The 57671-nt window shown below is 62.9% G+C and carries 43 protein-coding genes, 1 tRNA gene and 1 pseudogene (1 of these 45 running past the window's edge); 22 read left to right on the top strand and 23 right to left on the bottom strand.

The annotated features are described in order from the left end of the window. Positions 1-1093, top strand: the 3' end of a protein-coding gene (locus tag V5B59_RS25310) for a DUF1998 domain-containing protein (RefSeq protein ID WP_169071676.1). The gene continues 1112 nt to the left of window position 1, outside the view; 1093 of the gene's 2205 nt are visible here — the last part of the coding sequence; the start codon falls outside the window, past its left edge; it ends in the stop codon at positions 1091-1093. Positions 1094-1216: 123 nt separating this feature from the next. Here V5B59_RS25310 and V5B59_RS25305 read toward each other — a convergent pair. Continuing rightward, positions 1217-1293: transfer RNA gene (locus V5B59_RS25305), tRNA-Asp, on the bottom strand. Positions 1294-1879: 586 nt separating this feature from the next. Between V5B59_RS25305 and V5B59_RS25300 the strand changes: the two genes are divergently transcribed. Both V5B59_RS25300 and gpmI read left to right on the top strand, forming a co-directional pair. Then, complete coding sequence (locus V5B59_RS25300; protein ID WP_034908869.1) at positions 1880-2803, top strand: hypothetical protein; 924 nt, start codon at positions 1880-1882, stop codon at positions 2801-2803. A gap of 184 nt (positions 2804-2987) precedes the next feature. Next, positions 2988-4628, top strand: a complete 1641-nt coding sequence (gene gpmI / locus V5B59_RS25295) for a 2,3-bisphosphoglycerate-independent phosphoglycerate mutase (protein ID WP_169071675.1) — start codon at positions 2988-2990, stop codon at positions 4626-4628. 187 nt (positions 4629-4815) lie between these two features. Here the strand turns inward: gpmI and V5B59_RS25290 are convergent, their stop codons facing one another. The 6 genes from V5B59_RS25290 to V5B59_RS25265 all read right to left on the bottom strand — a co-directional run bounded on the left by V5B59_RS25290 (position 4816) and on the right by V5B59_RS25265 (position 11371). Next, positions 4816-5847, bottom strand: a complete 1032-nt coding sequence (locus V5B59_RS25290) for a DUF2955 domain-containing protein (protein ID WP_211203508.1) — start codon at positions 5845-5847, stop codon at positions 4816-4818. A gap of 7 nt (positions 5848-5854) precedes the next feature. After that, a complete protein-coding gene (locus V5B59_RS25285; RefSeq protein ID WP_169071674.1) occupies positions 5855-6988 on the bottom strand; it encodes an HlyD family secretion protein in 1134 nt (377 codons plus the stop codon). Beyond that, positions 6985-8550 (bottom strand): efflux transporter outer membrane subunit, encoded by a 1566-nt coding sequence (locus V5B59_RS25280; RefSeq protein WP_169071673.1) that lies wholly within the window; start codon positions 8548-8550, stop codon positions 6985-6987. The genes V5B59_RS25285 and V5B59_RS25280 overlap by 4 nt, the downstream gene beginning before the upstream one ends. 4 nt (positions 8551-8554) lie before the next feature. Further along, on the bottom strand, positions 8555-9688 hold the full coding sequence (locus tag V5B59_RS25275; protein ID WP_169071672.1) for an AI-2E family transporter: 1134 nt from the start codon (positions 9686-9688) through the stop codon (positions 8555-8557). Between the two features lie 250 nt (positions 9689-9938). Further along, a complete protein-coding gene (gene lysA, locus V5B59_RS25270) occupies positions 9939-11183 on the bottom strand; it encodes a diaminopimelate decarboxylase (RefSeq protein ID WP_034908306.1) in 1245 nt (414 codons plus the stop codon). After that, on the bottom strand, positions 11180-11371 hold the full coding sequence (locus V5B59_RS25265; protein ID WP_248595033.1) for a lipoprotein: 192 nt from the start codon (positions 11369-11371) through the stop codon (positions 11180-11182). Before V5B59_RS25265 ends, lysA begins: the two co-directional genes overlap by 4 nt. Positions 11372-11406: 35 nt before the next feature. On the opposite strand from V5B59_RS25265, the gene cyaY reads away from it, so the two are divergent. Beyond that, the gene (gene cyaY, locus V5B59_RS25260) at positions 11407-11724 is read left to right on the top strand and encodes an iron donor protein CyaY (protein ID WP_034908303.1); all 318 of its coding nucleotides are present in this window, start codon (positions 11407-11409) and stop codon (positions 11722-11724) included. 415 nt (positions 11725-12139) lie between these two features. Here the strand turns inward: cyaY and V5B59_RS25255 are convergent, their stop codons facing one another. Then, complete coding sequence (locus tag V5B59_RS25255) at positions 12140-13675, bottom strand: DUF6399 domain-containing protein (protein ID WP_332351228.1); 1536 nt, start codon at positions 13673-13675, stop codon at positions 12140-12142. 317 nt (positions 13676-13992) lie between these two features. Here V5B59_RS25255 and V5B59_RS25250 point away from each other — a divergent pair, with 317 nt between their 5' ends. The 3 genes from V5B59_RS25250 (at position 13993) to V5B59_RS25240 (ending at position 17973) form a co-directional block, all read left to right on the top strand. Beyond that, positions 13993-15060 carry a magnesium transporter MgtE N-terminal domain-containing protein gene (locus V5B59_RS25250; RefSeq protein WP_332352503.1) on the top strand — a complete coding sequence of 356 codons (1068 nt, stop codon included), beginning with the start codon at positions 13993-13995 and terminating at the stop codon, positions 15058-15060. Between the two features lie 127 nt (positions 15061-15187). Then, positions 15188-16498, top strand: a complete 1311-nt coding sequence (locus V5B59_RS25245; RefSeq protein WP_332352502.1) for an Nramp family divalent metal transporter — start codon at positions 15188-15190, stop codon at positions 16496-16498. A 125-nt stretch (positions 16499-16623) separates the two neighbouring features. Then, the gene (locus V5B59_RS25240) at positions 16624-17973 is read left to right on the top strand and encodes a carbohydrate porin (protein ID WP_332352501.1); all 1350 of its coding nucleotides are present in this window, start codon (positions 16624-16626) and stop codon (positions 17971-17973) included. Positions 17974-17998: 25 nt separating this feature from the next. On the opposite strand, the gene V5B59_RS25235 is transcribed toward V5B59_RS25240, so the two are convergent. The 4 genes and pseudogenes from V5B59_RS25235 to V5B59_RS25220 form a co-directional block, all read right to left on the bottom strand. Then, a complete protein-coding gene (locus V5B59_RS25235; RefSeq protein WP_332351692.1) occupies positions 17999-19615 on the bottom strand; it encodes an IS1634 family transposase in 1617 nt (538 codons plus the stop codon). A gap of 453 nt (positions 19616-20068) precedes the next feature. After that, a pseudogene (locus V5B59_RS25230) lies at positions 20069-20537 on the bottom strand (sodium:calcium antiporter); the annotation flags it as partial. 38 nt (positions 20538-20575) lie between these two features. Further along, the gene (locus tag V5B59_RS25225; protein ID WP_034908295.1) at positions 20576-21031 is read right to left on the bottom strand and encodes a ferritin-like domain-containing protein; all 456 of its coding nucleotides are present in this window, start codon (positions 21029-21031) and stop codon (positions 20576-20578) included. Between the two features lie 24 nt (positions 21032-21055). Continuing rightward, the gene (locus V5B59_RS25220) at positions 21056-21979 is read right to left on the bottom strand and encodes a carbohydrate porin (protein ID WP_332352538.1); all 924 of its coding nucleotides are present in this window, start codon (positions 21977-21979) and stop codon (positions 21056-21058) included. Between the two features lie 175 nt (positions 21980-22154). Here V5B59_RS25220 and V5B59_RS25215 point away from each other — a divergent pair, with 175 nt between their 5' ends. Next, entirely contained in the window at positions 22155-23690 is a 1536-nt protein-coding gene (locus V5B59_RS25215; RefSeq protein ID WP_332351228.1) for a DUF6399 domain-containing protein, read from the top strand. On the opposite strand, the gene V5B59_RS25210 is transcribed toward V5B59_RS25215, so the two are convergent. Genes V5B59_RS25210 through V5B59_RS25195 form a run of 4 tightly spaced genes read right to left on the bottom strand, consistent with a single transcriptional unit; the run spans position 23670 to position 26649 of the window. Beyond that, the gene (locus V5B59_RS25210; protein WP_332352500.1) at positions 23670-24224 is read right to left on the bottom strand and encodes a hypothetical protein; all 555 of its coding nucleotides are present in this window, start codon (positions 24222-24224) and stop codon (positions 23670-23672) included. The two genes, V5B59_RS25215 and V5B59_RS25210, sit on opposite strands and share 21 nt — an antisense overlap. Further along, complete coding sequence (locus V5B59_RS25205; protein WP_332352499.1) at positions 24214-24498, bottom strand: hypothetical protein; 285 nt, start codon at positions 24496-24498, stop codon at positions 24214-24216. The genes V5B59_RS25210 and V5B59_RS25205 overlap by 11 nt, the downstream gene beginning before the upstream one ends. Beyond that, a complete protein-coding gene (feoB, locus tag V5B59_RS25200) occupies positions 24491-26371 on the bottom strand; it encodes a ferrous iron transporter B (RefSeq protein ID WP_169071899.1) in 1881 nt (626 codons plus the stop codon). Before feoB ends, V5B59_RS25205 begins: the two co-directional genes overlap by 8 nt. Next, positions 26368-26649: a FeoA family protein gene (locus tag V5B59_RS25195; RefSeq protein WP_169071898.1), complete on the bottom strand. Its 282-nt coding sequence runs from the start codon at positions 26647-26649 to the stop codon at positions 26368-26370. The genes feoB and V5B59_RS25195 overlap by 4 nt, the downstream gene beginning before the upstream one ends. Positions 26650-26860: 211 nt before the next feature. Here V5B59_RS25195 and V5B59_RS25190 point away from each other — a divergent pair, with 211 nt between their 5' ends. Next, positions 26861-27223, top strand: a complete 363-nt coding sequence (locus tag V5B59_RS25190) for a DUF2784 domain-containing protein (protein ID WP_169071897.1) — start codon at positions 26861-26863, stop codon at positions 27221-27223. A gap of 13 nt (positions 27224-27236) precedes the next feature. Here V5B59_RS25190 and xerC read toward each other — a convergent pair whose 3' ends face one another. The 7 genes from xerC to paaK are packed head-to-tail and all read right to left on the bottom strand — an operon-like array spanning position 27237 to position 35076. Further along, positions 27237-28187, bottom strand: a complete 951-nt coding sequence (gene xerC / locus V5B59_RS25185; protein ID WP_169071901.1) for a tyrosine recombinase XerC — start codon at positions 28185-28187, stop codon at positions 27237-27239. A gap of 10 nt (positions 28188-28197) precedes the next feature. Then, the gene (locus V5B59_RS25180; protein WP_169071896.1) at positions 28198-28851 is read right to left on the bottom strand and encodes a DUF484 family protein; all 654 of its coding nucleotides are present in this window, start codon (positions 28849-28851) and stop codon (positions 28198-28200) included. Next, entirely contained in the window at positions 28848-29678 is an 831-nt protein-coding gene (gene dapF, locus V5B59_RS25175) for a diaminopimelate epimerase (RefSeq protein WP_169071895.1), read from the bottom strand. Before dapF ends, V5B59_RS25180 begins: the two co-directional genes overlap by 4 nt. Before the next feature lie 6 nt (positions 29679-29684). After that, a complete protein-coding gene (locus V5B59_RS25170; protein WP_169071894.1) occupies positions 29685-30206 on the bottom strand; it encodes a GNAT family N-acetyltransferase in 522 nt (173 codons plus the stop codon). 19 nt (positions 30207-30225) lie between these two features. Next, positions 30226-32856 carry a hybrid sensor histidine kinase/response regulator gene (locus V5B59_RS25165; RefSeq protein WP_169071893.1) on the bottom strand — a complete coding sequence of 877 codons (2631 nt, stop codon included), beginning with the start codon at positions 32854-32856 and terminating at the stop codon, positions 30226-30228. Between the two features lie 26 nt (positions 32857-32882). Further along, a complete protein-coding gene (locus V5B59_RS25160; protein ID WP_169071892.1) occupies positions 32883-33713 on the bottom strand; it encodes a substrate-binding domain-containing protein in 831 nt (276 codons plus the stop codon). Positions 33714-33753: 40 nt separating this feature from the next. Next, positions 33754-35076 carry a phenylacetate--CoA ligase PaaK gene (gene paaK, locus V5B59_RS25155; RefSeq protein WP_169071891.1) on the bottom strand — a complete coding sequence of 441 codons (1323 nt, stop codon included), beginning with the start codon at positions 35074-35076 and terminating at the stop codon, positions 33754-33756. Positions 35077-35333: 257 nt separating this feature from the next. Between paaK and V5B59_RS25150 the strand changes: the two genes are divergently transcribed. The 13 genes from V5B59_RS25150 to V5B59_RS25090 form a co-directional block, all read left to right on the top strand. Continuing rightward, positions 35334-37385 carry a TonB-dependent receptor plug domain-containing protein gene (locus V5B59_RS25150; protein WP_332352498.1) on the top strand — a complete coding sequence of 684 codons (2052 nt, stop codon included), beginning with the start codon at positions 35334-35336 and terminating at the stop codon, positions 37383-37385. 10 nt (positions 37386-37395) lie between these two features. Further along, positions 37396-37959 (top strand): YfiR family protein, encoded by a 564-nt coding sequence (locus V5B59_RS25145; protein WP_169071889.1) that lies wholly within the window; start codon positions 37396-37398, stop codon positions 37957-37959. 1 nt (position 37960) lies between these two features. Continuing rightward, the gene (locus tag V5B59_RS25140; protein ID WP_169071888.1) at positions 37961-40339 is read left to right on the top strand and encodes a response regulator; all 2379 of its coding nucleotides are present in this window, start codon (positions 37961-37963) and stop codon (positions 40337-40339) included. Next, positions 40336-42486, top strand: a complete 2151-nt coding sequence (locus V5B59_RS25135) for a putative bifunctional diguanylate cyclase/phosphodiesterase (protein WP_169071887.1) — start codon at positions 40336-40338, stop codon at positions 42484-42486. Before V5B59_RS25140 ends, V5B59_RS25135 begins: the two co-directional genes overlap by 4 nt. A gap of 191 nt (positions 42487-42677) precedes the next feature. Next, positions 42678-43658 (top strand): FecR family protein, encoded by a 981-nt coding sequence (locus V5B59_RS25130; protein ID WP_332352497.1) that lies wholly within the window; start codon positions 42678-42680, stop codon positions 43656-43658. A gap of 160 nt (positions 43659-43818) precedes the next feature. After that, the gene (locus V5B59_RS25125; protein WP_332351228.1) at positions 43819-45354 is read left to right on the top strand and encodes a DUF6399 domain-containing protein; all 1536 of its coding nucleotides are present in this window, start codon (positions 43819-43821) and stop codon (positions 45352-45354) included. Further along, positions 45327-47498 (top strand): EAL domain-containing protein, encoded by a 2172-nt coding sequence (locus V5B59_RS25120; RefSeq protein WP_332352537.1) that lies wholly within the window; start codon positions 45327-45329, stop codon positions 47496-47498. The genes V5B59_RS25125 and V5B59_RS25120 overlap by 28 nt, the downstream gene beginning before the upstream one ends. A 117-nt stretch (positions 47499-47615) precedes the next feature. After that, complete coding sequence (locus tag V5B59_RS25115; protein WP_169071652.1) at positions 47616-49631, top strand: methyl-accepting chemotaxis protein; 2016 nt, start codon at positions 47616-47618, stop codon at positions 49629-49631. Then, positions 49631-50491: a substrate-binding domain-containing protein gene (locus V5B59_RS25110; RefSeq protein WP_169071653.1), complete on the top strand. Its 861-nt coding sequence runs from the start codon at positions 49631-49633 to the stop codon at positions 50489-50491. Before V5B59_RS25115 ends, V5B59_RS25110 begins: the two co-directional genes overlap by 1 nt. A 20-nt stretch (positions 50492-50511) precedes the next feature. After that, complete coding sequence (locus V5B59_RS25105) at positions 50512-53043, top strand: response regulator (RefSeq protein ID WP_169071654.1); 2532 nt, start codon at positions 50512-50514, stop codon at positions 53041-53043. 8 nt (positions 53044-53051) lie between these two features. Further along, positions 53052-53942, top strand: coding sequence for a transporter substrate-binding domain-containing protein (locus tag V5B59_RS25100; RefSeq protein ID WP_169071655.1), 891 nt, complete (start codon positions 53052-53054; stop codon positions 53940-53942). A gap of 11 nt (positions 53943-53953) precedes the next feature. Beyond that, complete coding sequence (locus V5B59_RS25095; protein ID WP_332352496.1) at positions 53954-57106, top strand: hybrid sensor histidine kinase/response regulator; 3153 nt, start codon at positions 53954-53956, stop codon at positions 57104-57106. A gap of 111 nt (positions 57107-57217) precedes the next feature. Then, on the top strand, positions 57218-57671 hold a 454-nt coding region (locus V5B59_RS25090; protein WP_332352495.1), incomplete at its 3' end, for a response regulator.

Below are 57671 nucleotides of genomic sequence, written 5' to 3'. Positions count from 1 at the left end.
GGAAAGCAGCCATCCCGATGCGCTGCAAACACGCCTGTTCGCGGGCGGCTCGTCGGACAGCGTCGATCTTGCGGCTTCCTCGCTCAGGCTGGTCGCCTACCGCCTCGCGGCACTTGCCCGTCCGATCGAAATCGTGATCGAGAAGGCCTTGTTTGAGAGGCTTTCCGAAGCGAACCGGTTTGCTTTGTCGAGTCTGGCCGACCACCCCGGGATCAGCATTGGCTTGACGACCGCGCTACCGCGCGCTGCTGGCGCCTGCATCCTTGCCGAGGTCAGTCACGGGGCGTCTGGCGTGGCGTGGGCCAGTACGGACGGCGAGTCGATGGTACCGAATGAGGAATGGGGGGTTTCCAGGTCGCCATTGGTCATTGGCACGCTGGCGAGCGGAACCGACACCGTGAGCACAAGGGTTGAATCAGCCGAGATCAGGCCGCAGGTATTTGCAGCAGGCGACCGCGAGATCGTTCTGCATCATCAGGTAGATGGTCCGCTCCAGGGATTCGGGACGAGGCTGTGGCAGATCATCTCGGACGAACACCATGAGACGTTGCAGCAACTCCAGAACTCCAGCGCGGATGTGGTGGCGATCACCTACAGTGACCGCTACCTCTTTACTCCGTTGTCAATTGCGCTGCTGGTGGATCTGGTCAGCCGTCTCAAGGCGATCGTGGGACAGGCGCGATGGGACGACCCGGAGCTTACGATAACGACAACCGCCGTTCGCAGCGGTGGTGAGAGCCGCGTGTTCAACCGCGTCTTCGCAGATTGGCCTGACCTGAGTGTCCGCAACGCAGTGGCAAGAGGGGCGTTCGAGTACCTGGGGATGCGCACGACAGTCCTGGTGCCAAACAAGTTCTCGGTGCAGCATGGCCGCGTACTGGAAGCCAGGTTTTCTGATGGCAAGACGCTGACGGTTCGGCTGGACCAGGGAGTCAGCTACTGGCGTGTACCTGCCTTGTCAGGTGCAAGACAGCCTCCAGTGGCATTCGATTTCACCAAATCAGCAAACGCTCAAATCAGAGAGGTAGTGGAGATGCGCGTTGCCGTCGAAGGAGGTGCGTTGCCTACCGAATTGTTTGTGAAGCTTCGGTAGCTCCGCCGTGAACTGAGCTCCGGCCGGATTTCACGCCATGCCATGCAAGCGCATCCCATTTGATGGGATTCCCATTCGCATAAACCTGAAACCCTTGCTACGACTGGCTTTTCTGGCTATTTATGGCGGAGTGGACGGGACTCGAACCCGCGACCCCCGGCGTGACAGGCCGGTATTCTAACCAACTGAACTACCACTCCGTGCTGCTGAAAACATCCTGCGATGGTGCCGCGCTTCCCCTTTGGCTGGCGGAGGAAGCCCTCGCGCTGTGGAAGCTGCGCATTATAGCGAATTTCGGCGTGCGAGCAAGGGGGTGAGCGCATTTTTCCAGCGCGACGGCACTCTCGGCCTGCGCACCATCCGCCAGTGTAGATCTTGCGCACCGCCATCTGCTTCTCGGGCAGCGTGCCGGTCTTGTCCGAACGTAACTACTCAGGTACTGCATCTTGTTAAAAATCAACACGTTGCAAATATTGAAATAGCATAATGACGAATGGGACTGATTTAGAATCAAGTGGTTGCAAATTTATGCCATTGTTTTCATGTTTCTAACCAATTGTTTTTACATAACAATTTTACCTGAGTAGTTACGTCCGAACAAATAATGGAAATGCTGGTCGAGTGTCGGAAAATTTTACACTTGCCACCGGGCCGGCCATAATGTGTCCGACAGCCGATTGATTTAAGGCCTTCATTTAAGGTCTTCATCGAGGTCGGATCGATTCTTGCTTCTATTCCCGGATGGGCCAGATCTGTAGAATGATTTTGCGTCGGACAGGATACCGGGTGGTACTGGCGGTGATGACGGTCATCTGGCTTGCGACCAGCGCGCTGGCCTACCCCATTGGTGACGATGCTGGCAGCCTGTCGGCGGCAACCGGCAGCCGCCACCGGCATCCGCTGGACTCGGCAGCACTTGTGGGCGTGGATCATTCGCCGGAACATCTGCAAGCATCATTGCTGGCGACCGATCCACACTTCGTCTCACCCACCTGGTCCGCCAGCGGCATGGAGTCGCCAGATCTCCGGTTCGGACCGCTACAGCCCGCTGTGGATGGGAGTTCAGACCCGGCCGGCTTCGAGCAAGCGGATCCATGGTTCGCGGTACCGCCTGCCATGCTCGGAGGAAAACCCCGACAGCAGCCGGCAGCCGCGATACCGGGCCGGGCGCAGGCCGCCCATACCGCAGCCGCAGCACCCGCCGACGCAATCGCCACGGTGGTTAACGAGTTGCAGGAGTCGATGGCTGAAACGATCAGCACAGCATTCGATGCCAACAAGGATTCGCAAGGGCGGGTCACTTTCTCGCTGGCCGGCATCGAGGGGTTTCACTATTCCACCCAGGGTGGGGCGCTGACTTTGGGGCACGCTGACACCTCGCTGGCCATCGTCGAACGCGATGTCCGCCTGTCCGATCAGCAACAGCGCGCAGCCATTCGCAGTGCGCCCCCAGCGTCGCATGATCCTGAAACCATGCGCGAGTGGATCGAGTTCATCAAGGAAGTCCTTGGCTACCCCTTGTTCTGGGTAGTGATTTTTTTCCTGGTGATCGGCAAGATCGTACTGTATTTCGCCAGCCGCCGGCGCAGGAAGCAAAGGCACCGCATTCGCTCCGAAAGCAGCCAGCAGGCGAAAGTCCAGCGCATCCGCAAGCGCGTGCGCATCCGGATCAAGCGCTCGCCATCCAGGGTCGGCATCCAGGAATTCTAGCCACCCTTGCAACTCCAGCAAGCGCCCTTGGCGTCCCCTGGAAATATTTTGCAAGTACCCGTTTTCAAATGAGATTGTTTATCAAGCCAGGGAGCATGGCTTGCGGTATACTGGATCCGTTGCCGCTGATTTCCGATTCGTAGCGGCCTGTGCTCACACCTCTTTACTTCCCCAGGAATCCATCATGTTGCAGAAGTCCGCCTCTTTCCCTGGAATTCAGGGCCCGATCGTGACGATCGTCATGGACGGCTACGGCATCGCCAAATCCGATGTCGGCAGCGCCATTGCGGCTGCCAGAAAACCGACCCTCGATCGCCTTTTCGCCAACTACCCGAACATCACCTTGCGCGCCCATGGCGTCGCCGTCGGCATGCCTTCCGACGAAGACATGGGCAACTCCGAGGTCGGTCACAATGCCATCGGTGCCGGCCAGGTCTACAGCCAGGGCGCATCGCTGGTCGCCGACGCCATCGCTTCCGGCTCGATCTGGCAAGGCGCTGCCTGGCAGCAGATCGTCGCTGGCGCCCGGGCGGGCCGTGGCGTGATCCACTTCATCGGTCTGTTCTCCGATGGCAATGTGCACAGCCACATCGACCACTTGCGGGCAATGATCCTGCGCGCCAGGGAAGAAGGCGTGCCGGCCGTGCGGGTTCACATCCTGATCGATGGGCGTGACGTCCCCGAGACCAGTGCGCTCGAGTATGTGCTGCCTTTCGAGGCCTTCCTCGCCGAACTCTGCCGCGACGGTTTCGATGCCCGCATTGCCTCGGGCGGTGGCCGCATGAACATCACCATGGACCGCTATGAAGCGAACTGGAACATGGTCGAGAAAGGCTGGCACACGCATGTTCTCGGCGAAGGCGAGCAGTACGAGAGCGCGTCGGAAGCGGTCAAGGTGCTGCGCGTCAAGTTGCCGGGAACGATCGACCAGGATCTGCCGCCGTTCGTCATCGCCAGCGATGGCCGGCCCGTCGGCACCATCGAAGACGGCGATTCGGTAATTTTTTTCAACTTTCGCGGCGACCGCTCGATCGAGATCACGCGCGCTTTCGAAGAAAAAAGTTTCGACAAGTTCGATCGCATCCGCGTGCCCAGCGTGACCTATGCCGGGATGCTGCAGTACGACGGTGACCTCAAGCTTCCCAAGCGCTTCCTGGTCGATCCGCCGGCCATCCTCGACACCATGGGCGAATGGTTTGCCAAATCCGGCATTACCCAGTTTGCCTGTTCGGAAACACAGAAGTTCGGCCACGTGACCTATTTCTGGAATGGCAACCGCTCGAACAAGTTTGATGGCGAAACCTACCAGGAAGTGTTGAGTGACGTGGTGCCCTTCGAACAGCGGCCGTGGATGAAGGCCGCCGAGATCGCCGATGCGATGATCGAAGCCCTGAACAGCGGCCAGTACCGAACCTTGCGCTGCAATTTCGCGAATGGCGACATGGTCGGCCACACGGGCAGTTTCCGTGCCGCGACGATGGCCATCGAGGCGGTGGATCTGCAACTGGCGCGCATCCTGCCGGTGGTCCAGGCGCTCGGTGGCGTGGCGCTGATCACCGCCGACCACGGCAATGCCGACGAGATGTACGAAATCGACAAGAAAACCAAACAGCCGGCACAGAATCCGGACGGATCATTCAAGGCGAAGACCTCGCACACCCTCAATCCGGTGCCGTTCATCCTCTACGATGCGGTCACTGGCGGCAGGCTGGGTCTCAAGCAGTTGCCAAGCGCCGGTCTGTCGAACATCGCAGCGACGATCACCCATCTGCTTGGTTTCGAGAAGCATGCCAAGTGGGATGAGAGTTTGCTGGAGGTGAAATAGGGTTTTCTGCCGGAGCACTGCTTACGGCAGTTCCGTAAGCAGTGTTGCTGCGAAGCGGGCAAAGCTCGGCGAACGCCGCAAGCGTTTCAGGTCGGTTTCTGTGGCACAACACCTTGATGATCAGACAACCCCATCATGGTCAGCAAACCGATCGCCAGGTCGATCAGGATCATGCGGCTCTCCTTCTTCAGCCGTTATGGAAGAACAGGGCCTCGCGTCTTGAGGCGCGCCAGCGTTCGAGCAGCCAGACCGTCGCCCAGGCATAGAGCGCGACGCCGACGAACAGGCCGACACGGACCGCGGACGCCGCCAGTACCCCCGTGCCGCCAGCGCTGTCCTCGATCGCCGGACCGAGCAGGATCAGCATGGTCATCAGCGCATCGTTCCAGAACACGGGCGGGAAGCCCGTGCGCCTGACTCCGAAGAGTCGTGCGCCGGCCCAGAAGGCGGCCGCCATCATCCACAGCAGCAGCATCCACAGGTTGGGCCAGAGCGACAGGCCGCACCAGACGACCAGGGCCATCACCGCCCCCATCAGCGTCGACCCGACCAGTTCCTTGCCGGCCGAGCGGGTGTCGGTCGAACCCGCCTGCTGCCCGAGGGTGGCGGTCTTCATGATCGCCGCCAGATAGAACGAGGGGTCGGTCAGCGCCAGGATGAACACCGGCATCACCACCAACGTGCCGCGCAGCGCGATCCAGCTCGCCGTCTCGCGGCTGGGGGGCAGCGCCTTGGCGACCTTCGCTGCCGCACCGGGCGGGTCGGGAAAGAAGGCGTGCGACAGGCTGCCGACCAGGCCGCCAACGGCGATCCCGGCGGCGATCGTCACGCTGATGACCGTCACCAGTGCCTGCTCGGCAACACCGGCGACCGGGATCAGCGTGAAAACCACGACGAGGAGCATGGTCAGCGGGTTGCCGGTGCGGATGCCGAAGAAGAACAGCGCGTACAGGATCGCGCCGGTCAGCACGACCGCGGACAGCGCGTAGTTTTCCAGCAGGGGGACCATCAGCACCCCCATCACCAGCAGGCCGGCGAGCAGCAGGGCAAAGGCCGCCACCCTGAGCGGCGGAATCGGCGGGCCCGGCTTGCACAACACAATCATGGCCAAGAGGCAGACCACGTGCGGCATCTGCAGCGCGAACCCGTAGGCGACCAGCACGGCGAGGCCGAGGCCGACCGCCAGCCGCAGAACCGCCTTGTCCGCCGGAGCGATCATCGGTCGCTCAGTAGAGGTAGGAGAGCAGGCTCATCAGCCGGACGTAGGCCGCGCCGAGCAGGTTCATGACGACGTTGTCGCCGGTGAAGACCATCACCTCGGCCTGGCCACCGGGGCGGACCCTGCCCAGATGCTCCGCTTCCGCAGTGTCGAACTCGATCGCCACCGGGAAGCGCTGCGCCTGGCGCAGCCAGTCGCGGCTGTTCTGGATCGTCGGCAGCGTTCCCGGTGGCGCCTGCTGGCCGGAACTGACGCCGCCGCCGACACTGCGCACGCGGCCCTTGAGCACTTCGCCGGGCAGCACGTCGAGGACGATCGCCACCGCGTCGCCGGGATCGATATTGCCGAGGTTGTTCTCGGTCAGGTCGGCGTTGATCCACAGGTCGTGGATGGCGATCAGCGTCATCGCCGCCGCGCCCGCCTGGGCGAAATGGCCGACATCGGTGCGCAGGTCGGTGACGACGCCACGGCCGGGGGCGACCACCTGTGTGTGCGCCAGGTCCAACTCGGCCTTCTCGATCGCCGAGCGCGCGCTACGCAGTTGCGCGTTGTTGTCGCCGCTCTCGCCGGCGGCTTCCTGCGCCTTGCGCAGGTCGGCCTCGGCGGCCTTTTCCTGGCTGCGCGCCTGGATCCGGGTGGCCTGCGCGACCTCCAGCCGGCGCACCGAAATGGCGCCGGGATCCTCGGCGTAGAGCGTTTCCTGCCGCGTCGCATCCTTGTCGGCCTTGACGTGGTTGGCCTGCGCCGCCTGCAGCGAGGCGCGTGCCGCCTCGACGGTTGCCGCCGAGGCATTGACCGAGCGCTGCACCGACTCGTAGTCCGAGCGGCTGCGCTGCAGTGCGATCCGGTACTGGGTCGGATCGATGTCGAACAGCGGCTGCCCCGCCTGCACCTCGTCGTTGTTCCTGACGTGCACCGCCAGCACCTTGCCCGCCACTTCGGCCGCGACCGGCACGACGAAGGCCTGCACCCGCGCCTGCGTGGTGTGCGGCGTCAGCCGGTCGGCGGCGAAATACCAGAGCAGGCTGGCGGCGATCAGCGCCAGCACCACCGTTGCGCCGATCCGGGTCGCCTTGCCCGGCTGCGGTGCTTCGCCGCCGGTCGCGGTCGACGGGTTCTGGCTGGGCGATTCCTCGGTCATCGTTCTTCCCTCTCCGGTGTCATCTGGGACGGGGCGGCATCGGGCGACGGCAGCGGCACCGCCAGCAGGTCCCGCCAGTCGCTGCGCTCGGCCATCGTCTCGCGTGTCGCGTCGTCGACCAGCGGCCGGCCGCGCGCCTGCTGCCAGCCGCCGCCCATCGCCTTGTACAGCGTGATCAGGCTCTGCGCGACGTTGCCGAGGTTGTTTACCAGCCGTTCCTGCTGGTTGAACAGTGCCCGCTGCGAATCGAGCACGCGCTCGAAGCCGGCCATCCCTTCGCGGTACTGGATGGTGGCGATGTCGAGCGAGCGCTGCGCCGCCTTCACCGCTTCCTCGAGCAGCGGCACCTGTGCGCGGTTGGCGACGAAGCCGACGGCCGCGTCATCGACCTCGCGCGCCGCCTGCAGCACCGTTCCCTGGTACTGCTCGTAGAGCTGCTGGAAGCGGGCGTCCTGCACCAGCACCTCGTTGCTCAGGCGGCCGAAGTCGAAGACGTTCCACACCAGGCTGGGGCCGATCGCCCAGTCGAACTTCCTCGGTGCCCCGGACAGCGACGTCGACGAGACGCCGAGCGAGCCGAGCAGCGCAACCGATGGGTAGAGGTCGGCGACGCTGACCCCGATCAGCGCCGATTGCGCCGCCAGTTGCATCTCGGCGGCGCGCACGTCGGGGCGGCGGCGCAGCATCTCGGCCGGCATGTCGGCAACGATCGCCAGTTCGGTCCGCGGAATGCGCTCCTTGCCGGCCGCCATTTCAGGCAGCGGACCCGGCGGGCGGGCGAGCAGCACGGAGAGCGCGTTCTGCGTCTGGCGCAGGCTGCCCTCGATCTGCGGGATCGCGGCGAGGGTGCCGAGGTACTGCGACTTCGCCTGCTGCACGTCGAGTTCGGAGTCGTTGCCGTGCTTGAAGAGGCGTTCGGTGATCTCCAGGCTGCGCTTCTGCAGCGCGGCGTTTTGGTGCGCGATCGTCAGCCGCATTTCGAGGGTGCGGATCGACGCGTAGAGGGTCGCGACCTGCGCCGCGATCAGCACCTGCAGGTCGTCGTACTGCGCGATGGTGGCGAAGTAGCCGGCATCCGCGGCCTCGATGCTGCGCCGGAACTTGCCCCAGAAATCGATTTCCCAGCCGACGCCGAAGCCGATGTTGTACGCCGTCAGCGCGGTGTCCGGGCCGCTGCTCGCCTCGGTTCCCATGCGCACGAGCTTGCCGGTCACCTGCTGCTGCTGCGGGTAGAGCAGGCTGCCGGCGATCGCCAGTTGCGCGCGCGCCTCCATGATGCGCATGCCGGCCGTGCGCACGTTCGGGTTGACGCGCTGCGCCTCGGCGATCAGCGCGTCGAGTACGGAGTCGTCGAAATTGCGCCACCATTCCTCGGTCTGCGTCCGCGGCCTGCCGCGTTTTTCCTCGACCAGCGCCGTCAGCGAACCGCCCGACCAGTCGGCGAGCCAAGGCGTTTCGGGCCGCTTGAAATCCGGCCCGACGGCGGCGCAGCCGGCGAGCAGCAGCGCCGCGGCGAGGAAGGAAAGCGGACGGCCGGACGCCCCGGCAGGGCGTTTCCTCACCGGGTCAGAGTGTCATGGAACCCGGCCCGCCCGCGGCCGGTTGCCGCGCACGCTCCGGGTTGTCATCGACCCAGCGCATGAAGATCTGGTAGCCCAGCGCGAGTGCTGCGGCGCCGACGAACATGCCGAGGATGCCATCGGTCGCCATGCCGCCAAGCGCGCCGATCAGGATCACCGGCATCGGCGCATCGACGCCGCGGCCGAGCATCAACGGCTTCAGGACGTTGTCGACCGAGCCGGCGACCATGATCAACACGCTATAGACGATGGCCGGGGTCGTCGCGTAGTCGCCGCTCGTCCACATCCAGCCGATGACGGGCAGCGTCACGATGGCGGCAGGCACCTGCGCGACGCCGAGCAGGAGGACGACCAGCGCCAGCGCACCCGCGAACGGGACGTCCGCGATGATCAGCGAGATGCCGACCAACAGCGCCTGGATGCAGGCGATGCCGATGACCCCCGAGGCAACGGCGCGCACCGTCGAGGTCGCGAGCTGGGCAAACTCGGCGCCGCGGGCGACGCCGGCGAAGCGCTCGAAGATCGCCTGCATGGCGAGGCCTCCCGATTCACCGAAGGCCATCATGATGCCGGCGACGATGAACGAAAACATGAATTTGAGCAGGCCGCCGCCGAGGCTGGCAACGATGCCCAGCGCCTTGCCCGCCAATTCGCCGATCTTGGGTTGCATGTTCTTGACGAGTGTGGGCAGGTCGTTGTGAGCCTGCGACCAGGCGGCATGGGCCTTCTTGCCGATGATCGGCAGTTCCGCGACGCTTGCGGGCGGTGCGGGGAGACTGAGCGTGTTGTCCTTTACCCCGTTGATCAACTCATGCACCGAATCACCGAACGAACTGCCCAGGATCACGGTCGGCACGACGATCAGGCCGAGGCCGAGGACGACGATCAGCGTCGCCGCACGCCCCTGCCTGCCGCCGATCCAGTTCGCGAGTATCTGCTGCAGCGGATAGAGGGTGATCGCCAGGATCAGCGCCCACAGCATCATCGTCAGGAACGGCGAGAAGAAGTGGAAGCACAGCCACACGAGGGCAAAAACGAGGCCGACGCGGATGAAGACGTCGAGCAGGCGGCGCGCCACGCGGTCTTCCAGTTCGTGATCGGGTTCGCGGGGGGAATTCATCGGGCATCTCCTTCTGTTTGGGTAAGGCATCGGCAAGCATCTGCGCCGGCAGGGCTACCCACTTAAGCCGGGACAGATTCTAATTTCAATGGGTTACCACTCCGGACAACTCCGCAATCGGCGTCGACGGCCAGGTCTTTTCGAGAGTCGCGATCGGGATGAGTCTGGCCTCTTTGACGTGGGAGCAAACCAGATGCCTCAGGGGTATCAACGGTATGCTTTCTCCGAACGTGGTTCCCCGCCGCCCTGCTCACGGCAGCCGCTGTTCCAGCGCATACAGTTCCTCGACCGTTTCGCGGCGGCGGACGAGATGGGCAGCGGCGGCGTCGACCATCACTTCGGCCGCACGCGGTCGGGTGTTGTAATTCGAACTCATGACCATGCCGTAGGCGCCGGCCGACAGGATCGCCAGGAGATCACCGGCGGCGAGCGCCAGTTGGCGGCCGTGGCCGAGGAAATCGCCCGATTCGCAAACCGGGCCGACGATGTCCCACGACCTGGCGGTTTCGTTCCGAACGGCGACCGGAACAATGTCGTGCCAGGATCCGTACAGGGCCGGACGGGCGAGGTCGTTCATCGCCGCGTCGACGATCGCGAAATTCTTGATTTCGCCAGGTTTCAGATATTCCACACGGGTCAACAACAGACCCGCATTGCCGACCAGGCGGCGTCCGGGTTCGAGCAGAACCTGCAGCTGGCGCTCCTCGAGCTTCTCGAGCATCGGTTGCAGGTAGGCCTTGACGGTCGGCGCCTCTTCGTCACGATAGCGGATGCCGAGGCCGCCACCCAGATCGATGTGATGCAGCACGATGCCGTCCGCCGTGAGCTGATCGATCAACAGCAGCAGCTTGTCGAGCGCTTCCTCAAAGGGCGCTGCATGCAGCAACTGTGAACCGATATGGCAGTCGATACCGGTGATTTCGAGGTTCGCCAGGGTGGCGGCATGCCGGTACAACGCTCGCGCGTCGGCGCAAGCGACGCCGAACTTGTTTTCCTTGAGGCCGGTCGAGATATAGGGGTGAGTCTTTGCGTCGACGTCCGGATTGACGCGCAGGCTGATCGGTGCCTTCTTGCCGGCCCTTGCGGCGACCGCATCGAGGCGTTCGAGCTCGGCGGCGGATTCGACATTGAAGCAGAGGATGCCGGTGCCGAGCGCCAGTTCCATCTCGGCAGCCGTCTTGCCGACGCCCGAGAAGACGATTTTCCGGGGGTCGGCACCGGCAGTCAGCACCCGCTTGAGCTCACCGGCCGAAACGATGTCGAAGCCGGCACCACGGCGCGCAAAGACGTCCAGCACGGCGAGGTTGGAGTTGGCCTTGACGGCATAGCAGACCAGCGAATCGAGGCCGATCAGTTCCTGCTGGAACTCGTCGAAAGCCGTTTCGAGCGCGTGCCGCGAGTAGACCCAGCAGGGGGTGCCGAAGCGCTCGGCGATGTCGATCAGGGAGACGGATTCGGCGTGCAGTACGCCATCCTGACAGGTGAAGGCACTCATCGGGCTGGCTCCGCAGGCGTGTTAGAATCCTTTGCAGTCGTGGCGTCGCTTGCCGTGCTCGCTGCAGGTTTGGTAGTTGCCGCAGTAGTCGGCTTCGCCGGAAGCGGCGGGTAGGTCAGACTGCCCTTGGTGCCACAGGCGCCAAGCACGAGGGTTGCCAGCAAAGCCAGCGCAAGAGGTTGCCACATGGGTCGGTGTGAGAAATTGGGGATGGTAGCACAGGATGAATGACAAGGAATTCAACGCGCTCGCCGAGGCAACGTTCCAGCAGATCGAAGGCGCGCTGGAACGTAGCGGCGCCGATCTCGATTTTGCGATGGTCAGCGACAGCGTGCTCGAAATCGAGTGCTCCGACGGCAGCAAGATCATCGTCAATCGGCACGACGCTGCGCAGGAGATCTGGGTTGCCGCCAGAAGCGGCGGCTTCCATTACCACTGGGACGGCAGTCGCTGGCAAGACACGCGCCATGACGAGGAACTGATGGCGGCGCTGTCAAGGATCGTTTCGCAACAGACGGGGGAGATCGTTTCGCTGCTCTAGCCCCCCATGCTGCACTTGCGAAAGTAGCAGAACCAGCACGAAAAAAAACGAAAAAAATGTTGCAAAACAAAATACTTGTGCGAAAATGCGCGACTTCTTAAAAAAGAGACAACCAACGTGGGCAGTTTACCCAGATCAACCGACTCGACAACACGGCGTGGCTTGACCACGGCAGCGGTGTAACCAGCGATCACCCAGCGCGCAGCCCCGTAACGGGGAAACCGCGCCTCCAGCCTCCTGGCCTCCACACCTTTGCAGTGTTGGAGGTTTTTTTATGCCGCTCTGGCGGCGAGAGGAGGCAAACAATGCTGTATCTTGCATCATTCCTGGACCAACCGGTCCGCGGCAAGACCAACGAAATCATCGGCCGGCTCGAAGACCTGATCGTCCGGGTTGGGGAAGATCGGCTTCCCACTTAAGCCGGGACAATCTCTAACTTCAATGGGTTATGCACAACCCGGTGGCGGGACTTCCTCGGTAAGGGAAGTTCCCCCATCTGGTTGAGCAGCCAATCGAAAAGATCAGGGAAAGAGGTGCTAAACAGACGTTCGGCTGCGATAGTGCCGTCACTACGTCTCACCCCATAGTTGTGGATAACCGTTAGCGCAGCCAGGCGGCATTTCGTCAGACCTCGCCCGTTATGATACAACTGGGACAAGCGGCCATTGCGCCCTTCGACGGCGGAGGAGCTGCGATGGAACTGTCGCACCATCCATTCCCCCCATTCTAGCCAGCGCTGCAACTCACTCTCGGAGAATCCCGAATGGAACGGGTCTGCTTTCCAGGCCTCTAATGCTCGCTGCCAAGCCTCCTGATACCGTTTCCGGTGAACCCTGTTTTGCGTTTTCCGCATTTGGTAGTGCCAATAGAGTACGGGCAACAGCTTGCTCGTCAGCCATTGCCGAGTCGCTTCATCCAGAGACCAGCCCAGCAGGATTTCTTCTACCCAAAGCCACCAAAAGCTGACGTGACTCGATAAGGCGCCGATCTGGGCACGGAACTTCTTCAGGGCGGAACGGGTATCCTGGATCCCTTGTTGCGCCGCCAGAGTTTCCAGGGCCTGTGCTCGCGTTTCCAGTCCTGCCACTACGCTCTCCGCCGTCGTGCGAGTATTCTCCTCCAGGGAGAAGGGATGGATTTCCTCGGCGATTCCCAGCAACTGCTTCTGGTACTCTTGCTGCGCCTGTTCCACTTGCGCGCGGGCTTCCCAGGCACAGGCCTGTTGTGCCGCCAAAGCCGCCTTTTCCTCGGTACTGGCTCCGCGCGACGGCTGATCAAGGGCCTTCTGGGCCAGTTCGCAGCACTGATCCGCCTTGGCTTTTCGACGTCCCAAGGCCGGTGACAACCAGCGACTGAGGCCATATTGCTCGTGGAACGTATCCGCGCCCGAGGTACACTCAAAGCCTGTGACCGCTAATTTGATCAGGGCCTTCGCCCGGTCACTGATGGCGTGGTTGACTTCGATACCCAGTGCTTCCAGGCGCGGGGTCACCTGGGCAAACCAGGTATCGAAACCCCGGTCCTTCTGAATCGACTCCAGCAATAGGTAGCCCGAGGACAAATCCATCAGCACCAAGATCAGAATCTCCCCAAAGAACGTCTCATCCGCGGCCACCACCGCTTGGCGTGTCCGCGTCGGTACCGAGGCTTCACACTGTTGCTGAAACAGGGGCAACAGCGCTTCCATCCGGCTGAGTTGGGTCTGCAAGGCGCTGGGAGACACCCCCACATGGGTATGAAGGCGGATCAATTGGAAGAAATCCGACAAGGCACCCGCCCCCACATGATGTTGCAGCCCGAACGTGTACAGCACAGCAAATACCAGCAATCTCAGCCATGCCTCCCCCTCTTCGGTTTCCCAAAACCCCGATTCAGGATGTCGGTTCCTACGGGCTTGCGCTTGCAGGTGGCGATGAACACTGCTTTTCGGGCGATGAATTAATTCCCCCACTGCACGCAGGCTTCGTTTTCCCTGGTCTGTAAGTGCGGCAAAAATGACGCGGCTGGTTGTCCGTATGGCTTGAGTCGTAGAGTTTTTTTGTCATAAAACTGATGATACAGGAGATGCGGCAACCAGTTCCCATCTCCTCAGCTCCCTTCATCCTCAGACTCTATCGGTAGCATGACTGTCCCGCTTTAAGTGGGAAGCCGGAAGATCTGTACCCGCCGATTACCGGCCTGGTCATCCGCGATGGGCGCCGCAACTTCTTCGTTCCGGCAACGCAGCTCGAATCAATCAACGGCGTCACCCGACTCGTCTCGTCGACGGTGAACCTGCGGCCGTTCCTGCGCCGCGATGGCGAGATCCTGCTGCGCAAGGATGTCCTTGACCACCAGATCATCGACATCTCCGGCCGGCGCATCGTGCGGGTCAACGACGTTCAGGTCCTTCGCGTCGAGCGCACTTACCGGCTGGTCGGCGTCGATGTCAGCCCGCAGGCACTGCTGCGCCGGATGGGGCCGCGCACGCTGTCGCATCGCATCGTCGGGCGGCGCATCATCGATTGGCAAGAGGCGCAGTACCTGGCCAGCGAAGCCCCGGTTCGGCTGAAGGTCTCCTATGACCGGCTTTCCGAGCTCAACCCGGTCGACCTGGCGCGGATCGTCGATGCCCTCTCCTACCGCGAGAGCGCCGAGATCGTCGCCGCGCTCGACGACGAAACCGCCGCCGAGATGCTGGAAGAAGTCAGCGACGCGCGGCTGAGCGACCTGCTCGAAGGTATGGACGTGGAGCGCGCCGCCGACATCCTCGAGGAAATGTCTCCCGGCTCCGCCGCCGACGCGCTGGAGGACCTCGACCAGGACGTCGCCGAGGAGATCCTGGCCAACATGGAGCCCGAAGAGGCCGCCGATGTCCAGGAGTTGCTGGCCTATGAAGAAGGCAGCGCCGGCCGGATCATGCGTACCGACTTCGTGCGCGTGCGCGCGAGCGTAACGGTCAGTGACGTTCTGGCCTTGTTGCGGGCGCAACCGGACGTTCCCGATCCGCTGCTGGCAGTCTATGTCGTCGCCAAGGATGCCGCGCCAGTCGAACATCCAACAGGCCTGTCGGGTGACGACCGCGCCGTCGCGCTGCGCGGCATCGTGCGACTACGCAACCTGGTCATCGCCGACCCGACCACACCTCTGGCAGAGGTCATGGATCACGATACGCCGACAGTCCGTCCCGAGGACCGCGCCGAACAGGCTGCGCGGATCATGGCTGAATACAACTTGCTGGCTGTTCCGGTTCTCGACGATGCCGAGCGGCTGATCGGCATTGTAACGGTGGACGATGCCCTGGCCGAGTTGCTGCCGGAGATCTGGCACAACCGTGGCGCGCGCGCGTTTGCCTAGACTGACGGTGACGAAAGCACGGGCCATCGCCCGCATGGCAAAGGCGGGCTTGCTGGGGCAGCGCCCCGCATCCTCCCCCGATAAAAGATTGACTTGGCGCTCTTGCGCCTGGAAACCGAGATAAATCATGGTGAACCTGACAAGCGACACGCGCGAATCCGCAACCGTAACCGTGCCCGAGCACGGCCGCCGCAGGCTGCGGAAAATCTGGCCCTACCTCATGGCGATGGGCCCCGGCCTGATCGCCGCAAATGCCGGCAATGATGCTGGGGGCATCGCGACCTATGCCTCGGCCGGCGCAACCTACGGCTACGCGTTCCTCTGGGTGATGCTGGTGATCCTCTTCTGCCTGGGGACGGTACAGGAAATGTGCGCACGCCTCGGCGCGGTGACCGGCAAGGGCTTCTCGGACCTGGTGCGCGAGAACTTCTCACTGCGCATGACCGCGTTCATCCTCTTCGCGCTGCTGATCGCCAACTTTGGCGTCATCGTGACCGAGTTCGTCGGTATCGGCGCGGCGGCGGAAATGTTTGGCGTCAATCGCTACATCGCCGTGCCGGTCTCGGCCCTGCTGCTCTGGCTGCTGATCACGCGGGGCTCGTATGACCGGGTCGAGAAGATCTTCCTGGTCCTGACGCTCGTCTTCCTGAGCTACATCGGCGCCGCGTTCCTCGGCAAGCCGGATTGGCACGCGGTGCTCGACGGGATCATTGTGCCGACAATCAAGACCGATCCGGAGTACCTGACCATGCTGATCGCACTGATCGGCACGACGATCACGCCATACATGCAGCTTTACGTGACGTCTTCGGTGGCGGAGAGGGGCGTGAAGCCGGAGGACTATCGCTTCACGCGGGTCGATGTGTGGAGCGGCACGTTTTTTGCGGTGGCGATCTCTGGGTTCATCATCATCGCCACCGCAGCGACTCTGTTTCCGATCGGCAAGCAGGTCGAGACTGCTGCCGACGCCGCGCTGGCGCTGGCCCCGATTGCCGGACCATACGCCAGCTACCTGTTCGCCATCGGTTTGCTCGGTGCCTGCCTGCTGGCGGGCGGGGTACTGCCGCTGTCCACGACCTATGTGATGAGCGAGGCGCTCGGCTTCGAGCGCGGTGTCTCGCGCTCATGGAGCGAGGCGCCGGTGTTCATCGGCATGTTTACCGTGCTGCTGGTACTCGGCGCGGCGCTGGCACTGATCCCCAACCTGCCAGTAATTCCGGTACTGTTGGGCGTGCAGGTGATCAATGGCTTGCTGCTGCCGATCGAACTGTTCGCGATCCTGCAATTGATCAACAACCCCGAGCTGATGGGCAGCTACGTGAATGGCAAGGCCTATAATCTGCTGGCCTGGACGATCGCGATCGTCGTGAGTCTGCTGTCGCTGTCGCTGATCGTTCTCACCGTGCTTGACTGGTGTGGCGTGAAACTCGGCGGCTGATTCGCGAACGGGGTGTACCGGCACATCTCTACCCTATGCGGGAGCACCACGCAATGTGGCGATCACAAATAATACGAATACGAAGGGTAACTCACATGTTTATTCACGGAAACAGGCTGCAAACCTTGGCCACCGCACTGCTGCTCTCGTCTCTTCTTGTCCGCCCCTTGGCCACGCATGCGGCTGACGATTTGGCAGAGCCTAAAACCGTCGGCGAACGCGAAGAGACCTCCGAAGCCGTGGCCACCGCCGAAGCCAGCGCCAACGACGGCGCCCCCAACTGGGAGGAAAACACGCTGACGGGAAACTGGAACGGTGCGCGTCAGAAGATGTACGACTCGGGTGTGCAGGCCGACCTGCTGTACACGGCCAATTTTCTGCACAACTCCAGCGGCGGCCTGAAGACCGGGGGCGCCTACATGGGTCACATCGACCTGATCATGCAGTTCGATGGCCAGAAACTGCTCGGCTGGGAAGGCGGCTCGGCGTATCTGCAGTGGATCAGCAACAGCGGCGGGCGGTTCAATCGCAACTACGTCGGCAGTCTGATGGGCGTCGATAACTTCGAGGCGCCGGTGAACCGTAGCGGCGTCTTCAAGGCCTGGCTGCAACAATCGTTCCTCGACGACCAGGCGTCGCTACGGGTTGGCCTCTATCCGATCGATAGCGAGTTCTACGTCACCGATTCATCGGGTGTCTTCCTGCATCCCTCCTTCGGGATGGCTGCCGAAGCAGCCAGTTTCGGCAGCCTGGCCGGCCCCTCGATCTATGTCACGAGCTCGTATGGCGCGCGCTTGCGGATCGATCCCGATCCGGCCTGGTACGCCATGTTTGCCGTTACGCGTGGTGTACCGTCCGACCGGATCAATACTGCCGGGCCCAATGTCAGTTGGCAGAACAGCAGCGGCAGCATGCTGATCGGCGAGCTTGGCTTCAGTCCGGTCAAGGCCGGGCTGCTCCAGGATCGGCCGGCATCGGCCGACAACAAGAGCGACGACTTTGCGCCGATCAGCAAGGTCGCCCTGGGCCTCTGGCGTTTCACGCCGCAGTTCCAGCAACTCGTTGCCGTCGATACCGCCGGCGAGCCCCTGTCGGCGACGCACTGGGGTAGCTATCTGCTTGCCGAGCAGACGGTGTACCGTGTTCCGGACGCCAATCGGGATGTGGCGCTTTTCTGCCGCTACGGGTTTACGGACGGGACGACCAGCACCCTTGCCTATTCGGTCAGCGCCGGCCTCAGCTACCGCGGCCCGTTCGCCAGCCGCGAAAAAGACACCTTCGGTATCGCCGCGACGCGCGCACACGCCGACCCCCAAGGGCGGAGCCAGTTATCGAACGACGCGGGCACACCGCTGTCGTCGAGCAATGAAACCGTGCTGGAAATGACCTACCGGGCGCAAATCGCGTCGGGCGGATCTTCCCCCAGCCAGCAAGCGCAGTTATGCTGTAACTATCGGTTTTTGTTAAAAAAATAGCCGATGCCGCAAAAGCGGCGCCTGCCTACGCGGCGAGCTTGTCGGCTTTGGCCTTGAGCGGGAAGGACAGACCGATGGCGCTGAGGATTTTGGCCTGTTGATCGTCCGGGCGTGGCAGATGCGTGTGACGCTGACCGTTGCGGTCGGTGGTGTAGAGATAGGTCAATCGTCCGAGGGCCACCAGGGCGTCGTCCGGGGTGATGGCGGCGGGGTCGTCTTCGGTGCTGCCGAAGGTCTGCCGCAGAGCCGCTTCAAACCGCCGCGTGATTTTTAAGGCCAGCATCGCCACGAAGACATGCGCCTTGGTCCGCTCGGCCTTGCGCAGGAAGATCGGGCGAATTTCCAGAAAGGTGGTTTTCACGGTGCGGAAGTTGCGCTCGACTTTTTGCAGATCGCGATAACGCGCATCGACCGTCTTCGCGTCCATCAAGGTGAGCGGCACATTGGTTTCCAGCAGATAGCAGCCGTCGAGCAGAGCGTCTTGCTCTTTGGCCTCCTCGTCGATGGTACAGACAATGACGCGTTCTTTCAGCGTCAGGGTGACAAACGCGCTGAGCTTGTGGCTCTTGGTCCAGCGCTGCAAGGCGGCCAGGCCTGCTGCCGCGCTGGCGCGCTTGGAGTCCTTGACGAAGGCATTACGTTCGGCGACCTTCGCTTGCAACTGCGCCAGCTTGTCCTCCCGCCGACGCTCCTCGCGCACCCGCACAGTCTCGTTGCGGCGCACGATCAGGCGTTTATCGTTGTGCTCCACCTCGCACAGATGCGCATCGAAGAGATCCGTCTGCAGCACCCCCTCCTTGAGGAAGGTGCGTATCTGCGCGTCCGTCAACGCCGTGATATAACGGAAGCCCTGTACCGACAGCGCGGCTTTCCCCTTGGCCTTGATCATTCCCCGATCGCCGACCATCACCACCTCGGCAATGCCGAATTGTTCCTTCAGGATCGTGATCTGGCTGGCCACCGTCGTCGGGTCCGCGGTATTCCCTTCGAAGACCCGCACGGCCAGAGGCTCCCCGTCCTCCGCGGTCAACAAACCGATGACGATTTGCGGCTTGCCGCGCTTGCCGTCGCGGTTGTAACCATATTGCCCCAGCTCGTTGCATTCCCCTTCAAAGTAGCTCGAAGTGACGTCGTAAAGCACCAGCACGGGCGGTTGGCCCTGCGCCTTGACATAGGCCTGGTAAAGCTCCCGCTCGATGCGTTCCTGCTGGCTCGCCAGCCAGTCCAGCGCGGCATAGAGGTCGTCCTCATCGAACGCCTCCACCGCCAACACATCGGCCACCGTGTGCTGTTTCGCCCAGCGTACCGCCGACAACCGCGAGCCACCATGCGCGATACGCGCGAGAATCAGGAACAGGTTGAGCTTGCTTTCCGCAGCGCTGCCCAGCACCCGCGTGAGGCCCACCTGGTCGGCCAACTGCTTGAGGGCAAACAGCACCCCAAAAATCTCGCCGCTGGTCATCTCTCCCGACCAGTCGTCGAATTCGCCCTTCACCAGACGTTCCATGGCGACGATTCGTTCCGGTGCCCAGTTCGTCAGATTGGCGATGGTTCGTGTGCAGACTTTGCCTCCCTCGCGATAGGACTCGCGAAGCAGGATGGCCGGCCTGGACTTTCGGTTGGGGACGCGGGCGATGTACATGCCGACAATAATAGCCAATAGCACATTGTTTGTAAATAGCTATTATTATATTTACATGCCTACATTTTTGCCGATTTTCTGGTTTCTTGCCATGAATCAACGACTTACCTCAAGGGCTCCGGGAAGGTCCGTCGGGTCTTGTCCTGCAACCCCTCGTCCAGCGCATTTTCAACCCGGGTCTTTACCTGTCGAATGCCACCGTCGCCGGTGTTCGTGTGCAGATGGCGTTTTGATCGTCAAGGCATCCCGCAGCCACTTGTCTCAAGGCAGGTAGCGAGTGCGTGCCAATCCCACTGGCGGCACACGGAGCGGGCCAAGGCTGCTCGAAAACGGCGGTTGAGCGCCGGCATGGGCTGGATCCACAGCCGGCCGGTGCTCAACCCTGCGCGTTTTTCACCGGTTGAGCGTCACCGCCAGATAAGCTGCATACAGACCACCGTTGACCAACAATGCTCAGACGGGCAAGCCATTCGCCCGCGAGTGAAGGCGCAACCATCCTGCGGCAGCCAGGGTGACAAGAACGCCACTGAGCACCTCGATGCGCGCTTGCCACGGGGTCAGGGCGATGCCGGTGGCCGGCAACAGGTTGCCCTGGAAAACCATCGCGCCGGTAATGTTGCCGAATGCAAGCGTGTCCTTCTCCCGGCGAATCCAGAGAATACTGTTCACCTTTTCGGGAAGTTCGGTCGCTATCGGAATGATCAGCAAGGAAAGCAAAAGCGCCGAAATGCCCAGCAGGCCGGCAACGCCATCGACGCCGAGCTGTATCAGTATCGTCAACAGGTTCGTCGGCACACCAAGGCGGGCGAAAAACATTTTGTCGTCGGCTGCCGTGCCCATCTTCCACCAGATTGTCTGACGCGCGCAGCGTCACCAAAACATAGACGAAATAAGTCAGTACCAACAGGAAACTGATCGAAGCACCCTGGCAGCGCGCAAGCGGCAGTGCCCCCTGAAGTGTCAGACCTGGAATGCCTCGGTGTCTCCTGGCCGTCTCAGCATCTTGTTGACTTCGTCGGCATGCAGTTCTTCGTCGACGATCAGTTCCCGTGCGTATTCTTCAAGCAGGACATTCTTGCCGGCGGCAATGTCGAGCAGCCGGTAGTAAGCCGCGCGGGCCATGGTTTCGTGCTCCAGGCTTTCGCGCAGAATGTCGCCCATGTCATGCTGGTGGGTTTCCAGCAGGGGGCCAATCCCCAGCGAAGGATGCCCTCCCAGCAAGGTCACCAGCTCGCCGGCGCGACCGGCATGGACCAGGCTTTCCTCGGCGTTCTTCTTCATCCAGCCAACGATCGGGATACGGTTGTAGCCATAAACCATCAGCGCGTAATGCGTGTATCGAACCACTCCCGACAGTTCAAGCTCCATGATCTGGTTGAGGACTGCAATTGCTTCTTCACGGTCGAATTCGCTCATTTTCGTTTCTCCACAAGTTGGTGATCAAAACGCAAGCTGCAAACGTACCCCGGCGACGGTCGCGTTGGCGAGGTAGAGGCCCGGGTTGAGGACGCGCTGAATGACCGGCTGCAGCACCACGCCGGGAGCGAGTTGCGCCCGGTAAGTCATTTCCAGCACGGTTTCATTGGTCGATGACAAGGCCGCTCCTGCGTCGCTGGCCAACTGAATCCGCCCTTGCGGATCGGCATGCGCGCGTGTCGCGGCGATGCCGAAAGTGTCTTTCTCACGACCGGCGAACGGCCCCCGATAGCTGAGACCGGCGCTGACCGAATAAGCGAGGGGACTGGTCGTCCCGTCGGTGAAACCATAACGAACGAAGAGCGCGACATCCCGATTCGACTCCGGGACGCGATATACCGACTGTTCGGCAAGCAGATAGGCGCCCCAGTGCGTCGCCGAGAGGGCTTCCCCGGCGGCATCGACGGCGATGAGTTGCGGATACTGCGGGGTGAAGCGCCAGAGTCCCAGGGCGACCTTGCTGATCGGGGCAAAGTCATCGCCCTGCTTTGCGGGCTCGCTCGGTCTATCGTTGAACAGCCCGGCCTTGACCGGACTGAAGCCGAACTCACCGATCAGCATGCTGCCGCTGCTGTTGTGCCAACTGATGTTGGGGCCGGCAGTGGCCACCCGATCGGTCGGAATGCCGCGAGTGATGGCCAACATGGCGTACCAGGCCGGATCGGGGTCGATCCGGAAGCGCGCGCCATAAGCACTCGTCGGGTAGATCGAGGGGCCGGCGAGGCTGCCGAAACTGGCCGCCTCGGCAGCCATTCCGAACGAGGGATGCAGGAAGACGCCCGACGAATCGGTGACGTAGAACTCGCTGTCGATGGGGTAGAGACCCACCCGAATCGAAGCCTGGTCGTCAAGAAAGGACTGCTGGGCTTCCCACTTAAAGCGGGACAGTCATGCTACCGATAGAGTCTGAGGATGAAGGGAGCTGAGGAGATGGGAACTGGTTGCCGCATCTCCTGTATCATCAGTTTTATGACAAAAAAACTCTACGACTCAAGCCATACGGACAACCAGCCGCGTCATTTTTGCCGCACTTACAGACCAGGGAAAACGAAGCCTGCGTGCAGTGGGGGAATTAATTCATCGCCCGAAAAGCAGTGTTCATCGCCACCTGCAAGCGCAAGCCCGTAGGAACCGACATCCTGAATCGGGGTTTTGGGAAACCGAAGAGGGGGAGGCATGGCTGAGATTGCTGGTATTTGCTGTGCTGTACACGTTCGGGCTGCAACATCATGTGGGGGCGGGTGCCTTGTCGGATTTCTTCCAATTGATCCGCCTTCATACCCATGTGGGGGTGTCTCCCAGCGCCTTGCAGACCCAACTCAGCCGGATGGAAGCGCTGTTGCCCCTGTTTCAGCAACAGTGTGAAGCCTCGGTACCGACGCGGACACGCCAAGCGGTGGTGGCCGCGGATGAGACGTTCTTTGGGGAGATTCTGATCTTGGTGCTGATGGATTTGTCCTCGGGCTACCTATTGCTGGAGTCGATTCAGAAGGACCGGGGTTTCGATACCTGGTTTGCCCAGGTGACCCCGCGCCTGGAAGCACTGGGTATCGAAGTCAACCACGCCATCAGTGACCGGGCGAAGGCCCTGATCAAATTAGCGGTCACAGGCTTTGAGTGTACCTCGGGCGCGGATACGTTCCACGAGCAATATGGCCTCAGTCGCTGGTTGTCACCGGCCTTGGGACGTCGAAAAGCCAAGGCGGATCAGTGCTGCGAACTGGCCCAGAAGGCCCTTGATCAGCCGTCGCGCGGAGCCAGTACCGAGGAAAAGGCGGCTTTGGCGGCACAACAGGCCTGTGCCTGGGAAGCCCGCGCGCAAGTGGAACAGGCGCAGCAAGAGTACCAGAAGCAGTTGCTGGGAATCGCCGAGGAAATCCATCCCTTCTCCCTGGAGGAGAATACTCGCACGACGGCGGAGAGCGTAGTGGCAGGACTGGAAACGCGAGCACAGGCCCTGGAAACTCTGGCGGCGCAACAAGGGATCCAGGATACCCGTTCCGCCCTGAAGAAGTTCCGTGCCCAGATCGGCGCCTTATCGAGTCACGTCAGCTTTTGGTGGCTTTGGGTAGAAGAAATCCTGCTGGGCTGGTCTCTGGATGAAGCGACTCGGCAATGGCTGACGAGCAAGCTGTTGCCCGTACTCTATTGGCACTACCAAATGCGGAAAACGCAAAACAGGGTTCACCGGAAACGGTATCAGGAGGCTTGGCAGCGAGCATTAGAGGCCTGGAAAGCAGACCCGTTCCATTCGGGATTCTCCGAGAGTGAGTTGCAGCGCTGGCTAGAATGGGGGGAATGGATGGTGCGACAGTTCCATCGCAGCTCCTCCGCCGTCGAAGGGCGCAATGGCCGCTTGTCCCAGTTGTATCATAACGGGCGAGGTCTGACGAAATGCCGCCTGGCTGCGCTAACGGTTATCCACAACTATGGGGTGAGACGTAGTGACGGCACTATCGCAGCCGAACGTCTGTTTAGCACCTCTTTCCCTGATCTTTTCGATTGGCTGCTCAACCAGATGGGGGAACTTCCCTTACCGAGGAAGTCCCGCCACCGGGTTGTGCATAACCCATTGAAGTTAGAGATTGTCCCGGCTTAAGTGGGAAGCCGACTGCTGCAGCCAGGCCTTGAAGAGCCCAGTGCGGTTGACCGGCGCTTCAAGGTTGTCGGCGCCCATCAAGCTGCCCAGGTAGTTGAGGTTGAACCGCCCGCCACCGTTGCTGATCAACTGCAGATAGGCTGATCCGCCTTGCCAGCCGATGAGCTTCTCTCCATCGAGTTGCAGGATGAGGTCGACGTGACCCACATAGGTGCCGCCGCTCTTCAGGCCGCCGCTGGAGTTGTGCAGAAAATCGGCGGTGTACAGCAAATCGGCCTGAACCCCGGCAGCGTGGAGTCGTTTGCGTTTGCCGCCCCAGTCACCGGTGAGCGTGCTCTCCGCCCAGTTGGGGGTGTCGTCGCTGGCAGCGGCTTCGCCGGCGACGGTGTCTGCGGAATCGGCTGTCGGAGATATTTCGCTGACCGCCGGCTCGACGGCATCGTCAAGGGTCGCGGCACTGGCGCCGACAGGCTGCACCAGAAGAGACGAAAGCAGCAGCGCGCTGGCCACCGATTTGCGCTGCCTAGCGGGCATCCACATGTGATTCCTTCCTGAGGTCTTTGATGATCATTACATTGCCTGGCGCGTTCCGCGTGGCGCATCCGGTGCAAGCGCCGCAGCCGCCGCTCGCCCTGCGACTGGCCCCCTGCGCTGGTGATCTGGCGTTGGCAGACGCCAGTCCGAGACGCTGCGCCAGGTTCGCGCAGCGTTCGGCAAGCGCGTCCCGCAGAACGCCGGGCAGCAATCGCCACGTCGCGTAGATGGTAGCGCAAATGACCACACCATAGACGATCCATTCTTCAAGCATGGCCCGCTCCGGTGAGAAAAAGGGCGATCCGGTAGGTGACGAAAGCCGCCCCATACGCCAGGGCGAACAGGTAGCCGGCCATCAGCAGCGGATAACGCCACGAGTTGGTCTCGCGCTTGACCACTGCAAGCGTGGACAGGCACTGCGGTGAAAAGACATACCAGGCGAGCAGCGAGAACGCTGTCGGCAATGACCAGCCTGCCGCCAGCATGGGTGCAAGCTGCGTCGCGACGTCGTCGCCGGTCGCCGACAGCGCATAGACCGTACCGAGGGCGCCGACCGCGACTTCGCGCGCCGCCATGCCGGGCACCAGGGCGATCGAGATCTCCCAGTTGAAGCCGACCGGTGCAAAGATCACTGCGAGCGCCCGACCAAGCATGCCGGCATAACTGTAGTAGATCGCCGGGCCGCTGGCGCCTTCCGGCGCCGCCGGGAACGACGACAGGAACCACAGCACCACCATCAGCGCGAGGATGATGTTGCCGACGCGCATGATGAAGATCCGCGCGCGTTCGACCAGACCGAGCAGCAGATTGCGGGCATGTGGCCAACGGTACGACGGCAATTCGAGCATCAGCGGATGTTGCTGGCCGCGGCCGACCGTCAGCTTGAGGACCCCGGCGACGGCCATCGCGCTCAGGATTCCCGCCACGTAGAGGACGAACAGCACCAGTCCCTGCAGGTTGAAGACGCCAGCCACCGTGCTCTCCGGGATGAAGGCGCCGATGATCAGCGCGTACACCGGCAAACGCGCCGAGCAGGTCATCAGCGGCGCGATCATGATCGTTGCCAGCCGATCACGCCAGTTGGAGATGGTGCGCGCCGCCATGATGCCGGGGATGGCGCAGGCAAAGCTCGACAGCAGCGGAATGAACGAGCGACCCGAGAGGCCGACGGTGCCCATCAGGCGATCGAGCAGGAAGGCTGCGCGTGGCAGGTAGCCCGAATCTTCCAGAGCAAGAATGAACAGGAAAAGGATCAGGATCTGCGGCAGGAACACCAGCACACTGCCGACGCCAGCGATGATGCCGTCGACCAGCAAGCTGCGCAGGATGCCCTCCGGCATTTGCGCCATGAGAAACTCGCCACAGGCGGCCACACCGTCCTTGATCCATTCCATCGGCAGGCTGGCCCAACTGAACACCGCCTGGAACATCAGGAACAGCGTGCCCGCCAGAATGAGCATTCCCCATAGCGGGTGCAGGATGACGCGATCGATGCGCTCGTCGAGGCGGATGTCGAGCGCTGGTTCGCGCACCGTTGCCGCGAGAATCCGCCGTACTTCGCGCTGGGTGGCGGTGACGTCGGCTACATCGGGCGGCAGCCAGGACACCGGCTGAGCAGCCGCATCCGGCGCCATGGCTTCGAGCTGGGAAATCAGCTCGCCGGCGCCGCCGCGCCTGACCGCGACGGTGCTGACCACCGGCATTCCCAGCTCACGCGCCAGCGCGGGCACGTCGATGGCGATGCCGCGTTTCGCGGCCAGGTCGGTCATGTTCAGCGCCAGGAGCATCGGCAGGCCCAGGCGCTTGACTTCGAGAACCAGCCGCAGGTTGAGCTTGAGGTTGGTGGCGTCGCTGACACAGACGATCAGATCGGGACGCTGCTCATCGGCGAGCGCTCCCAGGACCACGTCGCGGGTGATTTCCTCGTCGATGCTGACGGCATTGAGACTGTAGGCCCCCGGCAAATCGAGGATGCGAAACTGTTTGCCCGACGGTGTCGTGAGTTGCCCCTCCTTGCGGTCGACGGTCACGCCCGGATAGTTGGCGACCTTCTGCCGGCTGCCGGTCAGCAGATTGAACAGCGCCGTCTTGCCGCAATTCGGATTGCCCAGCAGGGCCAGGCTGCAGGCTGCATTGGCAATGCTCATGGATTTTTTCCTCCCAGCGGAGCGACCAGAACGTGCTCGGCTTCAAATTTTCGCAAGGCGAACATCGTGTTGCCGACCCGCACCGCGACCGGATCGCCGCCTGGATGTCCGCGCGCCACGACGCGCACCCGCTCGCCATCGAGAAAACCGATCTCGAACAGGCGCAGCGCCAGTGCCCGGTCGGCTGCGTCGCCGCTGATGGCGTCGGGCCGGCTGCTCACCAGACCTTCCTGACCCAGCGGAAGGTCGAACAGGGTGATCAATTCTTGGGGATTCATCGGATCTGCCACCTTTCTTCAAGTGCCTCTTCATGGACCGATGGGCGACAAGTCCTGGCGGAAAAGTCGCGGACTGCGCCGCCAGACACCGCCTGCGGTACCATTCCGGAAGCCTTGTCACGACCCTGGTCATTACATCTGCACTATACATGAGAATGATTCGCATTGCTATACATTAAAGACAATTCTGATAAAGAGGTCAGCACATAGCATGAGCGATCGATTCCTGGCAGACGCCCTCGTCCTGGCACATCTGCTGTTCATCGTCTTCGTCCTTTTCGGTGGGGTGCTGGTGCTACACTGGCCGCGGCTGGCGCTGGCGCACCTGCCGGCCGTCTGCTGGGGTGCGCTGATCGAGTTGACCGGCGGCTACTGCCCGCTGACGCCGCTGGAGAATCGATGGCGACAGGCTGCCGGCGAAGCCGGCTATCACGGCAGCTTCATCGAGCATTACCTGCTGCCGATCATCTATCCGGCCGAACTCACGCGCGGCATGCAGTTGGCCATGGGCGCCGTGGTGATTGGAGTCAATCTCGCCATCTACGGATGGCTGGTTCGTCGGCATCGGCGTTGAGGCGCCTTGCACGTCACTCCGGCTTGCGTTTGGCGCGCGGATGCGCCTGGTCGTAAACAGCCGCCAGATGCTGGAAATCGAGGTGCGTGTAGACCTGCGTCGAGGCGATGCTGGCATGCCCGAGCATCTCCTGCACCGCCCGCAGATCGCCCGAGGACTGCAGCACGTGCGAGGCGAAGGAATGGCGCAGCATGTGCGGATGCACCCGCGCTGGCAGGCCCTGCAGCAGACCACGCCGCTGCAGGCGCAACTGGATCATGCGCATGCCCAGACGTTTGCCGTGCTGGCCAACGAACAGCGCTGCCTCGTCGGCTGCCGCCAGGCGGGGGCGCTGCGCGGCCCACAGCGCCACCGCTTCCCTGGCCTTGCTACCCACCGGAACGATGCGCAGCTTGCTGCGCTTGCCGAGGACGCGCACCTCGCCGGCCAGCAGATCTTCGAGACAGGCAAGGTCGAGGGCTGCGAGTTCGGCCAGGCGCAGGCCCGAAGAGTAGAACAACTCGAAGATCGCCTGATCGCGAACCGCCAACAGGTTTTCCGGGTCCGCTTCCAGCAAGCGGCTCGCTTCGTCAGGTGACAGCACCTTCGGCAAGCCCTTGGGGCTGCGCGGCGGCCGCACACCGTCAACGGGATTCTGCGTGGCCATGCCGCGCTGGCCGAGCCAGCGATACAAGCCGCGCCAGGCCGAGAGCGTGCGCCCGATCGAGCGGCCGCCGAGGCCGCGCGTGTGCAACTGCGCGACGAAGCGGCGGATGTGATGCGTTCGAATGGCGTCGAAGCCGGAGGCATCGGGCAATCCAGCGCGCAAACCGTCCGTCGACTCGCCAGGCGACTCGCCGAGCAGGCCGCAGAGCAGTTCGAGATCATGCCGATAATTCCTGAGCGTGTGCGCGGACAAACGTCGCTGCTGGGCGAGTTCGTCAAGGTAGGCGCTGACGCTGGCGACGCGCGCATCGGCGGTCATCGATGTCGTTTCAGCGGAGGACACGCGCCAGCGCCGCCGCCGACATTTCACCGAGACGCACGAGGTAGACGGTCCCCATGCCGGCGTAGAAGCGCTCGTGATCTTCGCTGCCGAGGGCAATCATGCCGATCGTGGCGCTCCCGCTGTGCAACGCAATCAAGCCTTGTGAACGGACATGCAGCGACGCCTCACCGAACCACGAGGAGGTCTCGAAAGCAGCCGTCGAACCACAGTAGGGTTGCGTCAGCGTTTCCGCAAACGCCTGCAGCTCCTGGCTGACCTCGGCGAATTCCGGCAGTTCGTCGCTGCCTTCCGGACGATGCCAGAGACGCAGCGCCACGTGCGGGACAGAAAAATCGTCACGCAGGTGGAAATTCAGGGTGTGCAACACCGTCTGAAAGCTCCTGGCGGTGATCAGCCCCACCGCCAGCCGGTGCATTTTCTCGCTGATCGCGTCGTTTTCCTCGGCAAACTGCAGCAACTCGCCCATCTTGCCTTCGAGGTGCCGGTTCTTGTCGCGCAATGCCAGCATCTGCCTTTCGGTGATCGAGATCGTCCGCCCCGCATACGGGTGCGGAACCACCATATTGGAGACCAGATCAGCGTTTTCCTCGAAAAACTTGGGATTGTCCTGCAGGTAACGCGCGACTTCTTCCGATCTCATAACTCAATTTCTCCCTTGAAGACGGTAAGCGCGGGGCCAGTCATCGATACCGGCGTCCCTTGGCCTTTCCAGACGATATGCAGTGTACCGCCGCGCATTTCGACACGCACCGGCGAATCGAGCAGGCCGCGCGCGATGCCCGCCACCACGGCAGCGCAGGCGCCGCTGCCGCAGGCCAGCGTTTCGCCCGCGCCACGTTCGAAAACCCGCAGGCGAATCGCGTGCCGGTCGAGTACCTGCATGAAACCGGCGTTGACGCGTTGCGGGAAACGCGGGTGCGATTCGATCCGTGGCCCCTGGCGCTCGACCGGCGCGGTGTCGACGTCGGCAAGCACTTGCACGGCGTGCGGATTGCCCATGCCGACGGCAGTGATCGTCACTTCCTCGTCGGCGATCCAGAGTGGCTGCAGCAGATCGTCGCTGTCGCTGACGAAGGGAATCTCTGCCGGGGCGAACACCGGCACCCCCATGTCGACGGTCACTGAACCGTCCTCCTCAAGGCGCGGAACGATCACGCCGCGCATCGTTTCGACGCGGATCTCGCGTTTCGTCGTGAGCCCCTGTTGATGCACAAAGCAGGCGAAGCAGCGCGCACCGTTGCCGCATTGCTCGACCTCGCCGCCATCGCCATTGAAGATGCGATAGCGGAAATCGACGTCGGCGCGCGTGCCCGCTTCGACCAGCAGCACCTGATCGCAGCCAATGCCGCGATGGCGATCGGCGAGGAAGCGCAATTGCTCGGGTGTCAGTTCGAGCGACTGGCGAATCCCGTCGAGCACGACAAAGTCATTGCCGAGGCCATGCATCTTGGTAAATGTCAGTTTCATCGTGATTCAGGATTCGGCAGTGTGCATCAGCAGCGATCTGGCCATTATAAAGTCGTCCATGACGAATCCCTGGCCAATATCGACGCATACCGATTCGCGGACGGCGAAGCCATGCTTGCGATACGCGGCGATGGCGGCCTGATTCCGCTTGTTGACCGCCAGAATCAGCGTGCAGCAACCGAGCGCCAGTGCGCGGCCGGCTGCATGCTCGATGAGCCGGGCGCCGAGGCCCAGGCGCTGCCTTCCCGGATCGACGTAGATCTTGTCGAGCTTCATTTCCTTGCCGCCAGCGATCCGCAGGCAAGACGAAAAACCGGCCAGTTGGCCATCGACATGGAGCTGATCCCACCAGAGATCCGGCATCGTCAACTCGTCGAGCAAGCGCTGCCGGTGGTAGCGCTGTTCGAGCATGAAGTCGATCTGCGCCTGGCTGATGATCCCGAGGTAAGTCTGCTGCCAGATCCGGCGTGCCAGCGCGGCAACTGAATCGACGTCGGCCGTGCCGAGGGGGGTGATCAGGACATTCATTCTTTATAAGTCATGACCGTTAGGTGGCCGGCGGCTTGCCGGCGAGTCGTTCGAGTTCGGCCCGCAGTTCCGGGAGGGCCTGCGCGAATTCCGCTTCCAGTCCGGGCAGTGCCGCTGCCACTTCGGCCGCATCCTGCTGACGAGCGAGTGCTTCGATACGGGCGGCGCGGACTGAAACACTCGCGAGGCCAATCGCGGCGCTCGACGACTTCAGGCTGTGGGCAGCGCGCGTGACTTCCGGCCAGGCCGGTTCCGGCAGACGCATGCGGATGGTCGCGATGAGCTTCGGTGCGTCGTCGAGATACAGGGCGAATACTCGCTCGACCAGCTTGCCAGTGCCGGGACGATTGAAGCTCGGGTTGTCGAGCAAGGCGCTGCGGTCCAGCAAGGATGCCGGCGCTGCCGGCAACGTGACCGGCGGTGGCGAAGCCGCCACCGAAGCGCTGGCATCGGCGGGCAGCCAGCGCAGCAGACAGGCCCGCAATGGCTCGATGCGCACCGGCTTGCTGAGATAATCGTTCATGCCGGCGTCGAGGCAGCGCTGGCGATCTTCCGGCAGGGCGTTGGCGGTGAGCGCGACGATCGGCACGCGCGACAGCGGCGGCGGCAGCGCGCGGATCGCTGCCGTCGCCCCGTAGCCGTCGAGCACCGGCATCTGACAGTCCATCAGGACCAGATCGTAGGTCGATTGCTGCACAGCCTCCACCGCCAGCGCGCCATTTTCGGCGATCGTGACGGTGGCGCCGAGTTGCCCCAGAATGGCCTCGATCACGACCTGATTGACCGGGTTGTCTTCTGCCACCAGAATGCGGGCACTGATCTTGTCGACGCTCCGGGCGGCGGTCGCCGGTTCGGGCAGCGGCGCCACCGCCCTGGCAAAAGGCAGGTCGATGACAAAGGTGCTGCCCTGCCCGAGCGTGCTGTCTACACCGATCGTGCCACCCATCAACTCGGCCAAGTGCCTGCAGATCACCAGGCCAAGCCCGCTGCCGCCAAAGCGGCGGGTCGTCGACTGGTCGGCCTGGACGAAAGGCTGGAACAAGCCGGCAAGCGCCTCGGGAGCGATGCCGATGCCGGTGTCGCGGACGCTGCAGCGCAACCACAGTCGGTCGTCGCCGGGACGCGGGTCGAGTTGGGAAACGCAGAGGGTGATCGTTCCGCCTTCGGTAAACTTGATGGCGTTGCTGATCAGGTTGGACAGGATCTGGCGCAGACGCGTCGGGTCGCCGTTCAGGGCCAGCCGGGCGGGTATCCGGAAATCGCTGACCAGGGCGTTGCCATGAGCCGACGCGAGTTCCCGGAAGATGTCGGCAAGCTGGACAAGCAGTGCCTGGAAGTCGAAATCGACAGGTTCGATGAGCACCTTGCCTGCCTCGATCTTCGCCAGGTCGAGAATGTCCCCCAGCAGCTCATGCAGTGCCCGCCCGGCGCCGCCAATGGCACGCACATAGCGCTCCTGCTCGGCGTTGAGCGGCGTCCGCTCGAGGATCTCGGCCATCCCCAGAATCCCGTTGAGCGGCGTGCGGATTTCGTGGCTCATGTTCGAGAGAAACTGCGACTTGGCGCGGCTCGCAGCCTCGGCAAGCTGTTTGGCTTCCAGCAATTCGCTGTTGCGCGCCACCAGGCGACTGGTCAGGGTTTCAAGAACGTTCACCACGACCTGCACCTCATTCCCCGACGCCGCAGTGATCTCGCTGCCGGTGAGTTCCAGCGCCAATCCTTCCGCCTTCCTGCGCAGCGCGTGCAGGGGTTGCAATACCCAACGCAACATCACCATTGCCAGCAGGCTGCTGCCCACGAGAATGACCAGGACAATCATGGCGGAGCGTTGCTTGCCTTCGTCCAGCCGCTGATAGGCCGTCGAACCGTCCAGTACCGCCACCACCACGTAGGCACTGTCGACGATCGTCAGCGGCAGATAGCCGATGGTCTCGTGCGCCTCCCTGGACTGGCGAAAGACCGGGATCTTCTGGGTCAGGGCCTCCTGGATCAGGGCGGGGTCCAGGCTGCGCGGCCGGGTCGTCGATGCGGCCAGCCGTTCCCCGGCCCGTGAGACCAGAAACAGTTCTGCGGCGAGTTCGCGGCCGAGTTTCTCCAGCAGCGCCGAGTCGACCCGGACGCCGACGCTGATCGTGCCGACCACCTGCCCTTGCGAGCGGATCGGTTCGATCGCGCGCACCGTCAAGGCACCGGCTTCGAGCTCGCTGGCCAGCATGCTCTCGCCTTGCAGGGCTTCGAAGACCCCCCAGGCGGACGACCGGTCGCCACGCGGTCCCGCGTCATCGCTCCGGTAGAGGACGATTTCCCGATCGTCGGTCACCTCGATGAGGCCAAGCTCGCTGGCCACCCTGGCATCATCCAGCGACTGACGAAGCGTCTCTGCAGCGTCTCCACCCTGCGACCGGGCCAGATTCCTTCCCAGACTGTCCCCACGCGCGATCAGCCGGGCCGTCAGGCGGGCGCGCTGCGCATGCTCCGCCAGGAGTTCCTGGAGAACGCGGCCGACGGTCTGAATCTCCTCGATCTCCTCGGCGTCCACGGTGACTTCCAGGATCTCCCCGGAGACACGGAAAGCCGTCCACTGCGCAAGTCCCGCCAGCAAGGCGAATACCAGCACCAGGGTGAAGTTGAGAGAAAGGAGGTGCCGCATCCGAAGAAGTGATCGAGGCAATTCGCTCAGCCAGCCGTGCCAGGCGGCAGGATGCCGTGCTGGCGCACGATGCGGTTGCCCTCGGGCGAGCGAATGAAATCCAGAAAAGCTTTGGCTGCCGGAGTCAGGCCGCCGGGTTTGTGAATCAGGCCGAGTTCGACCCAGGCCGGGTAGATCCCTTTCTCGAGGTTTTCCGGGGTCGGATCGACGCCGTCAAGCGCCAGGTGCACGACCCGGGTGGTGCACGCGGCCAGCGCCGAGCGATTGAGCATGCCCAGGCTGCTCGGGTAACGGTCGAGCAGCGCGATCAACTGGGGATCCAGGTTCACGGTCTTGACCCCCGGCCCGAAAACCACGTCCTTGAAGGGCTTGATGACTTTGGCGATGGCCTGGCGGCTGGCGTCGGAGTTTTCGCGACCGACGGCGCGAATCGGTGCCGTCTTGCCCCCCAGTTCGCTCCAGTTGGTGATCCTGCCGCTATAGATGTCGACCAATTGCGCTGCGCTGAGGTTACGGACGGTGACGCCAGCGCCGCCGACGATGACCACCGGGTCGCGCCCGAGGGAAATATGGACGAAGCCCTGTTTGCGTTCTTCGTCCTTGAGGAAGCGTCCGACGCGCCCGACATTGGAAATACCCTCGCCGACATCGCGCAGCGCACCGGCGGTGCCCGTCGAAGGCGGAATGACGACGCGGTGTTGCGCCTGGCGCGCGTTGAACGCCTTGGCCAGTTGGTCAAGAACATACTCCGGATTGCCGCTGCCGGGGATGACCAGATCCTCGGCGCGAGCCGTTCCGATCAGCAGCAAGGCCATCCACACCATCCACCACTGGCGCACGATACCTGATCCCATCATTCCTCCTCATCGGTCAAACGCTGAACCTGTCATTTTACAATCACCCGCGTTGCCGATTGTCGACGACGCGCCGCGCCTTGCCGAGCGAGCGCTCGATGCCGCCGATGTCAACGATGCGCACTTCGGTCGAAATACCGACAAAGGACTTGATGTGGCGCTGCAGGGTGCGCGCCACATGTTCCTTTTCGAAGGCGGGAAGGGCGCGGTACTCGGACTTGAGTTCGACATCGATGGCAACCGCGTCGAGGTGGCCGTCGCGCGAGACTTCGATCAGGTAATGCGGGGACAGCTTCGGCTGCTTGAGGATCAGTTCCTCGACCTGCGAGGGAAATACGTTGACGCCGCGGATGATCAACATGTCGTCCGAGCGGCCGGTGATCTTGTCGATGCGCCGCATCGAACGCGCAGTCGGCGGCAATATGCGGGTCAGATCGCGCGTGCGGTAGCGGATCACCGGCAAGGCTTCCTTGGAGAGCGAAGTGAACACCAGTTCGCCATGACTGCCGTCGGGAAGGACTTCGCCGGTCGCCGGGTCGATGATCTCGGGGTAGAAGTGGTCTTCCCAGATCACCGGCCCATCCTTGCTTTCGATGCACTCGCTGGCGACGCCGGGGCCGACGACTTCCGAGAGCCCGTACAGGTCGATCGCGTCGATGGCGAAGGTTCCTTCGATCTCCAGGCGCATCTGCTGGGTCCAGGGTTCGGCACCGAAGAGTCCGACGCGCAGACCGGTGGACGCCGGGTCGACCCCTTGTCTCTTGAATTCGTCGGCGAGATTGAGCAGGTAGGAAGGCGTCACCATGATGATCTCCGGCCGGAAGTCGACGATCAATTGCACCTGCTTTTCGGTCTGGCCGCCGGACATCGGGATCACCATGCAGCCCAGACGTTCGGCGCCGTAGTGGGCGCCGAGGCCGCCGGTGAACAAGCCATAACCATAGCCGACATGCACCAGGTCGCCGCGTCGGCCACCGGCAGCGTGGATCGAGCGCGCCATCAACGTCGCCCACATATCGATGTCTTTCCTGGTATAGCCGACGACGGTGGGGTGTCCGGTGGTGCCCGAGGAAGCATGCACGCGAATGACCTGGTCGCGCGGCACGGCAAACATCGCGAAGGGGTAGTTGGCGCGCAGATCGTCCTTGGCGGTAAAGGGGAATTTTTGCAGGTCGTCCAGCGTTTTCAGGTCGTCGGGATGCACGCCGTGGGCATCGAATTTGCGCCGGTAGTGCGCGACATTTGCGTAGGCGTGCTGCAGGGACCAGCGCAGGCGCTCGATCTGCAAGGCCGTGATCTGATCGCGGCTGGCGGTTTCAATGGGTTCGTAAGGTTCGTAAGCGGTGGCACTGCGGGCTGCGACCATGTTGCGCATCTCCATGCTGGGCAAAAGTCGAAACCCTATTACAAGCGAGGTCGTCTTTCAAGCCAAAAGGACGAACACTAAAGTTCTCCGGCAAATGTCCGTTGCTTGAGTTGGACCACTTTCGCCAGCAGCAGACTGCCGACCCACCTTCAACCGAACCCGTTTCAACAGTGCAGCCGCAGGGCGTTGGCGTGCCAGCGCCCATTGCCTATACAATCCTGCCCGCAGCGTTCGGTGAAACGATACAAGGAATTCGAATGAAACCAATGCCCCGAGCACCGATCCGCCACCTGGCCCTGGGCGTCGCTCTGGCCTGCGCCGCCGGCGCTGGCGCAGCCGAAGACGCCATCGACCCCCCCGACATCAGCCTCGAAGACCTGCTCGGCGTCGAGGTGACGAGCGCCTCGCGCAAGGCCGAGCGCCTGCATGATGTCGCCGCGGCAGTGTTCGTCATCACTCGCGACGACATCGAACGCTCGGGTGCGACCAACATCCCCGAAGCCCTGCGCCTGGCGCCGGGAGTCAACGTCGCCAGCCTCGCCAACAACCGCTGGGCGGTCAGCGTGCGCGGCTTCAACGACCGCTGGGGCAATAAACTGCTGGTGCTGATGGATGGACGCAGCATCTATTCGCCGCTCTTTTCCGGCGTGGTCTGGGAAGACCAGGATACCCTGCTCGAAGACATCGACCGCATCGAAGTGGTGCGCGGCCCCGGTGCCGCGATGTGGGGTGCCAATGCGGTCAATGGCGTGATCAACATCATCACCCGCCGCGCACGCGACACCCAGGGCGACCTGCTGGTCGCCGCGGCCGGCAGCGAAGAACGCGCTCTGCTGGCTTTCCGCCACGGCGGCGAGGCCGGTGGCGGTCATTTCCGCGTCTGGGGAAAGGCTTTCAAACGCGACCAGTCGGTCACCGCCGATGGTCACACCGGCAACGACTACTGGCGAGCCGGCCGCCTCGGCTTTCGCGGTGACTGGAGCATGGGTAACGATCATCGGCTGATGCTCAGCGGCCAGATGTATTCCAGCCCGACCGGCGACCGCTGGAATCTCGCCGACCTCAGCTCGCCGCAGGGCGTCACCCTGATCGACCGGCGCCAGGGCGGCCAGGGCGGACATCTGCTGGGCCGCAACGAATGGACGCTCGCCGACGGTTCGCAGGCCGCCCTGCAAGCCTACGTCGATGTCAGCAGCCTCGAGTTGCAGGACACGTTCAAGGAGGATCGGACCACCGTCGATCTGGATTTCCAGCATCGCGTTCTCCTCGGGCAGAACCACGATGTCATCTGGGGTCTCGGCTACCGCTACTCGCACGATCGGATCAATGCCACGGGTTTCATGGTGGCGCAGCCGTCGAGTCGTGCCTTCACCCTCGCGAGCGCCTTCATCTATGACGACATCACCGTGTTGCCGAATGCGCTGCGCTTGATGCTCGGCCTGCGCGTCGAAGACAACAGCTTCACCGGCGTCGAACCGCTGCCCAACGTGCGCCTGATGTGGACGCCCTCCGACAGCCAGTCGCTATGGGCTTCGGTGGCGCGTGCGGTGCGCACGCCTTCGCGCGGCGAACTCGATGGGGAGGTCAATCTCTCGGTCACGCCGCCCGGCGCGCCGGGGAACCCGACACCCTTGCCGATTCTGACGCGCAGCATCCCCGACGATCACCAGCTGCAGAACGAAACGGTGCTCGCCTATGAGCTTGGTTACCGGCACCAGTTTTCCGCCAGTTTGTCCGCCGATTTCGCGGCTTTCTACAATCAGTACGACGACCTGCGATCGGCGATGCTGAGCACGCGACAAATCGCCCTCGCGCGGGCCCCGTACCTCATCCAGAACATCATCCCGGACAACAGCATCCAGGCGAATACCCGTGGTGTGGAAATCGCCGTGGACTGGTACCCGCTGTCGTGGTGGCGAATCCAGCCGAGCTACAGCTACCTGCGTCTCGATGCCTCGTCGAAAACCGGCGATCCGATCTCGGTCAGCAATGCGAACAAGATGAATGCCAGTGATCCGCAACATCAACTGTCGCTGCGTTCATCGCTGTCGCTGTCCGACAAACATCGCTTCGACCTCTGGCTGCGTTATGTCAGCGAGCTTGGCGCGAGAAACTCCCGGATTGCCATTCCCGCCTACACCACCCTCGATCTGCGCTATGCCTGGAGACCGACGCGCGACCTCGAAGTATCGGTGGTCGGCCAGAACCTCCTCGACCACAGCCATCCCGAGTTCGTCCCCAGCCTGCTGCCCTCGCAGCAACTCGAACTGCAACGCGGCATGTACGTCAAGGCCAAATGGCAATTCTGAGACCATTCGCGTGATTTTTTCTGCCCGGCGCTGGCCTGCCCTGCTGTCGGCGATCGCCCTGGCCATCGGACTGGATGGGCACGCGCTGGCGCAGGGCACCCTCGCCGAGCCACAGGCCAAAGCGGCCTTCGTGCTAAACTTCGCACGTTATATCGAGTGGCCCGAGCGTGCTTTCGCCAGCCGCGAATCGCCCTTGTTGATCTGTCTGCTGGGTCGCGACTCGATCGGCAGCGCGCTGACGGCGCTGCAGGACCGCCAGGTGCAGGGACGCCCGGTGGCCGTTCGGCTGCTGAACAGCATCGACGAAACACGCCCCTGCCAGGTGCTGTACATCGGTGCCTCGGAAGCACGCCGCCTGGGCCCGGTGCTGCGCGCACTCGCCGGGCAGGCGGTGCTGACGGTCAGCGACACCGATGGCTTCATCGACGTCGGCGGCGCCATCGGCATCGTCCAGGGCGATGGACGGCTGCAGTTCGAAGTCAATCGCGACAGTCTCGAGCAGGCGCAGCTCAAGGCCAGCTCCAATCTGCTCAAACTGGCGCGCAATCTGGCGACCTTGAAGGGAAAAAACTGAGATGCGTTTTGCCGACCGGCCATTGAAGGCCAAACTGATGCTGATCATCGGCGTGACGGTCGGCGCCGGTCTGGCGATCAGTACGCTGTTGTTTGCTGCCTCGGAAATCAACAACAACCGCGAATCGGAACTGGCCAAATTGACCGGCATGGCCGAAATTCTCGCCGCCAGCAGTGCGTCGGCGATTGCCTTCGACGATGCGCGCACGGCCAGCGAGACGCTGTCCGGCTTGCGCGCGCGTCCGGAGATCCTCGCCGGATCGATTACCCTGCCCGGCGGCACCGTTTTTGCGCACTATCCGGCCGAGGGCGTTGCCGCAGCGGCGGCACAGGCAGGCGCCGCGACGCCGCTGGTCATCGGTTCCTACTTTGCCGACGCGATGAAGATCGAGTATCCGATCCGCCAGGGTCGCGAGGTGATCGGAACGCTCCGTATCGAATCCGATCTGCGACCGATGTGGCGCAATACCGCGAACCGCATGTTGCTGGTTCTGGCCGGAGCGCTGATCGCTTTCGCCGCCGCCCTGCTGCTCGCGATGCGCCTGCAGCGATCGGTGTCGGGACCGATTCTCGACCTGACGCAGGTGATGCGGCTGGTGGCCAACGACAGCGACTATTCGCACCGGCTGCCGGTGCGGCAGCGCGACGAAATCGGCGAACTGATCAAGGGCTTCAACACCATGTTGAGCGAAGTCGAGGAGCGCGACGAGGAACTCCGCAAGCACCGTGCCACGCTCGAACAACAGGTCGAATCACGCACCGCCCAACTGCGGCTGGCCAAGGAGCAGGCCGAAAGTGCAAATGTCGCCAAGTCGCGTTTTCTGGCCAATATGAGCCACGAGATCCGCACCCCGATGAACGGCGTCATCGGCATGGCCGACCTGCTGCTCGATACCTCCCTTTCCGATCAGCAGCGGCGTCAGGTCGATCGCCTGCGGATGTCGGCCGAATCGCTGATGCATTTGCTCAACAACGTGCTCGACCTGTCGAAGATCGAATCCGGCCGACTCGAGGTCGAGAGGATCCCGTTCGACCCACGGCAACTCATCGAAGAGGTGGTGCAGCCCTTCGTCGAGATGGCCTCGGCCAAAGGCGTGCTGCTCAGCGAAGTGCTGGCGCCCGAACTACCCGCGGCGGTGCTCGGCGACCCCTATCGGGTCAAGCAGATCGTCAGCAATCTGTTGAGCAATGCCGTCAAGTTTACCGAACGCGGCACCATCTTCCTCTCCCTGACCTGCGAGCCCTCCCCCGCAGACCACGGGTCCCCGAGCAGTGCCGACCCGGATCACTGCCAGCTCTGCTACGCCGTCAGCGATACCGGGATCGGCATTGCGCGCGCCGACGGGGAAAAGCTGTTCGCCCCCTTCACGCAGGCCGACAACTCGACGACCCGCAAATTTGGCGGTACCGGCCTCGGTCTGGTGATCATTCGCGAGCTTGCGCAGCGCATGGACGGAGACGTCGGCTTCGAGAGCGAGGAAGGTCGCGGGTCAACATTCTGGTTCCGGCAGCGCGTCGAGCTTCACCATCAGCCCCTGGCCAGGCGGGAGTCGAATCTTTCGGCCACTACCCGGATCAGCGGACACCTGCTGCTCGTCGAGGACAACGAGATCAACCGCGAAATCTCCGGAGCGATCCTCCAGACACTGGGTTGTCAGGTGGATTTCGCGCACGACGGCGCGCAGGCGGTGGCCGCTGCCGCGGCCAGGCGCTACGACCTCATCCTGATGGACTGCCAGATGCCGGTGATGGACGGCTTCGAGGCGACGCGCCGGATTCGCGCCGCAGAGCAGGCGGCAGGCGGCGCCGCGCTACCGATCATCGCCCTGACGGCCAATGCCCTGGCCGGCGACCGCGAGGCCTGCCTGGCCGCCGGCATGAGCGACTACCTGGCCAAGCCGATCAACCGGGCGCAACTGACGACGATGCTGGCCCGTCATCTGCATGCGCCGGTGGACGCAGCCGTGGCGGACAGCGCGGCAGACGGGGAAAGCAGCGGCGACAGCGACGCGGCGCCGGCTTTCGACCCCGGCGTCGTGCAATCGCTGCCAATGGTCGCCGATGGCTCGAACCCCGCGTTTGCCGACCGCGTTCTCGACCTGTTCACCCGCAACGCCGTCGAACTGCTCGCAGCCATCGACAGCGCAATGGCCCAGGGCGATGCCAGGACCCTGCAACGATCGGCGCACACCCTGAAATCGTCGAGCGCGGCAGTCGGTGCGATGGCGCTCTCCGAAAAAGCCCGGGATCTGGAGATGCGGATACGCGCCGGCGATGCGCCGGCAGTCGACTGGCTGCAAGTGCTGCGCCATGCCTACGATGACTTCATCAGCGCGCTGGCCCGGTACCACGCCAGCGCAGAAGCAAGGAAATCGCCATGAAACAAACGCCTGTGCACGAACGTGTGCTGCTCGTCGACGACGATCTGATGATTCGCATGCTCGCCGCCGAGTCGCTGCGCCACGCAGGCTTCGAGGTCAGCGAGGCCGACTGCGGTGAGCAGGCCCTGGAGAGGTTCGAGGAGCAGGATTTCGACCTGCTGCTGCTCGACGTGATGATGCCCGGGATCGACGGTTACACGGTCTGCCAACGCCTGCGGCAACACGAGCGCGGCAAGTGGTTGCCGATCGTGATGCTGACCGGCCTCAACGACAGCGATTCGATCGAGCAGGCCTACCTTTCCGGCGCCACCGATTTCATCACCAAGCCGATCAACTGGCTGTTGCTGACGCAACGGGTACGGTATGGTTTGCGCGCCAGTCATGCCATCGCAGAAGTGACACGCAGCCAGCAGAGTCTGGCGCATGCCCAGCGTCTGGCGCGCATGGGCAGTTGGGAATGGTCGCCAGGCGATGCGCGCTTCGCGTGCTCGGACGAACTGCGGCAGATCTTCGGCGGCGACTGGAAACTCGCCGGCGCGGCAACCCTCGAGCTTTTTCTGAGTGTGGTGCGGGAGAGCGATCGCGCGGCCGTGAACGCAGCGCGCCAGGCACTGATGATCGATGGCCAGCCGTACCAGATCACCTACGGCTTTTGTCGCCCGGACGGCGTGTTGCGCGAAGTTCTCGAGCAGGCAGAGGCAGTTCGTGATGGTAGCGGCCGGATCGTCAAGATCGAGGGCTTCACGCAGGACATCAGCGAACGCGTCGAGGCGCAGCAGCGCATCGAGCATCTGGCCTTGCACGACGGTCTGACCGGACTGGCCAACCGGCAGTTCTTCGCCCAACTGGTCGAGGTCGAACTCGAGCGTGCGCGCCGCGAAAAGAGCCTATGTGCGATTCTCCATCTCGATATCGACCACTTCAAGAGCGTCAATGATGCTCTTGGCGACGCCATCGGTGACCAATTGCTGTGCGTGCTCGCCAAAAGGCTGAACGCGGCGGTGCGTGGGGCCGACCTGCTGGCCTTGAATCCACCGATGCGTGCCGCCGAAATGGTCTCGCGCATCGACGGCGATGCTTTCACCGTGCTGGTCCTCGAAGTGCGGACCCCAGACCAGGCAGCGATCATCGCGGAGCGTCTGCAGCAGGCCATTGCCCGACCGCTGTCGGCCGACGACCACGAAGTGGTGCTGACGGCCAGCGTCGGCATCGCCGTCTTTCCACGCGATGCCGATTCGGTCGAAACCTTGTCGCGCCACGCCGAGCAGGCGCTGTACGCCGCCAAGGCGGCCGGTCCATCGACCTGCCGCTTCTTCGACGAGGAAATGAACGCCGCTGCCAGCCGCAAACTCCATCTGGAAAATGAATTGCGGCACGCCATTGCCGAGGACGAGTTGCACCTGCACTTCCAGCCCAAGGTCGACGCCGCCAGCGGCCAGCTCGCTGGCGCCGAGGCACTGGTGCGTTGGCAACATCCGCAGCGCGGGCTGCTCGGGCCGGGTCATTTCATTCCGCTGGCCGAGGAATCGGGGCTGATCGTTGCCCTCGGCGACTGGGTGCTGGCAACAGCCGCCAGACACCTGCGACAGTGGGCAGACGCCGGCCTGGAAGCGCTACGCCTGTCGATCAACCTGGCCAGCCCCAGCTTCCTGCAGGAGAACATCACCGAGAAGTGTTGCGATGCCATGCGCTGCGCTGGCGTCTCTCCGCAGCAACTGATTCTCGAACTCACCGAGTCGCTGCTGGTGGTCGATGCCGAAAACACCATCGCCCGTCTGAACGACTTGCGGGCCAGTGGTTTTGCCTTGTCGCTCGACGACTTTGGCACCGGTTTTTCCTCGTTGAGCTATCTGAAGCGCTTTCCGCTCGACGAACTCAAGATCGACCGCTCTTTCGTCGCCGACCTGACCAAGGGCGGCAAGGACGCCGCGATTGCCCTGTCGATCATCGAACTCGGACGCCAGTTCGGCATGCATGTGGTTGCCGAAGGGGTCGAAACGCGCGCACAGGCCAGCTTCCTGCTTGCCCACGGCTGTCCGATCCAGCAGGGCTACCTGTATTCGCAACCGCTGCCGCTCGATCGCTTCGAGGCCCTCCTCAGGAACGGTGGCCGCTTCGACCCCTGCCTGTCGGCGCCCACCCCGTAACCCGACCTCTTGACCAACGAATGTCGGGTTACGCCCTGCTGGCTAACCCGACCTACGACCTGGCCGGTAACAGTAGGGGCTTTGCAGGCAGCATCGACTACAATGCATGCACAGCACAGAGGGTCCGGCTGCGCTGCACAGTTCATCGCCGGCAAGCGAAACCCCACATTGATCACGCCTGGATAGCGTAGTTGGATAGACAATATGAGGGAATGAAAATGCACACCATCCTGCAGACAGCCACGCGACTCGGTTCGGCCAGACGCTCCATGCACGCGCTCCTGCTGTTTCTGACACTGCTCTTCGCGAATACCGCGCAGGCTCAGGAATGGCACTATACCGTGCGTCCTGGCGACAATCTGTGGGATGTCTCGACTCGTTATCTGAGTGCTGTGGACTACTGGCCGAAGCTGCAGGCACTCAACGGGGTGACCGATCCCGAACATCTGCCCCCAGGGACGAAGCTGCGGATTCCGGTTGCCTGGCTCAAACGCTTGCCGGCCAAGGCCCTGGTCCTGGCGGTACAGGGCCAGGTGCAGGCCCTGATCGCATCCACCAACAAAAGGGTTGCCGTCGATCCCGGACTGTTCCTGCATCAGGGCGACATCCTGGGTACCGGGCCCGACAGCAATGTCACCCTGAAATTCGCGGATGGCTCGCGGGTGTTGCTGCAGGCGGATAGCGAGCTGCGACTGGCGATCCTGAACGCGCGCGGTCAGACACCGTTCGTCGAGACCCGAAGCCGCCTGGAGAAAGGTCGCGCCGATAGCGAGGTCACGCCGCGCACGACGGGCGCCGGCAACCGTTACGAAATCTGGACCCCCGCCGCCCATTCGGCCGTGCGCGGTACGCGCTACCGGATCAGCATGGATCCGACGACGGCGACCTCGCGACTGGAAGTGCTCGAAGGAAGAGTCGAGTTGCAGGGTGGCCGCAAGACCCGGTCGATCCCGAAAGGCTTCGGCACCCTGGCCGAGACCGGCAAGCCGCCGCTCGTGCCGGTGGCGCTGCTGCCACCACCGCCGCTCGGCGAGTTGCCGCCGCTGGTCTCGCGCGTGCCGATCCGCTGGAGTTTTCCGGCCGTGCCGGAGGCGGCGGCATATCGGGCACAAGTCGCGCCCAATGAACAATTCGGCTTCCCACTTAAAGCGGGACAGTCATGCTACCGATAGAGTCTGAGGATGAAGGGAGCTGAGGAGATGGGAACTGGTTGCCGCATCTCCTGTATCATCAGTTTTATGACAAAAAAACTCTACGACTCAAGCCATACGGACAACCAGCCGCGTCATTTTTGCCGCACTTACAGACCAGGGAAAACGAAGCCTGCGTGCAGTGGGGGAATTAATTCATCGCCCGAAAAGCAGTGTTCATCGCCACCTGCAAGCGCAAGCCCGTAGGAACCGACATCCTGAATCGGGGTTTTGGGAAACCGAAGAGGGGGAGGCATGGCTGAGATTGCTGGTATTTGCTGTGCTGTACACGTTCGGGCTGCAACATCATGTGGGGGCGGGTGCCTTGTCGGATTTCTTCCAATTGATCCGCCTTCATACCCATGTGGGGGTGTCTCCCAGCGCCTTGCAGACCCAACTCAGCCGGATGGAAGCGCTGTTGCCCCTGTTTCAGCAACAGTGTGAAGCCTCGGTACCGACGCGGACACGCCAAGCGGTGGTGGCCGCGGATGAGACGTTCTTTGGGGAGATTCTGATCTTGGTGCTGATGGATTTGTCCTCGGGCTACCTATTGCTGGAGTCGATTCAGAAGGACCGGGGTTTCGATACCTGGTTTGCCCAGGTGACCCCGCGCCTGGAAGCACTGGGTATCGAAGTCAACCACGCCATCAGTGACCGGGCGAAGGCCCTGATCAAATTAGCGGTCACAGGCTTTGAGTGTACCTCGGGCGCGGATACGTTCCACGAGCAATATGGCCTCAGTCGCTGGTTGTCACCGGCCTTGGGACGTCGAAAAGCCAAGGCGGATCAGTGCTGCGAACTGGCCCAGAAGGCCCTTGATCAGCCGTCGCGCGGAGCCAGTACCGAGGAAAAGGCGGCTTTGGCGGCACAACAGGCCTGTGCCTGGGAAGCCCGCGCGCAAGTGGAACAGGCGCAGCAAGAGTACCAGAAGCAGTTGCTGGGAATCGCCGAGGAAATCCATCCCTTCTCCCTGGAGGAGAATACTCGCACGACGGCGGAGAGCGTAGTGGCAGGACTGGAAACGCGAGCACAGGCCCTGGAAACTCTGGCGGCGCAACAAGGGATCCAGGATACCCGTTCCGCCCTGAAGAAGTTCCGTGCCCAGATCGGCGCCTTATCGAGTCACGTCAGCTTTTGGTGGCTTTGGGTAGAAGAAATCCTGCTGGGCTGGTCTCTGGATGAAGCGACTCGGCAATGGCTGACGAGCAAGCTGTTGCCCGTACTCTATTGGCACTACCAAATGCGGAAAACGCAAAACAGGGTTCACCGGAAACGGTATCAGGAGGCTTGGCAGCGAGCATTAGAGGCCTGGAAAGCAGACCCGTTCCATTCGGGATTCTCCGAGAGTGAGTTGCAGCGCTGGCTAGAATGGGGGGAATGGATGGTGCGACAGTTCCATCGCAGCTCCTCCGCCGTCGAAGGGCGCAATGGCCGCTTGTCCCAGTTGTATCATAACGGGCGAGGTCTGACGAAATGCCGCCTGGCTGCGCTAACGGTTATCCACAACTATGGGGTGAGACGTAGTGACGGCACTATCGCAGCCGAACGTCTGTTTAGCACCTCTTTCCCTGATCTTTTCGATTGGCTGCTCAACCAGATGGGGGAACTTCCCTTACCGAGGAAGTCCCGCCACCGGGTTGTGCATAACCCATTGAAGTTAGAGATTGTCCCGGCTTAAGTGGGAAGCCGCATTTTTCCTACCGCGACGTCCTGCACGGGGATTACCCGCCGGCAATCTTTCGTGGCAAATTTGTGCTGGTCGGCGCGACGGCCAGCGGCATGGCCGATGCGCTGCCCACACCACTTTCCGCTTACTCGCGGCTGATGCCGGGCGTCGAATACAATGCCAATGTTCTCGATGCGCTGCGGCAAGGCTTGACCATCCAGCCTTTGCCTGGCCAATGGACGCTGCTGCTGAGCGGAGTCCTGGTGTTCTTCCCGATGCTGCTCCAAAGCGCTTGCCCGGCGCGCTGGACCCTGCCAGTGGCGGTTTTGTCGCTGCTGCTGACCCTCATCAGCAGCTTCGTCCTGCTCTATGCCACGCAGCTCTGGTTCCCGCCGGCGGCAGCGCTACTCGTGCAGGGCTTGAGCTGTCCCTTGTGGAGCTGGCAACGCCTGCTCCTGCTCATCCGTTCGCTGTTCGAACAGGAGGAACGTACCCAGGTCACTCTGCACTCGATCGGCGATGCCGTGATCACCACCGATGCGAAGGGGGCCGTGCAGTACCTGAATCCGGTCGCCGAAAGTCTGCTCGGCGCTGCGCCAGGCGCTTTGCGTGGGCAGGAGCTGGGCAGCATGTTCCAGGTCGTCCGCGAGCACGAGCGCTACAGCGCGGTGAATCTGGTTGCCTTGTGCCTGGAAGCAGGTGCGCTGGTGAGGCTGCCCGAGCCCTCGATCCTGCGCAACCTCGCTGGCCAGGAATACGCCATCCGTGCTTCGGCGGCCCCGATCCACGACCGGCAGATGCGGGTCGTCGGTGTCGTCATCGCCTTCAGCAACATCACCGAAACGCGCCGTTTGACCGAGCAGATGATTTATCAGGCCAACCATGACGCGCTGACCCGTCTGCCCAACCTCGGCCTGCTGCGCGACCGCCTCAGGCATGCCATCGCGCGCGCGCGCCGAACCGGCCAGAGCCTGGCGCTGTTGTTCGTCGACCTGGATCAGTTCAAGAAAATCAACGAGGGCCTGGGCCATAGCGCCGGAGATGCCCTGCTGCGAGCCGTCGCCGAGCGGCTGCTGGTCTGTGGTCGCAAGGACGACACCATCGTCCGCGTCGGTAGTGACGAATTCATCTGCATGCTGGAGGACTTGCGTCAGGAAGACCGCGTCGTGGACTTCGCGCACAAGCTGTTGACGATGCTCGAAACACCGTTTCAGATTGGCAACAATGAGTGTGTGGTCACCGCGAGCATCGGCATCTGCCTGTTTCCCAAGGATGGCGGCGATGTCGAAACCTTGCTGCGAAACGCCGACACGGCGATGTATCGGGCCAAGGAGAGCGGCCGCAACAATATCCAGTTCTACGCCCACGACATGCACGCCCGCAGCCTGGAACGGCTGACCATGGAACAGGGCCTGCGCCATGCCCTGGCGCGTCAGGAACTGGAGATCTATTACCAGCCGCAGCTGGATCTGCGCCAGGGCCGCATCATCGGTGTCGAGGCCCTGTTGCGCTGGCAGCATCCCCAGCGCGGGCTGATCTCGCCGCTCGATTTCGTTCCCCTGGCGGAGGAAACCGGCCTGATCGAAAGTATCGGCGAGTGGGTACTCAGAACCGCCTGCAAACAGGCGAAAGCTTGGCAGCAGAGTATCCTGCCGACGCTGCGCATGGCGGTGAACCTTTCGCCCCGCCAGTTCCTGCGTCCCGGCATGGTCAGCATGGTGGCGCAGATCCTGCGGGAAACCGATCTGGAACCCCGCTATCTGGATCTCGAGATCACCGAGAGCCTGCTGATGAAGGACGTACAGGGCAGCATCATGACCATGCATGCGCTCAAGGCCATCGGCGTCCGCTTGTCGATCGACGATTTCGGCACCGGTTATTCTTCACTCAATTATCTGAAGCAATTCCCCATCGACCAGTTGAAAATCGACAAGTCCTTTGTACACGACCTGGTCGTCGGCAAGGATGACGCCGCGATCACGCTGGCGATCATCGCCATGGCGCACAGCATGTCGCTGACCGTGATCGCCGAGGGCGTGGAAAGCGAAGCGCAAGGAGCGTTTCTGCGCGCCAATCACTGCGACGAAATCCAGGGCTACCACTTGAGCCGCCCGCTGCCAGCGGATGAGATCCCGGCGCTGCTCCGCTTGCCGTGAATGCCGGTCGGGTTAGTGCAGCCTAACCCGACATTTTCGCCTCAAGGATCCGCCCCCGGCTGCCGTTACCCAACCAATATGGCTATCATTGCCACCCCCAGGGGAAAAGGAATTCCAATGCCGCATCGCTTCCGCGATCTTAGCATCGCACTGAAACTCAATCTGGTGCAGGGTCTGGTTCTGCTGACCATCATTCTCGCCGCCACGGGGTGGACCGCTTCGCATCTGCGCGAACAACTGACCCACACGGCGCTGGACGAACTCAGGCAGATCAATCGCCTGGCCGTGTCGATGCTCGATACCTACGACCGCAGTCTGCGCAACGACATCGAGCGCAGCGGCCGGATTTTCTCGGGCAGCTTCGACAAGCCGTTTGAACTGGTCGAAGCAGGTGCAGTGCCGCAACTGCTGCATGGCGGAATGCGGATCGATGATCGCATCGAGCTCACCGACACCTTCACGGCAAAGGCCGGAACCGTGGCAACGATATTCATTCGCCAGGGCGACGATTTCCTGCGCACCGCCACTTCATTGAAGAAGGAGGATGGCGCGCGGGCGACGGGAACCCTGCTGGGCACTGACCATCCTGCGCGCCAGTCCTTGCTTGCCGGTCAGCCCCATACCGGCAAGGCCTCGCTATTCGGCAGGGATTTCATGACCCACTACGTTCCGGTACGCGACGCCTCGGGCAAGGTGGTCGGCGCCTTTTTCGTCGGGCTGGAATTTACCGCAGGGCTGCAGGCTTTGAAGAAGAGCATCCTGGCGATCCAGGTCGGTTCTACGGGTTATGTCGCCGCACTCGACGCCGGCAAGCAGAAAGGTGTCGCGACCATCCACCCAACCAAGGAAGGGGCCAACCTGCTGGCAGCCAAGGACAGTCGGGGTTTCGAGTTCGTTCGCGAGATGGTCGACAAGAAGTCAGGAAGCATCCGCTACGAGTGGGCAAATCCCGGCGAGACCAGCGCGCGCGAGAAGGTCGCGGTTTTTGATCATTTTCCGGGCTGGGACTGGGTGGTCGTGTCTACCAGCTACCTCGAGGAAATCAGGAGCAGCGCCGACACCGCCGTCCGTGACATCGCCTGGATGGCGCTGCTGATCATCGTCGCTGCCCTGCTCAGCGGCTTCGTGGTGGCCCGGCACTGGATCACGCGGCCGCTGCAGGAAATCGCCCTGGTGGCCGACCGGATTGCCGCTGGTGACCTGACGGGCAGGCTGACGGGCGACAGTGTCGACGAGGTCGGCCGTCTGAAGCAGGCCATCGGCAAGATGTCGGAGAATCTGCAAACGACCGTCGGCAGCGTCCGCAAGGCCTCGGCAACGATGCTCGAACAGTCGCTCGCGCTGGTGACTGCGGCCGAACAGGTCAGCGGCAGCGCACAGGTGCAGCGCGATGCGGCGACCGGAATGGCGGCTTCGGTCGAGGAAATGAGCGTCAGCATCGATCAGGTGGCCGAGCACGCACACGCTGCGCAAGGGCTCTCGATCGCCTCCGGGCAGGCAGCGAGCCAGGGCGCCGAGGTGATTCACCAGGCGGTGGGGGCGATGAACCAGATCACCGGTTTCGTTCGCCAGGCGTCGACGACGGTGAGCGAACTCGGACGCCGCTCGCAGGACATTTCGGCGGTCGTTCAAGTGATCCGCGAGATCGCTGATCAGACCAATCTGCTCGCCCTCAACGCCGCCATCGAGGCGGCACGGGCGGGGGAACAGGGGCGCGGTTTTGCGGTCGTCGCCGACGAAGTGCGCAAGCTCGCCGAAAGGACGGCGACGTCCACGCACTCGATCGGCGAGATGATCGGCCACATTCAGGACGGCGCCAAGGCGGCTGTCCACCAGATGGAAGACGGCGTTGCCCAGGTCGCGCAGGGCGGTGTCCTGGCTGACCGGGCGGGTCAGGCGATCGGTGAAATCGAAGGCCGCACCAACGAGGTGATCACTACGGTCGGCAGCATTTCGGGCGCCATCCGGGAACAAAGCCTCGCCAGCCAGACCATTGCCCAGGGGGTCGAGCAGATCGCCCAGATGGCCGAAACCAGCTACTCGGCGTCCCAGGGCACGGCGCAGTCGGCACAGGCCCTGCGTGACCTGGCAGAACACCTCGACCAGGCGCTTGGTCATTTGCGTGTCCGTTGATGCCTGGCCTCGCTTTCAAGCTCGGCATGAGCATCGGCATACGCAGGCATTGCGCTCTATGGCTAGCCGTACTGTTGATCTTGCTCGGCGTCGTCCGCAGCGCCAGCGGCGAGCCAATCCGGGTCGGCGGCACCGGTAGCGCGCTGGGCACCATGAAGCTCCTCGGCGAGGCTTTCACCAGGCAGGCCGCGTCGAAATTCGAGCTGACGATCATGCCCGACCTTGGCAGTTCGGGCGCTTTGCGCGCACTGCAGGCCGGAGCGATCGACATCGCACTGCTCAGTCGTCCGCTGAGCGATGCACACCATGCGGCGGGACTGGTGGCATTCGAATACGGGCGTTCGCCATTCGTGCTGGTCACCAGCAAGCCGGGAATCGGGAATCTGACGCCAGCGGCGCTGGCCGACCTGCTTGCCGGTCGTACACTCACCTGGTCCGATGGCCAGCCGGTACGCCTCGTACTGCGGCCGAAGGCCGACATCGATAGCGAGCTCCTCGCGTCCTTGTCCCGGGGGATCGCCGAAGCGCTGACGATCGCCTCCAAGCGGCAGGGCATGGTGATGGCTGCGACCGACCAGGAAGCCGCCGAGCACGCCGAGCGGCTGCCGGGATCACTGGCGGTGAGCACCCTGGCGCTGATCCTCTCGGAGCACCGTAAACTGAACATGCTTTCTTTCGACGGCGTGGCGCCGTCGGTGGCCGCCCTCGCCGACGGTTCCTACCGGCACTTCAAGTCGCTGGCGATGGTCACGCGGGGGGCGCCCAGCGGTGCTGCGCTGCAGTTCATCGAGTTCGTCAGGTCGCCACAGGGACGCGCCATCCTGGAAGCCAACGGCCATCTGGTGTCGTACAAACGATGAAAGCGACGAGACCATTCACCATGGAGCGCCTGCTTACCGGCATTGCCGCCAGTGTCAGTCTGGCCATCGTGCTGTCGCTGCCCACGGCATACTACGTCTTCGCGCGCTCCAACCTCGACGCGACTCTCGCCGCCGAGAGCGAGATCAACGGCCGCCTGGTCACCGGGCTGATCAATGGCAATCCCGATTTCTGGAAATTCCAGCCCGATCGCCTGCTGATGGTGCTCGATCGCCGCCCCACCGACGGCAGCCAAGAAACCCGCCGGGTGTTCGGCAGCGACGACAAGCTGATTGCCGCCAGCGACGATCCGCTTCCTTCGCCGCTGGTCACGCACGCGACGACGGTATTCGACAGCGGTCACCCGGTCGGCCGCCTGGAGATTGCGCGCTCGCTCCGGCCCACCCTGCTCGGCACGCTGGCAGCGGCGGCATTTGCCATGCTGCTCGGTGTCGGCGTATTCATTGCGCTGCGCGTGTTGCCGCTGCGAGCCTTGCGCCGGGCACTCGACCAGGTTGAGCAGCAAGCGGCGGAATTGCGCGTCGCCAAGGACGCCGCCGAAGCGGCCAGCCGCGCCAAGAGCGATTTCCTGGCGACCATGAGCCACGAGATCCGCACGCCGATGAACGGCATTCTCGGCATGACCGAATTGCTGCGCAGCACCACGTTGAGCCCACAGCAACGGCGCTTCAGCGATGCCGTGTATCAGTCCGGTGAGCATCTGCTCGGCATCATCAACGACATTCTCGATTTCTCGAAGATCGAAGCCGGCAGGCTCGAGATCGAGAACATTCACTTCAACCTGCGGCAACTCGTCGAGGACGCCGCTTACCTGTTCGCCCAGCCCGCCGAGGGGAAAGGGCTGGAAATGGTCTGCAGCGTGCCGCACGATCTGCCGGTGGCGGTCGAGGGCGACCCGATGCGCTTGCGCCAGATCCTGACCAATCTGGTCGGCAACGCCGTCAAATTCACCCGCCAGGGCGAAGTCGTCATCCGCGTCAAACTGCTGCACGAGGACCCGCAGCAGGCCCATTTCCGCTTCGAAGTCGAGGACAGCGGCGTCGGCATCGGCGAAGAAGCGCAGAGCCGCCTGTTCAGCGCCTTCGTCCAGGCCGACAGTTCGACGACCCGGAGTTTCGGTGGCAGCGGCCTCGGTCTGGCGATCGCCAGGCTCCTGGTCGAGATGATGCACGGCCAGATCGGCCTGGTCAGTCAAGTCGGCAAGGGCTCACTGTTCTGGTTCGAGCTGGCGCTCCCCAAACAGGACGCCAATGCGAGAACGGTACTCGACCTCACCGGGCAGCTCAGCGGACGCTCGGTTCTGGTCGTCGATGACCACGCCACCAACCGCGAAATCCTCGCCCATCAGTTGCAGGGCTGGTCGATGCGCTGCGTCGGCACCGCGAGTGGGCACGATGCCCTGCAGGCCCTCGACCGGATGGGCAGCGAGCGCTGCGATCTGGTGATTCTCGATCTGCACATGCCGGGCATGGATGGCTTCGAAGTGGCGCGCGCGATTCGTGCCGACCAGCGCTACACCGCGTTGCCGCTGATCATGCTCTCTTCGGTCAGCGTCGGCGCCGACAATCCGGAGCGCCAGGCGGCGCCAATCGACTGCTACCTGACCAAGCCGGTGCGCCAGTCCGACCTCTATGACGCCATCGCCACCACGCTGTCGCTGCGTACCGGCGAGCCGCAGCGTGAGTCCTCGCCGCCGGTCGCCGCTGCCAGCACGGTACCACTCGCTGGGCGGGTGCTGATCGCCGAGGACAACCCGGTGAACCAGATGGTCGCCGCCGCCATGCTCGAATCGCTCGGGATAAGCTGCAGCCTGGCCGAGAATGGTCGGGTGGCGATCGAACGCTTGTCGCAGGAATCCTTCGACCTCGTTCTGATGGATTGCCAGATGCCCGAAATGGATGGCTTCGCGGCGACTGCCGAGATCCGTTTGCGGCAGCAGCAGGGCCGGCTGCGCCGCCAGCTGCCGATCGTCGCACTGACCGCCAACGCCGTCGAGGGCGACCGCGAGCGCTGTCTCGCCGCGGGCATGGACGATTATCTGAGCAAACCCTTCACCGCCCAGAGCCTGTCGTCGATCCTTCTGCGCTGGCTTCCGCGTGCGGACACGGGGGCGGCGACGTCCACCCCGGCAGCGCTTCCGCCACCAGCACTGCACGGCCAGGCAGAGACTGCCGACACTGAGCCGGCCATCAATCCACGCGCCCTCGACAGCATCCGTCAACTACCGGGAGCCAATGGCGCGCTGCTGGTCAACAAGGTGATCGACGCCTACCTCGCCGATGCGCCGGCGCGCCTGGCACAGATGCATGCGGCAACCGACGCCGACGCATTGCGCAAAGCGGCGCATGGCATGAAGTCGAGCAGCGCCAACGTCGGCGCAGAGCGTCTGGCGGCACTGTGCAAGGAGCTGGAGATGATCGGCCGCAGCGGCACCATCGAAGGCGCCAGGCCCCTGCTGAAAAGCGCTGACCAGGAACTGCTGCGCGTCCTGCAGGCGCTGATGGACGAACACGCAACGACTTCCCGAAAGTGAGGACTGTGATGACGATTTTTGTGTTGAAGCTGGTGCGTGCGATCGCTCTGGCGATGGCGTTCTGCACCTCGGCAATGGCGGCCGACCTCCCTGAAATCAGGGCCCGTGGCGAGTTGCGCCACCTGGGCATCAAGTACGCAAATTTTGTCACTGGTGCCGGTGACGGTTTCGACGTCGAGTTGATGCAGGGCTTTGCCCGGCATCTTGGCGTCAGCTACCAGCTGGTATATAGCGATTTTTACACCGTCATTCGCGATCTGCTTGGCAAGGACGTCGTCCGCAAAGGGTCCGAGGTCTCGCTTGCCGGCAATTATCCGATCCGCGGTGATGTCATCGCCACCGGCTTTACGATCCTGCCGTGGCGCGAGGCGGTGCTCTTGTATTCGGATCCGACCTTCCCGTCGCAGGTCCTCCTGGTCGCGCCGGCGCAGTCTCCGCTACAGCCGATCAAGGGAAGCAAGGACTTGCTGGCCGACATTCGCGAGACCAAGGCGCTGATCGGCAAGAAGAGTCTGCTGATCATGGAGCGAACCTGCCTTGACCCCGGCAACTATGGTCTGAAGACGGGCGGATTTGACCTCAAGGCCTATACCAAGAGTACGAACCTGAATGAAATGGTCCCGGCCCTGCTCAATCGCGAGGCGGAACTGACCCTCCTCGACGTGCCGGACGCCATTCTTGACCTGAAGAAATGGGCGGGCCAGATCAAGATCCTGGGGCCGATCTCCGAGCATCAGGATCTCGCCACGGCATTTCCCAAGGATGCGCCCATGTTGCGTGAGGCCTTCAACACCTATCTTCGTCAGATCAAGGCCAACGGAACCTACGACAAACTGGTGGACAAGTATTACCCTGGTATCCGTCGCTACTTCCCGGGATTTTTTGCCGAGAAGCACTGACGCGCTTGACGATGTCCCTTCACCGCCGCCTCATCCTGCACTGGCCATGGATCATGGCCGTAAGCTTTGCTGCATTCATGGCGGTTCTGCTGTGGGGCCTGTATTCCTCGCAATCGCAACTGCGAGCCGCCACGACGGCCCGCCTGGTGGCGGACAGCCAGCGCAGAGCAGCCGCGCTTGCAGACTTTGTGGCCGAGCGGCGGCAATCCGTTCTCGAATTGGCTGGCAGCCACGAAATCGACGCCTATCTGGTCAATCGAGCGCTCGACATGTCCCCGCAATACGGCCTGAATGCAAGCCTTGATGCCATCGAGCAGCGCTTCCGCCGACAGATCGAACAGAAAACCCTGCGCGGACAGGCGATCTATACGCGTATCGTCTTTCGTGGCAAGGAGGGAACAATCCTTGCCGAAGCGGGCCAGCAAGAACCAGACGCCGCAGAACTGCCCGCAGTACCGTCCATTCCCGGGAACATTCCACAACTGCAGATCGACACCCGCAACTGCTTGCTCATCGCCAGTTCGCCGGTGCTCCATAAAGGGGTCTTCAGCGGCACCATCGTGACCATCAGCGACCTGCGTCTGCTGTCGCGGCTGCTGATCGGTCGCCGTGACGATGAGGCTGCTGCCGACAACTACCAGGAGTTTCTGCTGACGGATGAGGGGACGAACATCCCCTCCGCCGGCGAGTTGACGGAATTGTCCAGGGCTCTCGGGCGCGCCTTTGCCGGGCTGCCGGAGAACCGCTTGGTTCCCGTCGCGGAAATCCCGGGGGGCGAAGCGTTCAGTACTCTCCTGGCCTTGCGCACCGCGATCGCGGGCACTACCCTGTCGATGCTCACGCTCGGCCCGGAAGCCGAGGTCTACGGCGCCATGGCCTCACCGACTTACCTCTATGTTCTGGGCGTCTTCTCGGCTGCACTGCTGCTGGCTGCTCTCGGCTTTGGCCGGATGCGACGACGAGCATTGCAATTGCAGGACGAGAACGCGGCATCGGGTCGTCACCTGGCTGCGCTGGAGCAACGCAACCAGGCGCTTTCCGAGGAGATTGCCCGGCGCCGTCAGGTGGAAGCAGTCCTGCAGCAAAAGTCCGCCGAACTCGACCAGTCCAATGCGGAACTGCGCAGCCACCGCAGCCATCTTGAAGAGGTCGTTGCCGAACGCACGCTCGCGCTTTCCCTGGCCAAGGAGGCCGCCGAGTCCGCCAACCGCGCCAAGAGCCAGTTTCTGGCCACCATGAGCCACGAAATCCGCACGCCGATGAACGGCATTCTCGGCATGACCGAATTGCTGCGTGCCACGCAGCTCAGCCCGCAGCAGTGGCGCTTCACCGATGCCGTGTACCAGTCCGGCGAGCATTTGCTGAGCATCATCAACGACATCCTCGATTTCTCGAAAATCGAAGCCGGCAAGCTCGAGATCGAGAATATCCAATTCAACCTCCGGCAACTCGTCGAAGACGTCGGCGATCTGTTCGCCCAGCCTGCCGAAGCCGCAGGGGTGGAAATGATCTGCAGCGTGCCGCACGACCTGCCGGTGGCACTGCTGGGAGATCCGGTGCGTCTGCGCCAGATCGTGACCAATCTGGTCAGCAACGCCGTCAAGTTCACCTCTCAGGGCATGATCGTCATCCGCGTCAGGCTGCTGGACGAGAACCCGCAGCAAGCACGTTTGCGTTTCGAAGTCGAGGACAGCGGCGTCGGCATCCCCGCAGAAGCGCAAAGCCGCCTGTTCGGCGCCTTTGTCCAGGCCGACAGTTCGACCACCCGGCATTTCGGTGGCACCGGCCTCGGTCTGGCGATCACCAAGCGACTGGTCGAAATCATGGGTGGTCAGATCGGCCTGGTCAGCCAGGTCGGGCACGGCACGCTGTTCTGGTTCGAGTTGTCACTCGCCAAGCAGAACGCCGATGCGCGCACCGTGATCCCTATTGCCGAGCGCCTGAACGGACTCGCGGTCCTCGTCGTTGATGACAATGCCACCAATCGCGAAATCCTTGCGCACCAGTTGCAGGGCTGGTCGATGCACTACAGCGGTGCCGCAAGTGGACAAGAGGCCTTGCAGGCACTCGCGCAGACGAGCAGCCAGCGCTTTGACCTGGCGATCCTCGATCTGCACATGCCGGGCATGGATGGCTTTGAAGTGGCGCGAGCGATTCGCGCAGAACCGCGCTACGCCGCGCTGCCGCTGGTGATGCTCTCTTCGGTCAGCATCGGCGCCAAGCATCCGGATCGCCGGGCGGCGGCGATCGACTGCTACCTGACCAAGCCGGCACGCCAGTCCGACCTCTACGATGCCATCGCCACCGCCCTGTCGATCAACGCCGGCGAGCGGCAACATTCCCCGTCACCGGCCGCGGCAAACGCCGCGGCGCTCGGCGGGCGGGTGCTGGTCGCCGAGGACAACCCGGTCAACCAGGCGGTCGCCAGCGCCATGCTCGAATCGCTCGGGGTGACCTGTAGCCTGGCCGAGAATGGTCGAGTGGCGATCGAACGCTTGTCGCGGGAATCCTTCGACCTAGTGCTGATGGATTGCCAGATGCCGGAAATGGACGGCTTCGCAGCGACCCGGGAAATCCGTTCCCGGCAACAGCAGGGCCTGCTGTCCACCCACCTGCCGATCGTCGCGCTGACCGCGAACGCCGTCGAGGGCGACCGCGAACGCTGTCTCGCCGCGGGCATGGATGATTATCTGAGCAAACCCTTCACCTGCGAGCGGCTTCGCTCTACCCTCCTGCGCTGGCTGCCGCAAGGCGACGCCGCGCTTGCCGCTCTGCCGCCAGTGGAACATGGTGAAGCAGAACCCAGCGTAGCCCCGATCGTCATCAATCCACGCGCCCTCGATAGCATCCGCCACCTGCCGGGAGCCAACGGTGCGCTGCTGGTGAACAAGGTGATCGATGCCTACCTCGCCGATGCGCCGGCGCGTCTGGCACAGATACGCGCGGCGGCCGACGCCGGCGACGCCGAAGCGCTGCGCAAGGCGGCGCACGGCATGAAGTCGAGCAGCGCCAATGTCGGTGCCGATACGCTGGCGGCACTGTGCAAGGCACTGGAGATGATCGGCCGCAGCAGCACCGTCGAAGGCGCCAGGCCTCTGCTGGCGAGCGCCGAGGAAGAGCTGCCGCGTGTCCTTGCGGCGCTGGCAGAATTACATGCCGAGTAAACCCTTCCCATGCGAGCGGCTTCGGTCTATCCTCCTGCGATGGCTGCCGCAAAGTGACCCGATCATGGCCACGCCGCCAGCGGATCGTCTCGACCAAGAGGAGAATCGACCATGCTCTCGAATGCAGAGCACGCACTGCCAACGGCGCTGATCGTCGACGACGATTATGTGATGCGGATGCTGGAAAGGGAGACGCTGGCCCAGTTCGGATTCGACGTGCTCGAGGCAGCGGATGGCGAACAGGCCCTCGATATGCTCGACGATCCGCCGCCAGACCTGCTGCTGCTCGATGTCGAGATGCCAGGCATCGATGGTTTCGAGGTCTGCCGTCGCCTCCGCCAGCGCTGGGACATGGCGCGGGTGCCGGTGATCGTGGTCACCGGCATGGACGATCTGGCGTCGATCAACCAGGCCTATGAGTCAGGCGCCAACGATTTCGTCGCCAAGCCGATCAACTGGCCGATCCTCGGTCATCGGGCGCGCTACGTGTTGCGCTCGGCGCAAGCGGCGCGCCAGTTGAGCGAACTCAAGGAAAAGCAGGCGGCGATCATGCGAGCGATTCCCG

It is taken from the genome of Candidatus Accumulibacter contiguus, from assembly GCF_036625285.1.
Classification (GTDB): domain Bacteria; phylum Pseudomonadota; class Gammaproteobacteria; order Burkholderiales; family Rhodocyclaceae; genus Accumulibacter; species Accumulibacter contiguus.
The sequence above is the reverse complement of the archived record's forward strand: the minus strand, read 5'-3'. Positions and strand labels throughout refer to the sequence as shown.

Coding starts and splice junctions, on each gene's coding strand:
- gpmI (WP_169071675.1), top strand. CDS start 2,988: ATGTTGCAGAAGTCCGCCTCTTTCCCTGGAATTCAGGGCCCGATCGTG.
- V5B59_RS25290 (WP_211203508.1), bottom strand. CDS start 5,847: ATGATCGCTCCGGCGGACAAGGCGGTTCTGCGGCTGGCGGTCGGCCTC.
- V5B59_RS25285 (WP_169071674.1), bottom strand. CDS start 6,988: ATGACCGAGGAATCGCCCAGCCAGAACCCGTCGACCGCGACCGGCGGC.
- V5B59_RS25275 (WP_169071672.1), bottom strand. CDS start 9,688: ATGAATTCCCCCCGCGAACCCGATCACGAACTGGAAGACCGCGTGGCG.
- lysA (WP_034908306.1), bottom strand. CDS start 11,183: ATGAGTGCCTTCACCTGTCAGGATGGCGTACTGCACGCCGAATCCGTC.
- V5B59_RS25265 (WP_248595033.1), bottom strand. CDS start 11,371: ATGTGGCAACCTCTTGCGCTGGCTTTGCTGGCAACCCTCGTGCTTGGC.
- cyaY (WP_034908303.1), top strand. CDS start 11,407: ATGAATGACAAGGAATTCAACGCGCTCGCCGAGGCAACGTTCCAGCAG.
- V5B59_RS25245 (WP_332352502.1), top strand. CDS start 15,188: ATGGTGAACCTGACAAGCGACACGCGCGAATCCGCAACCGTAACCGTG.
- V5B59_RS25235 (WP_332351692.1), bottom strand. CDS start 19,615: ATGTACATCGCCCGCGTCCCCAACCGAAAGTCCAGGCCGGCCATCCTG.
- V5B59_RS25225 (WP_034908295.1), bottom strand. CDS start 21,031: ATGAGCGAATTCGACCGTGAAGAAGCAATTGCAGTCCTCAACCAGATC.
- V5B59_RS25210 (WP_332352500.1), bottom strand. CDS start 24,224: ATGCCCGCTAGGCAGCGCAAATCGGTGGCCAGCGCGCTGCTGCTTTCG.
- V5B59_RS25205 (WP_332352499.1), bottom strand. CDS start 24,498: ATGCTTGAAGAATGGATCGTCTATGGTGTGGTCATTTGCGCTACCATC.
- feoB (WP_169071899.1), bottom strand. CDS start 26,371: ATGAGCATTGCCAATGCAGCCTGCAGCCTGGCCCTGCTGGGCAATCCG.
- V5B59_RS25195 (WP_169071898.1), bottom strand. CDS start 26,649: ATGAATCCCCAAGAATTGATCACCCTGTTCGACCTTCCGCTGGGTCAG.
- V5B59_RS25190 (WP_169071897.1), top strand. CDS start 26,861: ATGAGCGATCGATTCCTGGCAGACGCCCTCGTCCTGGCACATCTGCTG.
- xerC (WP_169071901.1), bottom strand. CDS start 28,187: ATGACCGCCGATGCGCGCGTCGCCAGCGTCAGCGCCTACCTTGACGAA.
- V5B59_RS25180 (WP_169071896.1), bottom strand. CDS start 28,851: ATGAGATCGGAAGAAGTCGCGCGTTACCTGCAGGACAATCCCAAGTTT.
- dapF (WP_169071895.1), bottom strand. CDS start 29,678: ATGAAACTGACATTTACCAAGATGCATGGCCTCGGCAATGACTTTGTC.
- V5B59_RS25170 (WP_169071894.1), bottom strand. CDS start 30,206: ATGAATGTCCTGATCACCCCCCTCGGCACGGCCGACGTCGATTCAGTT.
- V5B59_RS25165 (WP_169071893.1), bottom strand. CDS start 32,856: ATGCGGCACCTCCTTTCTCTCAACTTCACCCTGGTGCTGGTATTCGCC.
- V5B59_RS25160 (WP_169071892.1), bottom strand. CDS start 33,713: ATGATGGGATCAGGTATCGTGCGCCAGTGGTGGATGGTGTGGATGGCC.
- paaK (WP_169071891.1), bottom strand. CDS start 35,076: ATGGTCGCAGCCCGCAGTGCCACCGCTTACGAACCTTACGAACCCATT.
- V5B59_RS25150 (WP_332352498.1), top strand. CDS start 35,334: ATGAAACCAATGCCCCGAGCACCGATCCGCCACCTGGCCCTGGGCGTC.
- V5B59_RS25140 (WP_169071888.1), top strand. CDS start 37,961: ATGCGTTTTGCCGACCGGCCATTGAAGGCCAAACTGATGCTGATCATC.
- V5B59_RS25135 (WP_169071887.1), top strand. CDS start 40,336: ATGAAACAAACGCCTGTGCACGAACGTGTGCTGCTCGTCGACGACGAT.
- V5B59_RS25115 (WP_169071652.1), top strand. CDS start 47,616: ATGCCGCATCGCTTCCGCGATCTTAGCATCGCACTGAAACTCAATCTG.
- V5B59_RS25110 (WP_169071653.1), top strand. CDS start 49,631: ATGCCTGGCCTCGCTTTCAAGCTCGGCATGAGCATCGGCATACGCAGG.
- V5B59_RS25105 (WP_169071654.1), top strand. CDS start 50,512: ATGGAGCGCCTGCTTACCGGCATTGCCGCCAGTGTCAGTCTGGCCATC.
- V5B59_RS25100 (WP_169071655.1), top strand. CDS start 53,052: ATGACGATTTTTGTGTTGAAGCTGGTGCGTGCGATCGCTCTGGCGATG.
- V5B59_RS25095 (WP_332352496.1), top strand. CDS start 53,954: ATGTCCCTTCACCGCCGCCTCATCCTGCACTGGCCATGGATCATGGCC.